Here is a 56,157-nt window from a genome sequence, read left to right on the forward strand (position 1 = left end):
GCGACCCGGAGACGAAGACCTTCCCGGCGCCGGCGCGCGATGTGGATGGCGCCATCACGCTCAACCTCGGAAAGACCAACGTCGCACCGTGGTCCGTCGCCCTCGACTGGAATCTCATCCTGCAGTCCACCAACGGCGTGCCGGCCGATCAGTGGGTGCCGCAGAATTTCGCGGCCACCAAGACCGTGACGGACAACGGCGCGGGCAAGCTGGTGGATGGCCTGGGCGTCGAGTTCGGAGCCATCGTCTATTCGACCGGCATCGCCAAGCTCTACCCCGAGGCCGTCGTGAGCGTGCCCGTGCCGCAGTGGGCGGTCAGCCCTCAGGGCGTGCTCGGCACGGTCCTTTCGCCGAACCTGCCGGGCTTCTACCGCAACACCCTCACGGGCTACACCTACGCGGTGCTCAACGCCTCGCTGCCGACCGACTCGACGGCGCTCGTGTCAGTGCGTTTCCGTGTGGCCGGCGCTGGCACCACGAAGAGCCAGACTTTCAACGCGCCTAAGCTCTTCATCAAGCTGCTGCCCAACGCTAGCGAGAAGGGCGTGCCCGGTGCTGTCAACTTCACGTTCGGCGGCAAGACCTACTTCGACCGGGCCGGTTCGCTCTACACCGACCTCGACGCGGCCACCGGCGCCGCCTCGCTGGCGGGCACCTACGACTACGCGACCAACACCGCCGCACTCACGACTTGGCCGGCCTCGGCCTCGACCTCGGTCGTGGTGAACAGCCTGCTCACCTCGTTGGACAGCCAGCCGGTCGAATACGTCGTCTTCCGCACGCCGGTGGCGCCGGTCAGCCCGAACACCCTGCAGCTCCTGGCGACGAAGCTCAACGGCGGCACGATCAACGTCACGGCCGACGCCTCGGGCTTCATCAACGGCACGAACGTGCATGGCACCTTCGACGCATCGACGGGCGTCGGCAAGGTGCGTTTCGGCGACTGGGTGACGGCCGCCGGCAACGAGGGCGCCATCTGGTACTCGGCCGATGCGGTCGGCAGCGACGGCAAGATTTGGAAGCCGGTCCCAGTCTTCGCGAGCACCATCCGATACAACGCCGTCGCCTACACGACGTTGCCCGTCGATGCGACGCTTCTCGGCCTCGACCCGGTGCGCCTGCCCTCGGATGGCCGCGTGCCGATCTTCCGCAAGGGTGAGCTCGTCGTCATCCACAACACCAAGCGCATGCCGGCGGCCGTGGTGTCCAACGGCCAGACCCTCGATGTCGGGCGCGTGCGCCTCTCGCGCGTGCGCATCGTCGGTGCGGACGGCGCCACCATCGAGACGGGCTACACGCGCAACCTCGATGCCGGCACGGTGACCTTCACCGACGTGTCGAGCTATGCGCAGCCGGTCGTGGTCGAGCACCGCATTGAAGACCTGCTGACCGTCTCGGATGTCGGCATCGATGGCCGCCTGGCCTTCGCCGGCCGCGTCACGCACGACTACAGCTCGGGCGACAGCTACGTGAGCAGCGCGCTTCCCATGGGCGACGTGAAGGCGCGCGTATCGCTGCTGTTCGATCAGCAGGCATGGACCGGTGTCTGGTCTGACGCGCTCATCGGCAACCCGGCGGACCCGACGTTCAACGACATCGATTTCCCGATCACGGTCACGAACAAAGGCGCCGTCACCGAGCGGTGGCGCATCCAGATCAACGCCGGCGGTACGACCTACAACCTGATCGGCGAGCACGTCGGGCAGATCGTCACCGGTCAACCGATGACTGCGGACTGTTCGCCGCTCGGCCCCTCGGGCGTGCCCTACATGACGATCCCTGCCGCCGGCTTTGGCTCGGGCTGGGCCGCCGGCCAGCTCATCCGCTTCAACACGGTGGCCGCGACCTTCCCCTTTGTGCCGATTCGCACCGTGCAGATGGGTGCCGAAACGGTGCTCGACGACTCCTTCGAAATCCTCGTCCTCATTGGCGTGGACCGTCCCTAAGTAGAGAAAGAACCCATGGCCTCTGTTGTCGATACAACCGTCAAATACTTCTCGAACCTGATGTCCGGCGCGCCCGCGCTGTCGGGCACTGTCGGCTCGCTCCTGGGCGTCATCCGCGCTTGTCTGAAGGATGGCTTTGACCTCAAGACGCTCAGTTCGTTGACGGTGGCCGGTGGCGTCGCTACAGCGGCATTCACCGGCTCGCATTCGGCGCAGATCGATTCTGTGGTGCTTATTGCGGGCGTGACCGGCGGCCCGACCGGTTGGGCGGGCATGAACGGCGAACAGAAGGTCACCGGCAGGCCTGGCGCTGCATCTGTGACCTTTGCGACTAATCTTCCCGATGGGACTTACACCGGCACCATCACGATGAAGATGGCGCCGTTGGGGTTCGCCGAGATCTTCAGCGGTACGAATGTCGCGGCGTTTCAATCGACCGATCCAGCCAGCACGAAGATGATTCTTCGGCTCGACGACACGGGCGCCACGAGCGCGCGTGTGGTCGGTTGCGAGTCCATGAGCGACATCAACACCTATGCAGGCCTGTTTCCCACGGCGCTGCAGATGTCCGGGGGCGGCTACTGGACCAAGAGCAACACGGCGAATGCCACGGCAGTGCAGTGGATGCTCATCGGCGACGCGCGGGCCTTCTATATTCATGTCTGCCCGGGGTATGCGTCGAGTTCAAGTTTCACGCAGGGTTTCACCAAGTTCTTCGGGGATGCGGTGGCCTTCAGGCCCGGCGGTGATGCCTACGCTTGTGTGCTGGGCTATTCGATCACCAACAATTCGAGTTCGCAGTCGGATGGCCAGCCCGAGTACAACAACGCTACGCAGCACGCCTTTCCGCGGGCGCCTGCGGGACTGGGCTCGGCTCTGCTCAACATGTGTCTACCCTACACCGGGGTAAGCTCATCGACCTCTGGCATTGACGGCCTTTTCGGGTCCTTTCCGAGTCCCATCGATGGGGCATTGCGTCTGTCGAAGCGCTACTTCGCGGTGAATACCTCATCGCCACCTCGTGGGGATGCGCCGGGCCTCTACTCGACGCCCCATACGTTGGCCTTCGATAGCTTCAAGTTCAATGACCGGGTGCCGGGAAGTGGGCCTCTCGCCGGGAGGAATCTCATCGTCGTGAATACGACGAACACCAATACCACCAGTGTGCCGACTGCCAGCAACACTGGCGCGACCTTCTTCGACATCACGGGCCCGTGGCGCTGAGATGGCGAAGCATCGTTACTGGCGAGCCGTAGGGCTCAAGCCATACGACGGCGGGGGCGTTGTCGAGCTGACGGAACTATGGTTGCTCAACGGTGCGACCCGTGCAGACTCGGGCGCGGTGTTGACCTCCAGCGTGCCCCCGTTGAGCGGGACCTTGAGCAATCTTCAAGACGGGAACCCGGCGACCGGGGCTGCGCTTGCTGCTAATTCAACGATCACCTGGGACCTCGGCGCGGCGACCGAGATCACCAATATCCAAGTAGGGGCTGCCGACAGCGCAGCGCGTTTCCTCTTGGGGTGCGCTATCGAGCGTTCCGACGATGGTGTGACATGGCGGGAGTTTCAACTCGTCCGGAATTGGATGGGTATCCGGTGGCCCGGTGCGCGAGCTCTGACGGCAAATGTCTTGCGCATTCCGCCCATTGCGCACACCACGATTCGCATGTCGTTCGAGTCGGCCTCGTGGTGGATAAACGAATTCGGCCCGGCAATCAATTTTGCAGTTAGCGCGGGGGCCAATGCGCTCACATTCAACCCGATCAAAGGCGCGCGTTCCGTCGACTTTTCCGGCAGCGGCATGCTGAGAGTCGCCACCAGCAACTTGTTTCCCTATGCCGCAGGTTCGGACTTCACGATCCAGGCGTGGGTGAGAGCAACGGCAAACACTGCTGGCAACCGCATGATCGCGGTGTTTGGCGGCATAACCTCGGCTATCGGCGTTGTGTATCTGGCCCTCGACCCGAGCACCGGCGTACTCACGTTGAGCGTGCAGGGCACGCCGACCCGGTTCGTCTCCAGCCCCGCCGGTGCCTTTGGCGCGTTGAACGTCAATCGCCACGTCGCGGCTTCCAGTGAGAACGGGATGCTGAGACTGTTCATCGATGGCGTCATGGTGGCCTCGTCGAGCGGGGCCAATGGTCTGCCCGGCAACGCAAGTCCCGACATCGCGATAGGGAACTACAGCGGCAGCGCGTCCAATACGTTCTTGGGAGTGCTCGACGAGGTGGGCATCGACCAGAAGGCGCTCTACTTCAACGACTTCACCCCGCCTGCTTCCGTCGTTCCACAGCCTGAGTGGTTGATCGACGCGGCGACCTGCGCGCCATTGGTGATTTCGCCGGTCGCGATCTCCTCTGCCGCCAGCATTGCGCTGCCCTACGGGCAGACCCAACTCATGGAGCTCGCCAAGGGTCGCAATGACTACTCCACGGGCGTGCTCGGTAATGGCGTCGGCCGTGTGCGCGGGTTCACGCTCGACTACGTGAACCCGCTGAACAAGCCCTATCCGTGCCGCGTGCGGCTCGTGCGTGAGGCGGATGGCCTTGTGGTTCGCGAGCTATGGAGCGGCGCGGACGGTGGTTACGACTTCCAGTTCGTCGATGAGCTGCAGAGCTACACCGTGATCGCCTACTACCTGGCACACGGAAAGCGCGCCGTCGTCACGGACGGCCTGACCCTTGCGAATGGCAAGGTGGAGCTGATGCCATGAACGTGCTCGCCATCAACGCCATGTTGGGCGGGCCGGGCCTCGTGGCGTACCTTGGCGAGGGCGCGCGCTTTCTCGTGTGCGGCGGCGTGCAGCCGCCCGAGGGAAGTGCTGTCGGCACGCTGCTGGCTGCGGCGGTCCTCGCGGTGCCCGTTGGCGCTGTGACTGACGGCGCGCTCTCGCTCGTGCAGGCCGACACCGCCGGCGACCTGGCCGTAGCGACCGGCATCGCCACCTGGGGCCGCCTTGAAAAGGCCGATGGCACCTGGGTGGCCGACTTCACCATGAGCGGTCCCTCGGGCTCGGGGCAGGTCAAGCTCGTGGTGCAGAACCCGCCCGAGGGCGACCCCGAGGCGAAGCTCTATCAGGGCGGAACCTTCTTCCTCGGCGAGGTCGCAATTGGCGGTTGACGACCTCATCTTTCGCAAGCCGCCGCTCGATGGCCCGCCGAACGTTCTCGTGTTCGGCGAGCCCGAGGAACCGAGCAGCGGTGCGGCCTATGCGTTCGGGCGCATCCCGCTGCCGGGCTTCTTCGTGTCTGGCGGCGTCACGGCGACCATGCCGCCGCTCGCGACAGCGGCCGGCCGCATCCCGCTGCCCGTCTTCATGTTGGGCGGCGTGGCGAAGTACGCGAGCGCGGCGCGCCGTCCGCTAATGGGGAAGGTGTCGAGCGGCTGGCAAGTCGCGCGACAGATCGAGGGCGGCGCCGTCGCAAGGCATCAGAGCGCGCAGCGTGCGCGCGTCGGGCGCGTGTCCGCATGGCAGACCGCCGCGCCGGCGTCGTCGAGCACCGCGACCGTTTGGCAGGACTCGAGTCGCGCGCGTGCAGCGGCCACCGCGAGGTATCAGGCGGCTCGCCAGCTCGAAGCCGGCTCCGGCATTCGCCATCAGGAGGCGGTGCGTGCGCGCACGGCCGCTGCGGCGCGCTGGCAGGAGGCGCAGCGACTGGCGCCGGCGCCCGTCAGAGTGCGCTATCAGGAGGCCGAGCGCCTGCGCCGCGCAGTGCCCGCGACCTGGCAGGAGGCGCAGCGCATGCAGGCCCGCCATGCGGACCGCTTCGACGCGGCCTTGCAGCTCGATGTCGGCAGCGTGTCGCGCTGGCAAGCCGCCATGTATCCGCTGCCGGGCCGCTCGGTCATCGTGCCGCCCACCGAATCCCCGTGCTACGAGCCCTCGACAACCCTCGTCTTCCGCGAGCGGCAGCAGTACGCGACCACGCTCATCTTTGTTTGCGAGCGGCATCGTCCGCCGCCTGGCACCGGCGAAACCGTCGTCGTGCCGATTCTGGAGGTCTACACCGTGCAGAACAGCATCAGCCTCGTGCGCCTCGACAGTGGCGAGGCGTTGGAGGCGTTGGCTTTCTCGATGAGCCTCGACGCCGATTCGTGGACGTGGCGCTGGTCGGCCACGCTGCCGGGCGCGGCGTGGCCCGTCATCCGGCGCGGCATTCATGTGGCCCCGGTGGACATCCTCGCCACCATCAACGGCGTGCCGTATCGCCTGACCGCGACCGACTGCAGCAGGGACCGCCGCTTTGCCGATAACAAGGTGCAAGTGCAGGGCAGGGGGCGTGCGGCCCTGCTCGATAGCCCCTACTCGCAAATCCTCAACCATGCGGCGGCGGACGCGCGCAGCGTGGCGCAATTGCTCGACCTGGCGCTGACGTACAACGGCGTCGGCATCGGCTGGGGCATCGATTTCGGCCTGATGGATTGGACCGTGCCCGGGGGGACCTGGGCTTTTCAGGGGAGCCACATTGGCGCCGTGCTCGACATCGCGAGCGCGGCCGGCGCCATCGTACAGCCCCACGCCACGGACGCAACGCTGCGGGTGTTGCCGCGCTACCCGGCTGCGCCCTGGCAGTGGGCGACGCTGGCGCCCGACTTCGTGCTGCCGGCGGCGGCCGTGGCCGTCGAGGGCATCGCGCAGAAGACGCGGCCCGACTACAACCGGGTGTTTGTTGCCGGCACGACGGGCGACGGCGTGCTGGGGCAGGTCACGCGCGCCGGCACCGCCGGCGACAGCGTGGCCGACATGGTGACGCACGCGCTCATGACGGATGTCGTCGGCGTCGCGCAGCGCGGCCTTCCCATCCTCTCGGACACGGGCGCGCAGGCCGACGTGACGCTGAGTCTTCAGGTGCGCCCGGATACCGGTGTCATCCAGCCCGGTGCGCTCGTGCAGTACGAGGAAGGCGCCGAGACATTCCTCGGCCTCGTGCGCAGCGTGGCCGTGAACTGGCAGCGCCCGGTGTTGCGCCAGTCAATCACCCTCGAAACCCACATGGAGGCATGAGCATGGCCTCGACGAATCCCTATACCGCGCTCCTGGCCCTGCTGCCGAGCTACCCGCTTCAGATCGCAACGATTACCGCGATGGAGGGCGATGTCGCCCGCCTCGTGCTGCCTGGCGGCGGCGTGCTCACGGCGCGCGGCGCCGGCGCGGTGGGCGATCAGGTCTTTGTGCGCGATGGCGTCATTGAAGGGCAAGCGCCCTCGATGCCCTTCGTTCAAGTCGAAATCTAAAGAGAGAAAGAGGGCACTTCATGGACGTGGGCGACATCGCCGGCAATCCGATTGCGCAACTTGCGTTTCTGATTCTGTCGGCCGCCGGTGGATACAAGGTCTGGCGCGCACAGCAGCCGACCGAGGCGAAGGAGCGCGCAGACAGCGAGGGGCAGATTGCTGCGCTTGCGACGTGGCAGCAGCTCCTCGAAGGCGAGCGCGCCGCGCGCGTGAAGGCCGAAGAGCGCGCCGACAAGTTCGCGGCCGAGCGCAACGAGGCGCTGCAGCAGGTATGGGAGATGAAAGGGCAGCTCAAGGTCATGAGCGAAACCCTTGCCGCGCAGACGACGGAGCTTGGCCTGCTGCGCGATCAGGTTCGCCAGTTGAAGGAACAAATCCATGCACCTCAATAACTCGCACCTCAACAGCTCGCACATCGATTCGGATCGCGCGCCGCTCGACGAACAGCCGCGCGTGCGCGTGCCTCGCCAGTGGCGCCGGCTGCTGGAAACCGTGGGCGTCGTCGGAAGCCTGTTCCTCGGTGGCCTCGGCACGGGCTATTTCTGGGCGGCCCGCAATGCCGAGGCGCAGGCCCTGCGCCAGCGCGAAGACCACTTGGCCGAGATCGCGCGCCTTCGCGAAACCTTCGATACGAGCCTCAAGGCGCTTGCCGTCCGCGTGGACCAAGCAGCCGGCACCGCGGCGAATGCCGCCCTTACAGCAGGCGAGGCCGCGAGCACCGCGCAGACCGCCGCACAGACCGCCAACCAAGCCGCCAAGTCGGCAGCAAAGGAAATGAAGAAACCATGATCGACACTCAAACCCTCATCGACTGCACCGGCGCCACGCGCGCCAACGCCGAACGCTTCGTCGTGCACCTGGCGGACGGCATGAACCGCTTCCGCATCCACTCGGACAACGCGATGGCGTGCTTTCTCGGGCAGCTCTCCATCGAGTCCGAAAACCTCTCGAAGGTCGAAGAAGACCTGTACTACACGACGCCGGCGCGGCTGCGCGAGATCTTCCCGAGTCTGTTCGTGCAGGGCAGCTACCGCGCGGAGGACTACGTGCGCAACCCGCGTGCGTTGAGCATGCTGCGCTACAAGGGCTTCCATGGGCGCGGCCTCATCCAGCTCACCTGGGAGGATGCCTACATCGCCGCAGGGCGGGCGCTCGGTGCGGACTATCGCGGCAACCCCGGTCTGCTGCTGCAGCCCGAGCATGCGGCGCTCTCGGCGTGCTGGTTCTTCGCGGTCTTCAAAGACTGCCTGCCGGCGGCCGAGCGTGGCGATGTCTACGACATCACCGGGCGCGTCAACGGGCCGAAGCGGCTGAAGCTGGCCGAGCGCAAGACGGCCACGGCCCGGGCCTACAAGGTGCTGAGCAAGTGAGCGCGGTGCAAGCGCTGTTGCTGGCGCTCGGGCTGAGCGTGGCCGGCAATGCCGCGCTCGGCTGGGCGTGGATCGGAGCGCGTGAGAAAGCGGCTACCTCGGTGCTGCAGCGCGACGATGCACGGGCGGCGGCATCTGCCTGCAGTGATGCGACGGAAGACCTTCGCGACTTGGCCGACAAGCGCGCGGCCGAGGCGAAGAAGGCGCAAGCTGCAGCGCGTTCGGTGGCGCTCGGCCATGAGGCCCGGGCGCAGACGATTCTCGCAACGCCGGCGGCCGTGCCCGGCGATGCCTGCGCGAGCGCGCAGGCGCGAATTGACGGATGGTTGAAGGGGAGGGCAGGGCAATGAGGTTTTGTGCGCGTCTGTGGGCCGCTATGGGCCTTTGCGCATTGCTCGCCGGTTGCGGGTTGGCGCCGCTTCAGCCGGTGAAGACGCCGATTCCCGTCGAGTGCCGCGTGCAGCGGCCGACGCGGCCGGTCATGCCGACCGAGGCGCTTGCGCCTGGCGTCGATCTTGATCGCTTCGCGGCGGCGGCCATGGCCGAGATTGAGTTGCGCGAGGGCTACGAGCTGAAGCTGAATGCGGCGCTCGATGTGTGCACGGCCGCACTTGATGTGGTGCGTGGCCGGTAGCGTCAAATCATTGCAGTGCCACTTCGGTGCCGTCGGCGGCCACCATGACGCCCGGCGACGCCTCGTCGATCTCGATTGGCACGCCCATGTGCTTCTCGGGGATGGTGGTCACTCTCACGCGCGCGTCGGTCACCCAGCTGAGGCACTTCAGATACTCGTCGCGCAGAGCTGGGCTCAGAACGAACTTCCGCGGGTAAGCGTTGTTGTGGGCTCTCCAGTGCGCGGAGAGCTTGTCGGTCATTTGTAAGTACAGGGTCGTCATCGTTCAATCTTTGGTTCACTCGTCGAGGGCGTGACAGGCGTCAAAAAACCCCGTGCGTGACATATTTCACAAATACCGCCGCAGATGCGCGTATGGTGAAAGCGCTTGCTGCTTGCGCCAATCATCAATCTCGGTGCCACGCTTGTGCCGAGTATTGGAGACGCGCATGGATGGCGGTATGCACATCCACACCGGCAAGACCGGCGTTTGGACTATTTCGATCCTTCAAGAGAAGGTCGCTCACGGTGGCTATTCAGCATCGGCAGAAATCAACCTCAAGGGGCAATGTCGATGCAAGCTGGTTCTGGCCGCTCCCGAACTGTCAGCGCAAGCCGGTCAAGAGAAGCTAAAGCAAAAGTGCATCGATTGGATCAATAAAGAAGAGGCCGAGGGTCGCGACCTGAGTCATTCCTCCGAAGCCGAGGAAGCATAGGGCGACTCAGTCTGCTGCAGGTGCGCGCCGGACCTCGACCGGACCGATGCCACTGTAGACCGTGGTGTTGTCCTTCAGCGAAGTGACCGTCCAGCGCTCGGCGCCGTGGCCAGGCGTGACCTTGTAGTCGCCCGGCGCCAGCGGCAGGGCGCGCTCCTCGCGCGCGGTGCTGCTGTACCAGGCCGGCGTGTAGAGGACGGTGGACTCGGAGGGGAAGATTTCAGCTTGGCTCATGGCCGGATTGTCTCTTTCGCTACGGACCGCCTTGCTCGACAGGAATCACCAGCCAGACCTGCCGATACTCTACAGTGCCCTCGTTTCCGGTATCGAGCTCGATGCCGGAGAGCAAGAAGCCATTGCCCTTGTACGGCAGTAAGGTCGGATCCGTAATCCGTCCGGCTGAACGAGCTTGAGGCAGTCCCCAGTTCTCGAACAACATTACTTCTGTGAGATTGCGCCCTGAATTGTTCTTGTCGCGGTCGGACTCACGAATCTGCACGGACACACGCATCGGCGCTTCTCTCTGGCTGGATCTCAGGCGTAAGCCGTGGCGCATGAGGAATGTCACATCCGCTAAGAACATCTAAGGCACCAGCGGCTCATCTTTGCTCTGTGGCTTCGGTAGAAGACCCGGCAGCTCATGCATCACCGCGCGAATGTGGTCACCGGCGTTGCGGTCCCAGTCGCCGTACAGGTCGCCGATGCGCGCGCAGCGCCCGGCGACCTCATCGGCGAAATCACGCAGGGTGGGACGCATCGGATCGTCCGGGCCGAGTTCGCCGGCCCTACGCGCCATTTCCACCAGCTCAACCTCTATTTCCATCAGGTGCTCACTGGGGCAGGGCTAGAAGGGCAGGCGTCCATAGAGCGCTCTGATGCGGTCGCCAGCGTTGCCCTTTTTCGGGTGCCCGAACCCGTCGGCCGTCGCCGCGCACAGCTCGACGACATTGAAAGCGAATTCCTGCAAGGCAGGATCCAGCTTGTCGCCATTCATGATGATCTCGGCGCGCGTCGCCAGCTTCTCGAACTCTCCCGCAGGGTCGCGAACGAGGTCTTCGTGATCGGAGCTGCAGCTCTTGAAGTGGGCGGCGGCAATCTCTTGGGCAGGCTGGCCGCCGACGACCCGATACAACGCGAGGCCTTGGGAGAACAGGTCTTCGTAGTCGCCATGGCCTTTGGCCAGGAGCAGCCACTCAGAGGCGAAGAGGGAGGCCCAGGCGACGGAGTCCGGCTGCGGGGTGATTTCAGGCATTTCAAGCTCCTAAAAGTACTGTATGTATTTACAGTATCTTCCCAGGGTTTATGACCGTCAACCGATTTCCCGACGCAGAATGTCAGTCATGTGTACTCGTTACATATCGCCCGAGGATCGCGAGATAGAGGCCGCCTGGTACATCGGCGCCCGCAGCGCAGAGCGCTGGCTGCGCAGCATGCGGCCGATGTACACGGGGGCGTTCATGCGCCGCGCCGTCGACAAGACGGAGTACGAGCGCGAGATCGCGGTGGGGCAGTGGTCGCTGATTCCAGCGTGGTCGAGCAGCCATGTCCCGACGGCGCCCCCGCGCAAGGGCGAGACGAAGGGCAAGGAGCTGGCCACGCACAATGCCCGCTTCGCCGGCATCGAGAAGAAGCCGGCCTTCAAGGACGCATGGAAGTTCAGCAGGCGCTGCATCATCCCGGCCTGGAGCTTCGACGAGCCGAACTGGGAGTCGGGCAAGAACCAATGGTGGCGGTTCCGCCGCGCGGACGGTCGCCCTTGGGGCCTGGCCGGCCTATGGAGTACCTGGAAGGATCTGGAGACGGAGAAGGTGTGGGAGAGCTACACCATGCTCACGATAAATGCCAACCTGCACCCGATCATGTCGCGCATGCATAGGCCCGAGATCGACCGGACGACGAAGAAGCCGCTCGAAGTGCAGGACAAGCGCTCGGTGGTCGCGATCGAGGAGCACGACTTCGATCGGTGGCTGACGTGCACGCCCGAGGAAGCGCGAGAGATGGTGCAGCTGATCCCGGTAGGCTTGATAGATGCAGGGCCCGCGACCGCACAGGAGCCAAGAGAAGAAACAGCGGCGGCGGTATCGAGCACTGATTCTGAAGATCTGCCGTTCTAAGGAGCGTTACCGGCGGCCAGTGAGCTGCACACCGTAGATGGTGGACGGCGTTAATCGGTCATGTCGTTGTCGTTCACGTCGAACCCTGTGGATGACTTCGGGTTGTGGCGAGCGAGGGCAGCGTAGGCTTCCTCGTGGTGTATCACGCACCACCAAGTTTGTTGAGTGTGATTCGGCTTACTTTTGACGGCGCGGAATGTAATTTCGACCCCCGTGAGCATGATGCCGCCGTCTTTGATTGCAAGGATTCGCGCATAGTGCAACGGCTCTAGCCAGTCCTTCTCTCGATCCTTCACGCTCAATAGTCGAGCATCCCACGACCGGCCATAGTGCGCAGGATCGGCCCTCCTGAAGTCGAGCCAGCCCAAGACACCGGGCTGCCCTTCGACCTGAGAACGTGACAACCAGCAGCCGTGGCGACGAAGAAGGATGACATGGGAAAGCACTGTACAAGCATACAGTGCCCTAGCGGGGAGTCTATGCCTGAGAAACGACTGAAATCAGCCGAATTCGTCGTCTGGAAACTGCTGTCTGTTCCGGTCGAAAAAATTCCGTTGAATATCAACGGCTTGCTGGTGTCTTCGACAGGAATGGAGTCCGGGTATTCCCTTGTTGAACTCCTGCAGTTCCAGTAGATGCCAAGTAAATATGCGGTTACACTTTAAAAGCCGCCTCGGCAGATACTTAATCTTGCCCGCGTTAACGCAGGCATTGCAGCATGGTAACCCCGATGCTGGTCGATCGTAACGTGTACGCTACATTACCGCTGGTCGTAAAGGTGAAAGATTCCGAGGCGGCACCTTATTGAAATGGCATTTCTCGGCGTAAAAGAGTTTCACGACTACATGCTCAGGTCGGATGTGCCTTATTTCTCTAGGCATATCTTTCGAGCTGAATATTCGAGCGTCGAAGGTTATCTCTATCCACATCCTAGGTATACCAGCTTTGTGCTGGCTAAGGCGAACGGTAAAAATCGCTTTATCGCCGAGCCAAGCAAAAAAATAAAAGAGCTTCAATATAGGGCTCTCAGATATCTGGAGAAAACGGTGCCGCAACCCAAGGCATGCGTTCATGGCTTTGTGGAAGGAAGAAGCATTCTTACGAATGCTAGAAAGCATTTGGAGCGTCGGCCATACCATATTCTAAATTTGGATTTGACCGATTTTTTCCCTTCGATCACCTTCTTTCGAGTAAGAGGCGCTCTCATGGCGCCTCCGATGAAATTCTCATTTGGGGTGGCAACTATGCTTGCGCACTTGTGCACGCATGAAGGAACCCTGCCGCAGGGGGCTCCAACCTCTCCATTTCTTGCCAATTTGATTTGCAGGTCGCTTGACTCTCAGTTGACTTTATTGTCAAAGCGCCACAGAGCCACTTATACGCGCTATGCAGACGATTTGACATTTAGCTTTTCACACCGTCATGCGAATCGACTTCCCGCTAATATAGTAAATTTCGATGGAGGAACGGTTAGCATAGGTAGTGAGCTAAGATCAATAATTGAATCCAATTCTTTTGGGATCAATAATGACAAGACTCGCGTCTCAACACGTATGCGGCGGATGGAAATCACTGGCGTTGTCGTCAATGAAGATCCCAATGTCACTAGAAAATTTATCGATAAAATCAGGGGGGCGCTGCATGCGTGGGATAGGTATGGGTACGTTGCAGCTCTAGCTAATTGGAACGCTCGTGTCGCTGAAACCTTAAAAGAGCCGAGAGCTGGAAAGCAATGGGCACGTCAGACTCGCACCGGCAACATTCCTTCTCTTCAGAATGTTCTATGGGGACGTCTCCTTTTTGTTCGAATGATCAGGGGAGATGATGACCTTTTATACACACGCTTGGCAGAGAAATACAACCATCTTTGCCGAACACATAAAGCAATCGACCCAGAATTTCGGGCAGCTTCGCTGCCGATTGCGCTGCAAGTTAAGAACTCTTTAGACGCTGACTTTGCAACTTTTGTTTTCGAATGGAGTGCTGACTACGCTGCGTCTGATGCTCATGAATCAGAGCCGTTAGTTTCTCAAGGGAGCGCTTTCGCTTATGGAGATGGCCGTCGATTTATAACCTGCGATCACGTGCTTAAAGGGCAATCTGCTGATGGCGAGGTAGATGTCGCTAATCCGCGTGTAAGAAATTTGACAATGAATTTGCGAAATCCGGTAACAAGGATCGATTTTCAAGCGCGGGTGTTGCATAGGGACGCGCATCTAGACTTGGCGGTTTTGGAGCTAGTTGACCCCGCCGCTCGGGCGAAAAGATATTTCGACGGTCGCACTGAACCACTGGAGCGTGATGCTCGGGCTCGATTAATAGGCTTTCCTAATTGGACGCAAGGGCGAACTGCAAACAATTCGGTAGTGTCAGTGCAGCAGCGATTTCCTAGAGCTGGGTTGCAGAGGATTGAAATTGGGGGGAGCATGATTCGACAAGGCAACTCGGGCGGACCTCTTGTCGACGCTTCGTATAAGTTGGCCGGTGTAGCACAGCAGGGAGCATCTCAGTCAAGCGGAAACGATGAGTGCCTTTGCATCATGGAATTGGATCGTTGGCTTGCTTCCCTGTAACGGTGATCGGGTCCGTGAGGCGCTGCATGTTGTGAATGTGCGACGAGGATTCGAATCGTGTAGTAGGTATTTTTGTAGGTATCGTTGGAGAAAACGTCTGGGAAGGCGCTTGGATACTGAATGTTTGCCTCCCTCCCTCTCCTCCAAAAAATGACGGTCTGATCCATGTAAAACGTGGATCAGGCCGTTTTCTTTTGCCCCGATGGGCTGCAAGACTCTTCGTATCCCGGAAAAGGATTTGCCATGAAGCTCCATCCCAAACTGATTCCTTGCGCCGCTTCGATGTTGGCGATCCTGTCGATCGCCGCGTGCTCGACAGCGCAGCCGCAGGCAACGGCGGATGCCGCCGCGGCACCCGCCGCGTGCCGCCCGGACGCCGCAGCCACACTGACCGGCAAGGCCCGCATGAGCGATGCCGAGGCGCGGCAGGCGACGGGCGCATCCATCGTGCGCCAGATCCAGCCCGGCCAGCCGGTGACGATGGACTACCGCCGCGAGCGCGTGACGATCGAGACGGATGCGGCCAGCGGCAAGATCGTCCGCGCCTTCTGCGGATAGGCCGGGCTTTCTCCGATCAGCCGTTCGCCGCGGTACCCGCTGCGGCCTGAGCCGAAGGACGTGCGGTGACGGCGGTGGCGACAGCACCTTCCTTGTCGAGCGAACACCACGCGGCCTGAGCCTGGGGCTTGCCTGCTTCGAGCGAGCACCAGGCCGCCGAAGCCTTATCCGCTTCCAGCGAACACCAGGCAGCGGCTGCCGAGCCCTTGCCGGCCTCCGCCGAGCACCAGGCCGCCGAGCCCTGGCCAGCCTCCGCCGAACACCATGCGGCCGACGCCTTGCCCGCTTCCAGCGAGCACCAGGCCGGCGAGCCCTTGGCAGCTTCCGCCGAGCACCATGCTGCGGAACTCTTGGCAGCCTCTGCCGAACACCATGCAGCGGAGCCCTTCGCAGCTTCGGCGGAGCACCAGGCTGCCGAGCCCGTGCCGGCCTCGGCCGAGCACCACGCAGCCGAGTCCTTCGCCGCCCCATGCCGCAGCGCGGGCGTCGGCTCGCCGAACTCCTCGGCGAGCAGGCGCTGCATCTGCTGGAAGGCCGCCTCCAGCGCCTTCGCGTCGTCCTCGCCGCGCAGGCCGAGGTAGGGGAAGTGGTGCAGGAAGTATCCGAAGGTGGCTTCGCAATCGGCGGCGTACTTGCGCGTGTCGAGGATGTGCATGTGCCAGAAGCGGTCGACGTCCTGCTCGGGCGCGAGCGTCAGCTCGGGGTGCTTCGCATGCAGGATGAGGTAGCGCTTGTAGGCCACTTCCATCTGGTCCGCGTAGCCTGCCGACCAGCCGTAGCCATCTTCCTTGCGCGTGGCCTTGAACTTGATCGGCGTCAGGTCGAGCGCGTGGATCGCCGCGATCGTCTGTTCCAGCGACTTGCTCTGGATTGAATCGGTCATGAATGCTCCTGTGAAGTTTCGGGGAAGCCCGAGCGAACGTGCCCGGTAACGATTGCCGCGAAGGGCCGGCTCTCAGGCCAGCGCCGACGGAGCAAATTGGGTGCGCAGGTGACGCGCCATGAAGTCGCGTGCCTCGTCGGCGGACACTGGCTTGCACAGCCAGTAGCCCTGGGCTTCGTCGCATCCGCGGCTGTGCAGGTAGTTGAACTGCACGTCGGTCTCCACGCCCTCGGCCACCACCTTCATGCGCAGCCCGTGGGCGAGCGTGATGATCGCGTCGATGAGCGCTCGGGCGTCGGTGTCCTGCGAGAGGTCGTTGATGAAGGAGCGGTCGATCTTGACCGTCGAGAGCGGAAAGTGCTTGAGGTACGACAGCGACGAATACCCCGTCCCGAAGTCGTCGATGGCCAGGCCCACGCCCATGTCCCGGATCGTGCGCAGCAGCTTCGCCGCGTGCTCGGGATTGGCCATCATCGCGCTCTCGGTGATCTCCAGCTCCAGCAGCGACGGATCGAGGCCCGACGATTCCAGGATGGCCGCCACGTCGGCCACCAGCGTGCGGCTGCCGAACTGCCGCGGCGAGAGGTTGACGCTGATCATCACCGGCGGCAGGCCCTGCTTCTGCCAGACCAGCGCGTCGGCGCATGCCTGCTCCAGCGCCCACTTGCCCATGGACACGATCAGGCCGAGCTCCTCGGCGATGGGGATGAACTGGGCCGGCGGGATCGGTCCCAGGACCGGATGGCGCCAGCGCATCAGCGCCTCCACGCCGACGATGCGCCGCGTCTGCATGTTCAACTTCGGCTGGTAGTGCATCTCCAGCTCGCCGCGCTCCAGGGCGTGGCGCAGCGCGCTTTCCAGCATGAGCTGCTCGGTGCTCTGCGCATTCATCTTCGCCGCGTAGAAGCGGTAGGTGTTGCGGCCCTTTTCCTTGGCGTGATACATCGCCGTGTCGGCGTTCTTCAGCAGCGTCTCGGCGTCGGCGCCGTTCTCGGGGTGGATGCTCACGCCCACGCTGGCGCTGACGTGCAGCTCGCGCCCGTCGAGCACGAAGGGCTCGGCGCAGCAGTCGAGCACCTTCTCGGCGAGCACCGCGGCATCGCCGGAGCTGTCGAGGTTCTCCTGCAGCAGCACGAACTCGTCGCCCCCGAAGCGCGCGACCACGTCGGTGTTGCCCAGCAGGGTGGTGAGGCGCTCGGCGCAGGTCTTGATCATCTCGTCGCCCACGCCGTGGCCCAGCGTGTCGTTGATCTGCTTGAAGCGGTCCAGGTCCACGAACAGCACGGCGAACTGCTTCTGCTGGCGGGCGCTGCGCCGGATGGCGCGGGCGAGCTCCTGCTGCAGCGCCGCCCGGTTGAGCAACCCCGTCAGCTCGTCGTGGCTGGCCATGAAGCGCAGGGTCTTCTCTGCCTGCTTGCGCTGGCGGTACTGCGTGATCTGCAGCGCGATGACGCGCAGCGACTCCAGCGTCTCCGCGTCGGCCGCGTAGGGGTTGGCGCCGAAAAGCTCCAGCGCCGTGGTCGCCTCTGGCGCGACCATCGGCACGACAAGGCCGGTGGTCAGCCCAGCCTCGCGGGCCATCGCGTCGCGCGCGAAATGGCTCGGCGACGACTGGGTGTCGATGCGCACGACGCTGCCGATTCCCCAGGCGCGTCCGAGCGAGCCTTCGCCGGAGCGGTAGGTGAGCGAGCTGCTGGCCTCGACGAAGCGGCGCACCGCCGCGTCGTTGTCGGCATGCCAGGCCACGGTGCAGTGGGCCAGGCCGTCCTCGCCCACGCTCCAGAGCGCGCCGCAGTCCCAGCGCAGGTCGGTGCATATCGCCTCCAGCGCCAGCGCGATCACCGTCTCGGTCCTGCCGTCGCCGGCCAGCAGCCGCGCGATCTTGTATTCGAGCTTCTGGCGCAGCGCGTCCTTGCGCGGCCGCGTGGCGTCGCGCACCGTGCCGCGCACCAGCCTCCTGCCCGCGTCCTCGCCCGACTGCGCGATGACGTGGAGCCAGCGCTCGGTGCCGTCGGGCAGGCACAGGCGGTGCTCGAACTCGCTGCGCTCCGTGGACTGGGAGGCCAGTGCGATCTGCCGCTCGACCGTGCCGCGTTCCATGTTCGGCACGCGCGAGAGCAGGGCGTGCAGGTCCGGCGGCAGCGGATCGTCGCCGAAGCCCAGGATGCGCCGCGCCTCCTCGGAGCACTGCAGCGTGCCGGTCTCCGGGTCGAGGGTCCAGCTGCCCAGGCTGGCCAGGTGCTGGGCGTCCTCCAGCTGGCGTTCGCTGGCGCGAAGGTGGCTGGTCATCTCTTCGGCCAGGACCTGGGCCCGGCTGGTGGTCGTGGCCAGCGACAGGACGATGCCGCCGAGCAGCGCACTGGTGGCCAGGCCGCCGAGCACCACGAGCCAGGGAATGGCCCGGTCCAGCGGACCGAGCACCTGGCTCTCGTCCTGCCTCACCTCCACCAGCCAAGAATGGCCTCCCAGCTCGAAGCCGAGCGTGCGCTGCAGGCTGCCTGCAGGTTCCGGAGCCGGCTTGCCGGGCGTGGAGCTGTCGAACAGCAGCTCGCGATCGCCGAACGCGACCGGCGCCACGAAGCGGGTCTCGATGCGCGTGCCGATCGGCCCCTTGCCCGGTCCGGCGTCGGCCAGCCGCAGCTGGAGCGTCTTCGCCGCCTCGATGCTGATCACGTCGCGCAGCATGCCGGTGATGCTGAAGCCCGCGCCCACCGAACCCATGTAGGCCCGCCGCCGCTGCTCCAGGGTATCGACGGGCATCTTCGGACGGTACACCGGCAGCCGCATCGCCAGCCCGACTTCGGATTCGCGGCCCGCGATCCGGATCTTGCGTCCGGAGGTGACCAGCCCGCCGGTGTCGCGCCCCTGTTCGAGCGCATCGCCGCGGTCTGGCATCGCGCCCAGGTCATTGCCCAGGAGCTTCTCGTTGCCGGCCAGCGGCTCGATGAAGGCCAGCGGGTAGTAGACCTCGCGCTCGCCGGGCGGCTTGATGGAGAAGCCGGAGGCGACGGCGGCGTCGAGGTCGGCATCGCCGCGTGCCTGCTCCTCGAAGCGCTGTCTGTCGGCCTGCATCACGCGCGGCGCGTAGTTGACAGCCTGGAAGCCTGGATAGGCGCTCGGCAGGTTCAGCCCCGCGACGTAGTCGCGGAAATCGCTGCGCGTCACCGCGTCCGAGGTGTTGAACCGCGCGCGCAGCCCGATCAGCACGGCGATGTAGTCGTCGAAGCGGCCCTCGACCTTGCGCGCCAGGTCGAGGGCGGTGGCGTCGAAGCGCGCTCGTGCGCTGCGCCCGATCTCCTGATGGGCATAGATTCCGAGGGCGATCGACAGCGCCGTGCCGAGGATCAGGATCGCAACCGGCAGGCGAATCCTGGCCCAGATGGACAAAGACATGGTTCGATCCTGTCGCTGTGCAAGCCGGGTGGCTTCGTGTGCGCCACAGTGTGGCACGGCGGCAAGCCCCTTGTTTGCATTTGGGAACAATTCGCTCGTATTTCTGTAATGTTGGGGAACGAGGGCCTAAGTATTTAATTCTTAAGAACTAATTTTCGTCGGCGCGGCGGGATTCGATCCAGATCAAAAAGGTTGGGTGAGCGATTTTCTCGACCTCTGGCCACCTGCCTGGGATGTCGCCACGAGGCTTCCGTTCGGCCTTTCCGGCCTTTACGGCCTTTACGGCCTTTGCGGCCGTTCCTGCATCAGCGAGCCGATGCCGGGCTTCAGTCTCCCGCCGATCGACGCGTCACCGTGCCCTGGAATTCCTCGACCGATGCGAGCAGCGGCGTCGCCCGCAGGCACACGATCCGCGGCTCGTGTCCGTCGCGCGCCCGCTCCAGGCAGAGCGCGACGGCATGCGCGTCGTCGGGCTGCATCCGCCAGAACTGCCAGCGGTCGGCGCTGTCGTTCTCCAGGCCGTGCTCGAAGCCGATGGCCTCGCTGCCGCTTCCGTCCAGGTCGAAAGAAAAGCGGTCCAGCGGAATCGAAAGGCCCATGCCGCGCGCCTTGATGTAGCTTTCCTTGAGCGTCCAGAGGTCCCAGAAGCGCGAGGGCTGCTGGAAGGCCGGCAGCTGCTGCAGCGCCTGCGCCTCCTTCGGCGAGAAGAAATGGCCGGCGATCTCCAGCGGCGCATTCCTCGCCGTGTGCTCGACGTCCACGCCCACCTCGCGCTCCGCCGCCACGGCCGTCACCACCAGCGAGGCGCTGTGCGAGATGTTGAAGCGGATGTGCCGGGCCTGTGCCGGCGCGTCGGCGATCCGCGGGCGGCCGTATTCGTTGTTCTCGAAGCGCCAGTCGGCGGGCGCGACCTGCGGCACGTAGCGCGACAGCAGCGAGCGGATCAGCCCCCGCGTCATCAGGTAGCGGCGTCGGTCGCGGGCGAAGTGGAACCGCCCGTGCTTCTCGCGCTCCTCCGGCGTCAGCAGGGCCATCAGGGCGTGGTTGCCGGCATGGTGATCGGCCGGGTCGTCTTGTTCAGGAACGTACAGGTGCCAGAGGTGGACCTGGTGCGCATCGATCTGAAGTTGCATGCGCAGGATTCTGGCCTGCCTCGTCGACGCTCGACCCGACCGGCCGATTCAGCCCTGCTTAAGTTTGGCGGCCGATACTGCAATGGACGGTCGGCTGGCGCTGGTAGAGGTAGCCCCTGGCACCCGCGCCGCTCGATGCGGGCGGTTCCTCGAAGCCGGCGATCGTCGCATTTCCCTGGCCCTAGGCGCGGGCGGCTTGTGCGAGCCAGCTCGGCTCGTTCGATGTTTCCGGAAAGCCCGAATCGTCCACGGTGCCGCCGCCGGTCGCCGGTTCGACGGCTGCATGCCGCAGCTCGTAGCCCCGGCCGTACACCGAATGCAGCACGAACTCGTTCGCCTTGTGCAGCGACAGCTTGCGGCGGACGTTCGCCACGCAGCAGTCGAGCACCCGGCTCTTGCGTTCGACGCGCGACTCGGGCCACAGCGAGCCGAGCAGCCATTCGCGCTCCAGCAGCTGGCCGGCGTTGCGAAACAGCAGCAGCGCCAGTTCGAACTCGCGCGGCTTCAGCCGGATCTCCTCGCCCTTGTGCACCACCACCTTGCGGTTGCCGATGAAGCGGTAGTCGCCGAACAGCGCGCTCGTTGCCTGCGGATGCAGCAGCGTCTCGTTGCGCCGCAGCGCCTCGCGCACGCGCAGTTCCACCTCGAAGTCGTCGACCGGCAGCACCGCGAAGTCGATGCCCGGTCCCTTCGACTCGGGCTCCGCCGCCGACAGCACCTCGGCCAGCAATTCGCGCTGCAGCGCATTGGCGACCAGGAAGATCGGCACGCGCAGCGCCTGGCACATCGAGGTCAGCAGCGGCCATGCGCCTTCGTCCTTCAGCACCACCAGCAGCAGGTCGAAGTGGGTGGTGCCGTGCGTGGCCGCATGCAGGAAGTCGGCGCTGCAGTCGAAGGAGACGGGCGTGCAGCCCATCAGGCGCAGCCTCTGTCCCCAGGCGCGTGTCTGGGCTTCGTCGCAGCCCACCATGGCGACCTGTCGCGCGCCGCCGTCAGCATCGTTGCTCATGTGGAAAGCCTTCATGTGTGGTGGCGAGGGGAGGGGGATGGTCGTCTCAGCGGCTGTCGGCGCGCGGCAGCTTCCAGCCGATGCCGGCGTTGAATCCCCATGCCCGCCCCGCGTTGGCAACGGTCATGCCCCAGGCTGTCTGCCCGTCGTCCGAAAGAGTCCTGAAGCCCAGGCTGGCTGCCGTGTAGCCCCTGTAGCTGCCGAGGGCCAGGCCCACGGTCTTCTCGCCGGGCTGCAGGGCGGGCACGTAGGCCGCAGTCATGGCCACGGCCATCGCGGTGCCCGAATACGCGATGCGCTCCACGTCGCGCAGCGCGGCGCCCGCCTGGTTCAGCTGGCCGAGGTTGATTGCGTCGCCGGGCTGCGCGCCGGGCGCCACGTTGGAGATCAGCACGCTCTCCGCAGCGCCTGCCGCACCATGCGCGGCTGCGGCGCCGAGCCACAGTGCGACCAGCAGCCCCGCTCGCACGCGGCTCAGCCCGCCGCGAGGCGGTTGCCCGAGCCCGCCTGCGTCCTGCGCACGCCGTCCGGTCCGTAGAACAGTTGCGCGCTGGCCTGCAGGAAATGCAGCGCCTGTTGGGTGAAATCGAGATGCGCGTAGACCATCGAGCCGTTGCGCAGGTTGTGGCCCCGCGCCTGTCCGGCGAGCTCCAGCAGCTCTTCCCAGGCCTTCTGAACCTGCGGGCCCGCTGCCGCAGCGGCGGCATCGGCGCCCTCGCGGCCGGGCTGGAAGCCCAGTGCCGTCTGCAGCGCCTCGCGCTGGGCGTCGAGTTCGGCCATGCGGTCCAGCAGCACGGTCTTTTCCGCGGCGATGGCCGCCAGGTCGGTGAAGCTGCCGCCCGACATCGCCTCGGCCTCGCGGTCGAGCACCGACAGGAATTCCTCGATGCAGGCGGCCTCGGTGCGCAGGTGGGCCAGCAGGTCGGACGGCTGCCTTCTCATTCGCCTTCGCCTTTCTTCACGTCCTGCCCGCTGCCGGCGGGCGCGTCGGATGCGCCGGGCGTGAGCAGGTCGCGCACGCTGGCCAGCAGGCCGTCGGCGATGCGTTCGGGGCGGATCTGGTAGCGCCCCGCGCGGATGTCCTCGCGGATCGCCGCCACGCGGGCCGCGTCGAAATCGGTCGCGGTACCCGCCGCGCTGGGCAGCGAGCGGATGTGCGCCGAAGGAGCGGGTGCCGGCGCCTTGGCAGCGCGCTGGGCGGCATCGGCACCGGTCGCGGCGGCCGCACCTGCCGTGCCTGCCGGGGCGGGCGTCGGTCGGGGAAGGGGCGTGGCCGAGGGGGCGGGTTGATCGATTTTCAAGGTGATTCCTCAGGGGCTGACCCGTATATCGGCAGCCCGCGCAAGAACTTTAGGAATGGCGTGCATGGCGGATTTTGTGCGGCGCGTCATTGCGCCAGCTGGATCTGCCCCTCTTCGTCCGCCACGCCGCTGACCAGCCGGCCGTCGCGCGTGCGGGCCTGCACCACGGCGCCTACCGCCGCGCCGGTCATGGCCTTGCCCTCGGTGCTGACGACGAAGCCCTGGCCCTGCGCCACCACCTTCACCGCCTGCCCCTGCTGGATGACGGTGACGCCGCGCAGCAGCTCCTTGCGCAGCGGCGCGCCGGGCGCCACGCGATTGGCCGTCACCACGCCGTTCAGCTCGGCCGCGCTGGTGACGATGGAGCGCGGCAGTCGCGTGAGGTCGCCGGTGCGCTCCTCGACGTCGCCCGCGCCCAGCGGCCGGCCCGCGTCGATCGCGCGCACGGCCACGAAATAGCTTCCTTCCACCGCCACGTGCGCCTGCACGAAGCGCGTCCACGGCCGCTCCGCCTGGCAGCGCACGCCCACCGAGACGCGGCCCCACGGCTTCGCCCCCGGCGGCAGGAAGGCCTCGGGTGCGTCGCAGGCGGGCAGGGCGGAGGTGCCGCGGCCTTCGAGGCTGATCGTCACCTTGCCCGGCAGCCCCGCCGATTGCGCCTGCAGGTATTTCTCGATGACCGTGTCGACGGAAGGAGCGCTTTCGGCTGCGCCGGCCGTGAAGCAGCACGCCAGCGCGAATGCCGCTGCCGGCAGCACGGTGCGCAGTGCGTGATCGCGAAGCTCGGCAAGCGTTGGAAGGGTCATCGGATATGTGTGGATGGTGGCTTCGGCGGCGATGCGTCACACAGGAGCAACGCATGCCGCCGCACGGAAATTCTAGAAATCCGCGCGCCGATCGAAGTTGCGAGCAGCAGGCGAAAACCCCCTTTGTTCGGGCGATTGCAAAAGCGGCTCGTGCATAGACTCGCTTTCCATCTGTCGCTGCGCCCTGCGCATTCGCGACGCCTCAACGGATGGAACAAACATGCTCGACAAGCTGGATGCGGCGCTTCGCTTCAACCGCGAAGCCCTCAACCTCCGCGCGGAACGCCAGGAGGTTCTCGCGGCCAACATCGCCCATGCGGACACGCCCAACTACAAGGCGCGCGACTTCGACTTCAGCGCACGCCTGAGCGAAGCCGTGGAGCGCGGCCGCGCGTCGCAGTCGATGTCGCTGGCCACCACCTCGTCGCGCCACCTCGCGGGACAGGCGCAGGCCATGCCCGACAAGGACCTGCTCTACCGCGTGCCCAACCAGTCCAGCCTCGACGGCAACACGGTCGAGATGGACGTCGAGCGCGTCGCCTTCGCCGACAACGCGCTGCGCTACGAGTCGAACCTCACGGTCATCAACGCCAAGATCAAGTCGCTGCTCTCTGCGGTGCAGCCCTAAGCAGCGCAGCAAGCAGCAGCAGCCCCTTCCATGCCCTTCAACAGCACCTCCATGAACATCTTCAACGTGGCCGGATCGGCCATGACCGCGCAGTCGCAGCGCATGAACGTGACCGCGAGCAACATGGCCAACGCCGAGAGCGTGGCCGGGCCCGACGGCATGCCCTACCGCGCGAAGCAGGTGGTGTTCCAGGTCGCGCCCTCGGCGTACGGCGCGGGCGACATCGGCGGCGTCAAGGTGGCCGGCGTGGTGGAAGACCCTTCTCCGCCGAAGCTCGTGTTCGACCCCAAGAGCCCGCATGCCAACGCCGAAGGCTACGTGGCGATGCCCAACGTCAACGTGGTGGAGGAGATGACCAACATGATCTCCGCCTCGCGCAGCTACCAGGCCAACGTGGAAGTGCTCAACACCGCCAAGACGCTGATGGTCAAGACGCTGACCCTCGGCCAGTAATTCCCCGGCAAGACAAGAACCCAAGAAAGAACAGGCACGAACGCGCCATGGCCATCTCCGATACCTCGTCCATCACCGGACAGAACGCCGCCTCCGCGGTCGGCGGCAACAGCAGCACCTCGAACGTCGACAGCGAGCAGCGCTTCCTCAAGCTGCTGGTCACGCAGCTGAACAACCAGGACCCGCTCAATCCGATGCAGAACGCCGAGCTCACCTCGCAGCTCGCGCAGATGAGCACGGTCAGCGGCATCGAGAAGCTCAACAGCACGCTCTCGGGCCTGGTGAACCAGACCGGCTCCAACCAGCTGCTGCAGGCCACTTCGCTGATCGGGCAGAACGTGCTGTCTCCCGGCGACGTCCTCGCCACCAGGGCGCCGGAGGAGGGCAAGGATCCGGCCATGCAGGCCTTCGCCGTGCAGCTGCCGGGCACCGCCTCCGACGTGCAGATCAAGATCCTCGACGCCAGCGGCAAGGTGGTGCGCACCATCGACGCGGGCTCGATGAACGAAGGCGTCAATGCCGTGACATGGGACGGCAAGGACGACGTGGGCGCCGTGGTGCCCGCTGGCGCCTACCGCTTCACGGTCGAGGCCACCAACGGGGGCACCTCCGTGAAGTCGACCGCGCTCACCTTCTCGCAGGTCGCCGCCGTCAAGCAGGGCGCCAGCGGCGTGACGCTGGAGCTGTCGTCGGGCGCGAGCATCGGGCTGTCGGACGTGCGCCTGTTCCTCTGAGCTTCTTTCCCTTCCCCACCGCATTCATCGCAAACGCGCCGCATCCAACGGCAGACAAGGAACCATCATGGCTTTTTCCCAGGGCATCAGCGGACTCGGCGTGGCCGCGGCCAACCTCGACGTCATCGGCAACAACATCGCCAACTCGGGCACTGTCGGCTTCAAGTCCGCGGCGGCCACCTTCCAGGACGTGTACGCAGGCTCGCGCGTGGGCCTGGGCGCATCGGTGTCGGGCGTGACGCAGAACTTCTCGCAGGGCGTGACCCAGTCGAGCAGCCGCCCGCTGGACGTGGCCATCCTCAACGGCGACGGCTTCTTCCGCCTCACCAGCGCCACCGGTGAAGTCATGTACTCGCGCAACGGCCAGTTCACGCGCGACAAGGACGGCTACATCGTCAACGCATCGGGCCTGCGCCTCACCGGCTTCGGCGTGAACGCCAACGGCGGCGTCAGCGGCGGCACGCCGGCGGCCATCCAGATCCCGACCACGCCGATGACGCCCAAGGCGACCACCAGCATCGACGCCGAGTTCAACCTCGACGCGCGCAAGGCGGCGCCCACCAAGACGCCGTTCAACCCCGCCGACTCCGACACCTTCAACTACTCGAACGCCGTCGGCCCCATCTACGACTCGCTGGGCAACCCGCACGACGTGTCCGTGTACTTCGTCAAGAGCGCCACGCCCGCCAACACCTGGAGCATGTACGGCACGATCGACGGCGCCGCCATCGGCGCCGGCGCGCTCGGCACGATGACCTTCGACGCCGCCGGCAAGATGACCGCGCCGGCCAGCGGCCAGTTCAGCCTCGGCACCATCAACCTGACCAACGGCGCCGCCGCGCTCACGCCCACGATCGACATCTCGGGCACCACCCAGTTCGGCGCCGCCAACGCGATGAGCAAGCTCGGCCAGGACGGCTACCGCTCGGGCGAGCTCACCTCGTTCTCGATCAACGCCGACGGCACCATCACCGGCAAGTTCTCCAACGAGCAGACCAAGCTGCTGGGCCAGGTGGTGCTGTCTTCGTTCGCCAACCCCAACGGCCTGGAGCCCAAGGGCAACAACGTGTGGGCCGAGACGCAGGCCTCGGGCAACCCGCTGACCGGCACGCCGGGCGAAGGCACCAAGCTCGGCTCGCTGCAGTCGGGCGCGCTGGAGGCATCCAACGTCGACCTCACCTCCGAGCTGGTCAACCTCATCGTCGCGCAGCGCAACTACCAGGCGAATGCGCAGACCGTGAAGACGCAGGACCAGGTCATGCAGACGCTGATGAACATCCGCTGAGGCGGCGCTGCACCGAGACCGACACCAGGAGCACCCAGTGGATCGCATGTTGTACGTCGCCATGAGCGGCGCCAAACAGGTCATGGAACAGCAGGCCGCCGTCGCCAACAACATGGCGAACGTCTCGACGCCGGGCTTCCGCGCACAGATCGCCAACTTCCGCGCGGTGCCCGTGGTCGGCCAGGAGGCGCCTACGCGCGCCTTCGTGGCGGCCACCACGCCAGGCGCCGACTTCACCCACGGCCCGCTCACCGAGACCGGCCGCGCGCTCGACGTGGCCGTGAGCGGCCAGGGCTGGCTCGTCGTGCAGACGCCTGACGGCGGCGAGGCCTACACCCGCGTGGGCAACCTGCAGGTCGGCGCCGACGGGCAGCTCACCACGATGGGCGGTCGCCCGGTGGTGGGCGACAACGGCGCACTGACCGTGCCGCCCGGCTCCGCGGTGAGCATCGCGGCCAACGGCCTCGTGGGTGCGCGCGATGCGTCCTCCACCACGCTCACGGGCATCGCCGAGGTCGGCCGCCTGAAGCTGGTGAACCCGCCGGTCGCCGACCTCGAACGCGGGGAGGACGGCCTGTTCCGCATGCGCGCCGGCCAGCCGCCGGCCGAGGCCGACGAGGCCGTCACGCTTGTCAGCGGCGTGGTCGAGGGCAGCAACGTCAATCCGGTCGAGACCATGGTGGCCATGATCGCCAACGCACGCAGCTTCGAGATGCAGATGAAGTCGCTGCAGACGGCCGACACCAACGCGCAGTCCGCCAACAAGCTGCTGGCCTACGGCTGACGCGCGCTCTCCTTCTCGCAACTTCCTCCGCAGGACCTTCGTACAAATGATCCGCTCCCTCTACATCGCCAAGACCGGCCTCGACGCGCAGCAGACGCAGCTCGACGTGGTCTCCAACAACCTCGCCAACGTCGGCACGACCGGCTTCAAGCGCAGCCGCGCCGTGTTCGAGGACCTCGTCTACCAGAACCTGCGCCAGGTCGGCGGCCAGTCGTCGGACCAGACGCGCCTGCCCTCGGGCCTGCAGGTCGGCACCGGCGTGCACGTGGTCGCCACCGAGCGTATCCACTCGCAGGGCAACCTCACCAAGACCGACAAGCCCACCGACGTGGCCATCAACGGCAGCGGCTTCTTCCAGGTGCTGATGCCCGACGGCACCACCTCGTACACCCGCGACGGCTCGTTCCAGACCGACCGCGAAGGCCAGCTGGTCACGGCCAGCGGATTCCCCGTGCAGCCGGCCATCACCGTGCCGGCCAACGCCACCAGCATCACCGTGGGCCGCGACGGCATCGTCTCGGTGGTGCAGGCGGGCAGCACCAACACCGTGCAGATCGGCCAGCTGCAGCTCGCCACCTTCGTCAACCCGACGGGCCTGCAGAGCAAGGGAGAGAACCTCTACGCCGAGACCGACGCATCGGGCGCGCCCAACCAGGTGAACCCCGGCGTCGACGGCGCGGGCACGCTGAGCCAGGGGTACGTGGAAGCCTCCAACGTGAACGTCGTGGAAGAGCTGGTCAACATGATCGCCACCCAGCGCTCGTACGAGATCAACAGCAAGGCGGTCCAGACCTCGGACCAGATGCTGCAGCGCCTGGCCCAGCTGTGAGCGTGACGGTGACGATGCTGCAGGTGTTCCACCGTCTCCGCCGCGGCGCCGCCGAGGCGAAGGCCCGGCTGCTGACGCTGCTCGTGGTTGCGGGCGCGGTGCTCGCCACCGGCTGCGCGCAGGTGCCGCGCGAGCCGCTGGTGCACCAGCCGATGACGGCGCGCTCCGACAACTACGCGGCGGTGCAGACGCGGCGCTCGCCCGGCGCGATCTTCCAGGACGGCCCCGGCGCGAACGCGCTCTTCGAGGACCGCCGGCCGCGCAACGTGGGCGACATCCTCACCATCGTCATCAGCGAGAAGGTCAACGCGACCAAGAATTCCGGCGCCAACGCGAGCCGCACGGGCAGCACCACCGGCGTGTTCTCGGCCATTCCGAAGCTCATCGGCGGCCTGCTCGACGGGCAGGGCACGAATCTCTCTGGCACCAACAAGCTCGACGCCAAGGGCGGCGCCAATGCCAACAACACCTTCAACGGCGTGATCACGGTCACGGTGACGGACGTGATGAGCAACGGCAACCTGCTGGTCAGCGGCGAGAAGCAGATGGGCATCAACCAGGGCACGGAATACATCCGCTTCTCGGGCGTGGTGAACCCGCGCACCGTCTCGGGCAACAACACCGTGCCCTCCACATTGGTGGCCGATGCGCGCATCGAGTACTCGGCCAAGGGCTACATCGACGAGGCGCAGCACATGGGCTGGATGCAGCGCTTCTTCCTCAACGTCATGCCGTTCTGAACATGGAAAACCCCCAGGCTTCGCGCACTTCGTGTCGCTACTCCACCCCCCTTGCAGGGGGCGATGCCTGCGGCCCGGCAAAGCCGGTTCCGTGGCATCCCGCGAATTTTCGGGCTCGCTTGCGCATCGCGGCGCTGGCGGCGCTGGCGGCGCTCGGTTCCTTGTTGTTTGTTCCTGCGCATGCGGAGCGGCTCAAGGAGCTGGCGAGCATCCAGGGCGTGCGGGACAACCCGCTGATCGGCTATGGGCTGATGGTGGGGCTGGATGGCACGGGCGATCAGACGATGCAGACGCCGTTCACCACGCAGAGCCTGAACAACATGCTGCAGCAGCTGGGCATCACGATCCCGCAGGGCGTGAACATGCAGCTGAAGAACGTGGCGGCGGTGATGGTGACGGCCACGCTGCCTTCGTTCGCGCGGCCGGGGCAGAACATCGACGTGACGGTGTCCTCGATGGGCAACGCGAAGAGCCTGCGCGGCGGCACGCTGCTGATGACGCCGCTCAAGGGTGTGGACGGACAGACGTATGCGGTGGCGCAGGGAAACATGGTGGTCGGCGGCGCAGGTGCCTCGGCCAACGGCAGCAAGGTGCAGGTCAACCAGCTCAGCTCGGGCCGCATTCCCGGCGGTGCGCTGGTGGAGCGCACGGTGGAATCGCCCGTGGGTGCCGAGGGCACGTTCTCGATCGAGCTCAACCGCTCCGACTTCGGCACCACGCAGCGCGCGGTGGATGCGATCAACAGGCAGTTCGGTTCCGGCACGGCCGAGGCCATCGATGCGCGATCGATCCGTGTGCGTGCGCCCGAGCCGCAGCAGCGCGTGGGCTTCCTCGCGCGGCTGGAAGATCTCGAGGTGACGCCGACGCAGGCGGGTGCCCGCGTCGTCGTGAATGCGCGCACGGGGTCGGTGGTGATGAACCAGGCGGTTCGCGTGAAGGACTGCGCCATCGCGCACGGCAACCTGTCGGTGGTCATCAACACCGAGCCGGTCATCAGCCAGCCGGGCGCATTCTCCGGCGGCAGCACGGTGGCGGCCCAGACCTCGCAGATCTCGGTCAACCAGGGCGGCGGCGCGATCCAGATGGTGCGCGGCGGTGCCTCTCTGTCGGACGTCGTCAAGGGGCTCAACAGCCTGGGCGCGAATCCGCAGGACCTGGTTTCCATTCTCCAGGCCATGAAGTCGGCCGGCGCCCTGAGCGCCGAGCTCGAGATCATCTGACGGGGCCGCGGCGATGACGTTACCGGTCAATGACCGCAGTGGTGCGCTCGACCAGCGTTTCGCGCTCGACGTGCAGGGCGTCGACGCACTGCGGCGCACCGTGCGCAGCTCGCCCGAAGAGGGCCTGCAGCAGGTCTCGCGGCAGTTCGAGGCGATGTTCATGAACATGGTGCTCAAGAGCATGCGCGAGGCGACGCCATCGAGCGGCCTCTTCGACAGCCAGGACCAGAAGGTGTACCTGTCGATGTTCGATCAGCAGCTCACGCAGAACCTTTCGGGGCGCGGCGTGGGGCTCGCCGAGGCGATGCTCGCCCAGCTGCGCCGCAGCATGCCCTCGGGTCCGCCCGACGCGCAGGCCGACGCCGAGATCGGCGTCAAGCCGATGCAGCTGGATCCGCCCCTGCCCGGTTTTCCGCTGGGGGCGCGTGCGGGCATTCCGATCGGTTCGGCACCCGTCGCCTCGACCGCACGCACGGCGGACCTCGGCATCTACCAGTTCAACGGCGACCGACGCGCGCAAGGCGCGAATGCCGGATCGCTGCAGGGCCAGGTCGACGAATTCGTGGGCCGCATGGGCGCATCGGCGCAGGCCGCAAGCACGGCCAGCGGCGTGCCCGCGCCGCTGATCCTCGCGCAGGCCGCGCTCGAATCGGGCTGGGGCAAGCGAGAGATCCGCGCCGACGACGGCACGCAGAGCTTCAACCTCTTCGGCATCAAGGCCGACCGCAGCTGGAAAGGCGCGACGGTGGAGACCACCACCACCGAGTACGTCGACGGCGAGCCGCAGAAGGTGCGCGCGAAGTTCCGCGCCTACGCCTCCTACGAGGAAGCCTTCACCGACTACGCACGCTTCATCACCCGCAACCCGCGCTACGCGAACGTGCTGGCCACCGACGACCCGAACGAGGCGGCCCATGGCCTGCAGCGCGCGGGCTACGCGACCGACCCCCGCTACGGCGAGAAGCTGGTCCGCATCATGCAGAAATTCGGCTGAGGCGCCCGAGCGCTCACCGCACCAAGGAAAAGCCAATGGCACAGACCGCATCAGCAACCGCAATCCGGCAGGCACAGGCGCCGCAGCTCCAGGGCGCTGTCGCGCCCCTGGAGGTGGTGACCTTCAAGCTGGGCGATGAAGAGTACGGGATAGACATCCAGAAGGTGCAGGAGCTGCGCGGGTACGACGCGGTGACGCGGATCGCGAACGCGCCGGAATACATCAAGGGGGTGGTGAACCTGCGGGGGATCATCGTTCCGATCATCGACATGCGCATCAAGTTCAAGCTTGGGGAGCCGACGTACGACCAGTTCACGGTGGTGATCGTGCTGAACATCGGCGGGCGCGTGGTGGGGATGGTGGTGGACAGCGTGTCGGACGTGATCACGCTGACGGGCGAGCAGATCAAGCCGGCGCCGGAGATGGGCTCGGTGCTGGACGCAGACTACCTGATCGGGCTGGGCACGCTGGACGAGCGGATGCTGATCCTGGTGGACATCGACCGGCTCATGTCCAGCCAGGAGATGGGCCTGGTCGAGAAGATCGCCGCCTGAGCGTCCGATTCATCCCCGAACCCGCACGACGACTACAACAGAGGTTCCGAGAGGAGACAGGTACATGATGAAGAACTGGACCGTGGGGCGGCGCATGGGCGCCGTCTTCGCATGCGTGCTGGCGCTAGTGGCGCTCATCGCCGGCATCGGCGTTCTGCGGCTGCAGGCCGTGGGCGAGGCCACGCAGGCGATGGCCGGTGCATCGCTGGCCAAGGAGCGGCTCGCGGCCGCATGGCAGCTGGCCACCAACACCAACAGCGTGCGCACCTTCTCGCTGCTCAAGAGCGAAGACCCGACCGTGCAGGCCTACCTGCAGAAGAACATCTCGGCCACCAGCGCCGTCATCACCGAGACGCAGAAGAAGCTCGAGGCGGCGCTGGCGTCGCCCGAGGAACTGGCGCTGAGCGCCGACATCAAGAAGAAGCGCGGCGACTATGTCGAGCTGCGCAACCAGGTCCTCAAGCTCAAGGCCGATGGCCGCAAGGACGAGGCGACGACGCTGACCGACGCGCAGCTGATGCCTGCGCTCGATGCCTACGACGCGAGCATCCGCGCCATGGTGGACTTCCAGCAGCGGGAGATCGACAGGACCGCCGCCGCCATCGACGCGCAATACCGCACGGGTCGCACCTGGATCGTGGTGCTCGCCTGCCTCGCGCTGGCTGCCGGCACTGCGACCGCATGGCTGCTGACGCGCAGCATCGTGCAGCCCATCGGCGAAGCGCTGCTGATCGCCGAGACCGTGGCATCCGGTGACCTGAGCCAGGAATTCGAGACCGAACGCGGCGGCGACTTCGGCCGGCTGCTGCGCGGCATGGGTGAGATGGAGGACACGCTGACCGACCTGGTGACGCGCATCAAGGCATCCACGGACTCGATCGCAGTCGCCTCGCGGCAGATCGCGGCGGGGAATCAGGATCTTTCTTCGCGGACGGAGGAGCAGGCGAGTTCGCTCGAACAAACGGCGGCCTCGATGGAGGAGCTGACCTCGACGGTCAAGCAGAACGCGGACAACGCGCGTCAGGCGAACCAGCTGGCGGTGTCGGCCTCCGAAGTCGCGATCAAGGGCGGCAGCGTCGTCTCCCAGGTGGTCGACACCATGGGCTCGATCAATGCCTCGTCCAAGAAGATCGTCGACATCATCGGCGTGATCGACGGCATCGCGTTCCAGACGAACATCCTTGCGCTCAATGCTGCAGTTGAAGCAGCCCGCGCAGGTGAGCAAGGGCGTGGCTTCGCGGTCGTCGCTTCGGAAGTCCGCAGCTTGGCTCAACGCTCCGCTGCAGCAGCCAAGGAGATCAAGACCCTGATCGGCGACTCCGTCGAGAAGGTCGAAGAGGGCAGCAAACAGGTCGAAGAGGCCGGCCGCACGATGGAAGAGATCGTGGGCAGCGTGAAGCGGGTGACCGACATCATGGGCGAGATCACTGCTGCGAGCCAGGAACAGACCTCCGGCATCGAGCAGATCAACCAGGCCATTACCCAGATGGACCAGGTGACGCAGCAGAACGCTGCGCTGGTCGAAGAGGCTTCCGCCGCAGCCCAGTCGCTTCAGGAACAGGCCGACAGCCTCGTGCGCGCAGTCAGCACATTCAAGCTCGACGCACAAGAGGAAGCCCTGCCGGCCTGAAGATCCATGCGTACGCGTATCAGTCCCAGGCGAGCCCTGCGCATCGGCGCGCGCTTCGCCATCCTGTTGCTCCTCCTGGTCATCGCGCTGAGCCTCGGCTTCCAGGCGGGTGCCGGCTACGAGTGGGCGCAACAGACAGTGTTCGTGCTCGGCGTGGCGGCCCTGCTTACCGCTATCGCCATCGTCTGGCTCGTCATGCGTTCGGTCACCCGTTCGACCCATGACGCGGCCAAGGTGTCGGACCGGCTCGACCGGCTGCTCGAGCACGTCAACACGAAGATTTCCGAAAAAAACCTCTCCCCATGAACTCGTTTCTCAATCTCAAGATCGGCACGCGCCTCGGCGCGGGCTTTGCAGCAGTGCTTCTTCTCCTGGCCGGCATCGCGGTCCTTGGTCTCAATGCGATGACCGACATCCAGACGCGGCTGAACGGCATCGTCACCGGCAACAACGTCAAGGTGGCCTCGGTCAACAAGATGGTGGACGCGATCCGCGACATCGCCATCCTCGACGGCAACATGATCCTCCTGACCGAAGATGGCGCGATGCGCGAGGAGATGAAGAAGATCGCCGCTGCGCGCGATCGCTTCACCACGAGCCGCGCCGTGCTGGAGAAGCTGCTGACGACCGCCGAAGGCAAGACGCTCCTTGCACGTATCGACGAGAAGGTGGCCGTGCTGGTGCCCTTGAACGCGCGCCTCAGCGAGCTGGGCCTGCAGAACAACAACGAAGAGGCGACGTCGCTCTTCATCTCGAAGTTCCAACCCGCGGTGAGGTCTGTGCTCGCAGAACTCGATGCGATGGCCGAACATCAGGAAAAGCGTTCGCAGGAAGCCAACGACGAAGCCGCCGCCGGCTACGCATGGTCGCGCAACCTCATGCTGGCGCTGGGCTGCCTTGCAGTTCTCATCGGGGCAGCCATCGCATGGCTCATCACGCGCTCCATCACCCGCCCCATCGGCCAGGCCGTGCAGGTGGCCGAGAAGGTCGCGGCGGGCGACATCAGTTCGCGCATCGAGGTGGCGTCCAAGGACGAGACGGGCCGGCTGATGCATGCCCTCAAGGAGATGAACGAAAGCCTCGTGAAGATCGTCAGCGAGGTGCGCACCGGCACGGACACGATCGCGACGGCGTCGGCGCAGATCGCATCGGGCAACCAGGATCTTTCGTCGCGTACGGAAGAGCAGGCCAGTTCACTCGAACAGACGGCGGCCTCGATGGAGGAACTGACCTCGACCGTCAAGCAGAACGCGGACAACGCGCGTCAAGCCAATCAGCTGGCGGTGTCGGCTTCTGAAGTCGCAGTCAAGGGCGGCAGCGTGGTTTCCCAGGTTGTCGACACCATGGGCTCGATCAATGCGTCGTCCAAGAAGATCGTCGACATCATCGGGGTGATCGATGGCATCGCCTTCCAGACGAACATCCTCGCTCTCAATGCTGCCGTCGAAGCAGCCCGAGCAGGCGAGCAGGGCCGCGGCTTCGCAGTCGTCGCCTCCGAAGTCCGCAGCCTGGCCCAACGCTCTGCTGCAGCAGCCAAGGAAATCAAGACCCTGATCGGCGACTCGGTGGAGAAGGTCGAGGAAGGCAGCAAGCAGGTCGAAGAGGCCGGCCGCACGATGGAAGAGATTGTGGGAAGCGTGAAGCGCGTGACCGACATCATGGGCGAGATCACTGCGGCCAGCCAGGAACAAACGTCGGGCATCGAGCAGATCAACCAGGCCATTACCCAGATGGACCAAGTCACGCAGCAGAACGCCGCGCTGGTCGAAGAGGCTTCCGCAGCGGCCCAGTCGCTGCAGGAGCAGGCCGGCAGCCTCGTCAGGTCCGTGAGCATCTTCAAGCTCGACGCGAATGCCGTCGCCACCGTGCGCCCCGGGTTCACGCGCATCACGCCGATCCCCAAGCCCGCCAGGCCCGCGCCGAGGCGGCCTGCCCAGGCCCTGCCGACGCGCAAGCAGCCCTCTGCCGCGCCACAACTCGCCATGGCCGGCGACGACAAAGGTGACTGGACGGAGTTCTGAGTTAACAAATTGAAGGTCCGAGATTCCGAGGCCGATAACGGTGTGACGGTGTTGCGCATCGCGCAGGCATGGGTGCCGTCCCCTGTCATCAGAAGAGGAAGTATGAAATTCAAGGACCTGAGAATCAGCACCCGCCTGGGCCTGGGCTTTGCGGTGATGCTGTTGCTTGTGGCCTGCATGGCCGGCATCGGGCTGTGGAGGCTCGCCCACGTGAGCCAGGCCACCGAGACGATGATGACGCAGGCGTTGACGAAGGAGCGCCTGGCCGGCGAATGGCAGAGCACTCTCAGGTCGACCTCGGTCGCCACCATCGCCATGATCAAGGCGCCGGATACCAGGCTCGAAGCCTATTTCGCCAAGCTCCAGTCGACCGGCATGGAGCGCATCTCGTCGGTTCAGAAGGAGTTCCAGTCGAAGCTGAGCACGCCCGAGGAGAAAGCGCTCTACGAACAGGTCATGGTCGCGCGAACCAAGGTGCGCGAGATCGTGACGAACCTGACCATGCTCAAGGACCGGGGCCAGATCGAAGAAGCGCAGAAGATGGTCGACACCACTTTCTCCGAGGCGCTGGCCGCCTATGGCAGCGCAGTCGACAAGCTGGACCAGCACCAGCACGACGAGATCGACGCGGCTGCCCGCGACATCGCCGAAGACTATTTTTCAGGCCGGATCATGCTTCTGTCGCTGGCTGTGGTTGCCGTCGTGCTGGGCGCGCTCTTCGCCTGGCGACTGAGTGCGGGCATCGTGCGGCCCCTGCGCCATGCAGTCGAAGCGGCAGAGACCGTGGCCTCCGGCGACCTGCGCGTGGACATCCGCGTTGAAAGCCGCGACGAGGCCGGCCAGCTCATGCAGGCGCTGAAGGACATGAACACGAGCCTCGCCAAGGTGGTCGGCGAAGTCCGCCTCGGCACGGACACGATCGCGACGGCTTCGAGCCAGATCGCGTCCGGCACCCAGGACCTGTCGTCGCGCACCGAAGAGCAGGCGAGCTCGCTTGAGCAGACCGCCGCCTCGATGGAGGAACTGACCTCGACAGTCAAGCAGAACGCCGACAGCGCCCGGCAGGCCAACCAGCTCGCCGTCTTCGCCTCCGAAGTCGCCACGAAGGGCGGCATGGTGGTGTCGCAAGTGGTGGACACCATGGGCTCGATCAATGCGTCGTCCAGGAAGATCGTCGACATCATCGGCGTGATCGATGGCATCGCCTTCCAGACGAACATCCTCGCTCTTAATGCTGCCGTGGAAGCAGCCCGAGCAGGCGAGCAGGGCCGCGGCTTTGCAGTCGTCGCCTCGGAAGTGCGCAGCCTGGCCCAACGCTCCGCTGCAGCAGCCAAGGAGATCAAGACCCTGATCGGCGACTCGGTGGAGAAGGTCGAGGAAGGCAGCAAGCAGGTCGAGGAAGCCGGCCGCACCATGGACGAAATCGTGGGCAGCGTGAAGCGTGTGACCGACATCATGGGCGAGATCACTGCGGCCAGCCAGGAGCAGACCTCCGGCATCGAACAGATCAACCAGGCAATCACGCAGATGGACCAGGTCACGCAGCAGAACGCCGCGCTGGTCGAAGAGGCTTCCGCCGCAGCCCAGTCGCTGCAGGAGCAGGCCGGCAGCCTCGTGCAGACCGTGGGCATTTTCAAGCTGGACCCCGATGCCGGCGCCATGCGGCGCCCCGGCTTCAGCCCGATCACTCCCATTGCGAAGCCCACGAAGCCGGCAAAGGCGATCTCCCCGCGCGGCGAGAAGCGGGGCAATCCCATGCACCAGTTGGTCATGAGCGGCGCCGATGGTAACGAATGGACCACTTTCTGATGACAAAGGGCTCAACTCTGGCGCGTACCTGCCGATATCAGAACGACGGTGCTGGCGCATCCATCGAATGCGGCGGCACGGTCTCACGCTAGAGAAGGAAGAAAGAGGTATGAGCTTGAAGGATCTGACAAACGGCATTCGTCCGGGCGCGGGCATCGCGGCGGCACTGCCGCCGATGGCCCTGATCCCGGGCATCGAGCGGATCAATCAGGCGATCGCGCAGATGGACCTGGTCGCGCAACAACGCCCGGCCCTGGCCTGAAGAAGGACGAACGGACCATGCGCGTCAATCTTCCCGTCACCGGCATCGAGTACGAACTGTCGCCGGACGCCGCCCTGGTGTCCCGCACCGACCTGAAGGGTCGCATCACCTACGTCAACCCGGCTTTCGTCGAGGCCAGCGGCTTCACCGCGGCAGAGCTCATGGGCAAGGCGCACAACATCGTGCGCCACCCCGACGTGCCGCCCGAGGCCTTCGCCGACCTGTGGCAGACGCTGGGGCAAGGGCTTCCCTGGACCGGCCTCATCAAGAATCGCCGCAAGAACGGCGACTTCTACTGGGTGCTGGCCAACGTCACGCCCATCCGCCGAGACGGCCGCACGCAGGGCTACATGTCAGTGCGCAGCAAGCCCGGGCGCGCCGAAGTGGCCGAAGCCGAGGCGCTTTACGCCCGCATCCGTGAAGGCCGCGCCAAGGACATCGAGCTGCTGCAGGGCGAAGTGATCTCGCGCGGCTGGAAGGACCCGCTGGCCCGGTTGCGCCGCATTCCCGTACGCCAGCGCGTCTTCGGCGTCACCGGCCTGGGGGCGCTGTTGTCGCTGGGCCTGGGTGTCCTCGGTTGGATGGAGGCGTCGCGGCTGGTCGCATCGGCCGGCGCGCAGAGCTGGCTGCCGGGTGCCATGGCCGCCGGAGGCGCGGGCTTCGCGCTGGCCTGGCTGGGCCTGGGCCAGTTCCTGGTCCGCACCGTGTTCCGGCCGCTCGACGAAGCGGTGCACGTGGCGCGTGCCATCGCGGGCGGCGACCTCGTGCGCTTCGACGTGCGGCGCGGCGACGAGATCACCGGGCTGCTGCGCGCGCTGAACCAGATGAGCGCGAACCTGTTCGCCATCGTCGCGGACGTGGGCGCCAATGTCACAGGCGTGATGTCGGCGTCGAGCCAGATCGCATCGGGCAACCAGGACCTGTCTTCTCGCACCGAACAGCAGGCGAGCTCGCTGGAGCAGACGGCGGCTTCGATGGAAGAGCTGACCTCGACAGTCAAGCAGAACGCGGACAACGCGCGTCAAGCCAATCAGCTGGCGGTGTCGGCTTCTGAAGTCGCAGTCAAGGGCGGCAGCGTCGTCTCGCAGGTTGTCGACACCATGGGCTCGATCAATGCCTCGTCCAAGAAGATCGTCGACATCATCGGCGTGATCGATGGCATCGCGTTCCAGACCAACATCCTCGCGCTGAACGCTGCCGTCGAAGCAGCCCGAGCAGGCGAGCAGGGTCGCGGCTTTGCAGTCGTCGCTTCGGAAGTCCGCAGCCTGGCCCAACGCTCCGCTTCAGCCGCTAAAGAGATCAAGACCCTGATCGGCGACTCGGTGGAGAAGGTCGAAGAGGGCAGCAAACAGGTCGAAGAGGCCGGCCGCACGATGGAAGAGATCGTGGGCAGCGTGAAGCGCGTGACCGACATCATGGGCGAGATCACCGCGGCCAGCCAGGAACAAACGTCGGGCATCGAGCAGATCAACCAGGCGATCACGCAGATGGACCAGGTCACGCAGCAGAACGCTGCGCTGGTCGAAGAGGCTTCCGCCGCAGCCCAGTCATTGCAGGAACAGGCCGATGGCCTGGTGAAAGCCGTGCGCGTCTTCAGGGCCGAGGCCGCCGAGGCCGTGGCGGAACCCGCCTGAAGAAACCACGCAACCCCATTCAAACCGGAGAAGAAAAGATGCTGAACAAGGCAAGAGATCCCATGCAACAAGCCGCCTCGGGCTCTTCCGCCGCCGGCGTGAGCCGCCTGGAGGTGGTGACCTTCAAGCTGGGCGATGAAGAGTACGGGATAGACATCCAGAAGGTGCAGGAGCTGCGCGGGTACGACGCGGTGACGCGGATCGCGAACGCGCCTGAATACATCAAGGGGGTGGTGAACCTGCGGGGGATCATCGTTCCGATCATCGACATGCGCATCAAGTTCAAGCTTGGGGAGCCGACGTACGACCAGTTCACGGTGGTGATCGTGCTGAACATCGGCGGGCGCGTGGTGGGGATGGTGGTGGACAGCGTGTCGGACGTGATCACGCTGACGGGCGAGCAGATCAAGCCGGCGCCGGAGATGGGCTCGGTGCTGGACGCGGACTACCTGATCGGGCTGGGCACGCTGGACGAGCGGATGCTGATCCTGGTGGACATCGACCGGCTCATGTCCAGCGAGGAGATGGGGCTGGTCGAAGCCGCCGCCGTGGCCTGAACGCGGCGCAGCCGCCCCACCCTTCACCTCCAACTCCTGCACCATGAACCTGCTCTCCAACCTCCGCATCGGCAAACGGCTGGCACTGGCTTTCGCCATCGTCCTCGGCCTGACCGTGGTTTCCACCGCCATCGCCCTGGTATCGGCGCGCAACAGCGCGGAGGCGACGCGGGTCATGATGCGCAGCCCGCTCGCGAAGGAACGGCTCATCTCCGACTGGTACGTGCTGACCTATTCGGCCATCGCCCGCACCTCGATGATCGCCCGCACCACCGACGAGAGCCTGCCCGTGGTCTTCGCCGACGTCATCTCCGACAGCGTGAAGAAGGGCAGCGAGACCATCGCCAAGGTCGAGAAGCTGCTGGTGACGGATGAGGAGAAGGCCATCCTCAAGTCCATCATCGAGCTGCGCGCGAAGTACCAGGCCGCGAAGGACGACGTGGGCAAGGCCAAGGCCGGCGGCGACACGGTGGCGACCGCACGCGTCTTCAAGGAAGTCTTCCAGCCGGCGGCCAAGGCCTATGAAAGCCGCGTGCTGGACCTGCTGTCGCTGGAGCGCAAGGCCATCGACGACATGAGCGAGGCCATCGACGCAGCGAACACCCGCAGCTTCGACCTGCAGTTGCTGCTGACCGTGCTGATCGTGGTCAGCGGCGGTGTCTTCGCGTATTTCATCTCGCGCAGCATCGTGCGGCCCCTGGCGCGCGCGGTGGAAGTCGCCGAGACCGTCGCCTCGGGCGACCTGAGCGCCAACATCGAGGTGCAGGGCCGGGACGAGACCGGCCAGCTCATGCTGGCGCTGCGGAACATGAACGAAAGCCTTGCCAAGGTGGTGGGCGAGGTGCGTGAAGGAACCGAAACCATCGCGACGGCGTCGAGCCAGATCGCATCGGGCAACCAGGACCTGTCTTCTCGCACCGAGCAGCAGGCGAGCTCGCTCGAACAAACGGCTGCGTCGATGGAAGAACTGACCTCGACGGTGAAGCAGAACGCGGACAACGCGCGTCAGGCGAACCAACTGGCGGTTTCAGCCTCCGAAGTCGCGGTCAAGGGCGGCAGCGTGGTTTCCCAGGTGGTCGACACCATGGGCTCGATCAATGCGTCGTCCAAGAAGATCGTCGACATCATCGGCGTGATCGATGGCATCGCCTTCCAGACGAACATCCTTGCGCTCAATGCTGCAGTTGAAGCAGCCCGCGCAGGCGAACAAGGTCGCGGCTTTGCAGTTGTCGCCTCCGAAGTGCGCAGCCTGGCCCAACGCTCCGCAGCAGCCGCCAAGGAGATCAAGACCCTGATCGGCGACTCGGTGGAGAAGGTCGAAGAGGGCAGCAAGCAGGTCGAGGAGGCCGGCCGCACCATGGACGAAATCGTGGGAAGTGTGAAGCGCGTGACCGACATCATGGGCGAGATCACTGCTGCGAGCCAGGAGCAGACCTCGGGCATCGAGCAGATCAACCAGGCCATTACCCAGATGGACCAAGTGACGCAGCAGAACGCCGCGCTGGTCGAAGAGGCTTCCGCAGCGGCTCAGTCGCTGAGGGAGCAGGCAGGAAGCCTTTCGCAGGTGGTCGGTGTGTTCCGACTTGGTGGCAGGCAGGCCGTCGACGAGGCCCATCGGCTGGACTTCGCTGCATCGGCAGCTTGAGAAAACTTGGAAGGCAAGACAATGCAGTGGTTCCAGAATCTTCGCGTCACCGTCCGGCTGATCCTCAGCTTCCTGGTGGTCGCGGCAATCGGCGCAGCAGTGAGCGCGCTCGGCATCTTCCACATGGGGCGCATCAGCGCGTCGACCGAGGCGCTCTATGCGAACGAGCTGCGCGCGGTGCAGGCCGTGCAGGAGGCCAACATCCGCCTGCTGTACGCCAGCCGCGCCCAGGTGACGCTGCTGTCGGCCGGCACGCTGGGAGAGCGCAATACGGGCGCGAACGAGGTCAAGGCGTCGATGGACGGGCTCGCTGCGCGTGCCGCCGAGGTCAAGTCTTTCTTCGGTGAAACCGAGGAGGGCGCAAAGCTGTTCGGCCAGTTCGAGGGGCTGGTCGGGCCGCTGACGGCGCACATGAACGACTTTGTGACCCTGCTGAAGAAGCAGCCGCTGGACAGCACCCAGTTCGACAGCCAGGTGAGCGAGGAGACCGCGCGCCTGCTGAAGGAGTCGCGCGGGCTCGAGGAAGTGCTGCAGCGCATGGTCGCCTACAGCAAGGACCACGCGCGCGAGCGTGCCGAACTGGCCGACGCAACCTACAAGACCTCGCGCGTGACGATGCTCGGGCTGGCGTTGGCCGGCATCGTGGTCAGCGTCGGCCTGGGCCTGCTGGTGGCGCGCCTGATGGGCCGCCAACTCGGCGGCGAGCCGCAGTACGCAGCCGACGTGGTGGGCCGCATCGCCGACGGCGACCTGTCGCTGACGATCGAGGCCGACACAGTGCGTGACGGCAGCCTGTTGCACTCCATCCAGAAGATGCAGTCGCAACTGACGTCGATCGTGCTGGAGATCAAGGATTCGAGCGACACGATCGCGACGGCGTCGGCGCAGATCGCATCGGGCAACCAGGATCTCTCTTCTCGCACCGAACAGCAGGCGAGCTCCCTCGAGCAGACGGCGGCCTCGATGGAAGAACTGACCTCGACCGTCAAGCAGAACGCTGACAACGCCCGCCAAGCCAACCAGCTGGCAGTGTCGGCCTCCGAAGTCGCTGTCAAGGGCGGCAGCGTGGTTTCCCAGGTGGTCGACACCATGGGCTCTATCAATGCCTCGTCCAAGAAGATCGTCGACATCATCGGCGTGATCGATGGCATCGCCTTCCAGACGAACATCCTTGCGCTCAATGCTGCAGTTGAAGCAGCTCGCGCAGGTGAGCAGGGCCGCGGCTTTGCAGTCGTCGCCTCCGAAGTGCGCAGCCTGGCCCAACGCTCCGCTGCAGCCGCCAAGGAGATCAAGACCCTGATCGGCGACTCCGTCGAGAAGGTCGAAGAAGGCAGCAAGCAGGTCGAGGAGGCCGGCCGCACCATGGACGAAATCGTCGGCAGCGTGAAGCGCGTGACCGACATCATGGGCGAGATCACCGCGGCCAGCCAGGAGCAGACCTCCGGCATCGAGCAGATCAACCAGGCGATCACGCAGATGGACCAGGTGACGCAGCAGAACGCCGCGCTGGTCGAGGAGGCTTCCGCCGCGGCCCAGTCCCTGCAGGAGCAGGCCGGCAGCCTGGTGCGCGCGGTCAGCATCTTCAAGCTCGATGCAAGCGGCAAGCACGTCGCGTCCCGCACGCAGGCTGAAAGTTTACCTGCGGCCTATGCCGAAGAACCGTCGCTGCCCAGACCGCAACAGCTGGCCGTGGCCGGCGGCGGTGAGTGGCGAGAGTTCTGACTCGCACGCACCTGATAACACACACATAGCGTCTCGGCCCTCGCGGCCCCCAAGGAAAGATCATCAAAGCCTTCTACAACCTCAGGATCGCGACCAAGCTGCTCGTGGCCTTCGTCGCGGTTCTCCTGCTCACGGCATGCCTGGGCGTGATCTCGATGCTGCAGCTCTCCAAGGTCCATCAGACATCGACGGACCTCTCGACCAACTGGCTGCCCGCCACGCGTTCGCTGCTGGAGCTCAAGGGCATGGTCTCGAACTTCCGCTCCCAGGAGATGGCGCACGCACTCTCGGGCTCGTTCAACGAAATGGCCGCCTACGAGAAGGCGATGGACGAATCGTGGGCGGCGCTGCAGAAGAAGCGCACCGAGTACGCGGGGCTCATCTCGGAACCCGAGGAGCGCGAGGTCTTCCCGGTATTCGAGAAACTTCTCGCGCAATACGAACTGGAGCACAGGAAGATCGTCGCCGTGTCCCACACCCAGGACACCGACCAGGCCAGCAACATGATCCGCGGCAAGTCGCAGCAGCTCAGCAACGAGATGAATGCGGCGCTCGACAAGCTGACGAAGGTGAACCTGGGGGGCGCCGTCCGCGCGGGCGAGACTGCCGACGCCGTCCACCAGGAGGCCAGGCTCTGGGTGCTGGGCCTGCTCGTGGGCAGCATCGCGCTGGGCCTGGGCCTGGCGCTGTGGATCGCTCGCATCGTCTCCCGTCCCCTGGAGGAGGCGGTGAAGGTGGCGCAATCGGTGGCCGGTGGCGACCTCACCAGCCGCATCGAGGCCCGCACGACGGACGAGACCGGGCAACTGCTCGAGGCGCTGAAGGGCATGAACGACAGCCTCGTGAAGATCGTCAGCGAGGTTCGTACCGGCACGGACACGATCGCGACGGCGTCAAGCCAGATCGCATCGGGCAACCAGGATCTTTCATCGCGTACGGAAGAGCAGGCGAGTTCGCTGGAGCAGACGGCTGCGTCGATGGAAGAACTGACCTCGACGGTCAAGCAGAACGCGGACAACGCTCGTCAAGCCAACCAGCTGGCGGTTTCGGCCTCCGAAGTCGCGGTCAAGGGCGGCAGCGTGGTTTCCCAGGTGGTCGACACCATGGGCTCGATCAATGCCTCGTCCAAGAAGATCGTCGACATCATCGGCGTGATCGACGGCATCGCATTCCAGACCAACATCCTCGCACTGAACGCTGCCGTCGAAGCAGCCCGAGCAGGCGAGCAGGGCCGCGGCTTTGCAGTTGTCGCCTCCGAAGTCCGCAGCCTGGCCCAACGCTCTGCTGCAGCAGCCAAGGAAATCAAGACCCTGATCGGCGACTCGGTGGAGAAGGTCGAAGAGGGCAGCAAGCAGGTCGAAGAGGCCGGCCGCACGATGGACGAAATCGTCGGCAGCGTGAAGCGCGTGACCGACATCATGGGCGAGATCACTGCTGCGAGCCAGGAGCAGACCTCCGGCATCGAGCAGATCAACCAGGCGATCACGCAGATGGACCAGGTCACGCAGCAGAACGCCGCTCTGGTCGAAGAGGCTTCCGCAGCGGCCCAGTCGCTGCAGGAGCAGGCCGGCAGTCTCGTCAAGTCCGTGAGCATCTTCAAGCTCGACGCGAATGCCGTCGCCACCGTGCGCCCCGGGTTCACGCGCATCACGCCGATCCCCAAGCCGGCCAAGCCCGCGGCGAAGCGGCCAGCCAAGGCCCTGCCGACCCGCAAGGAGCCCGCTGCTTCCCCGCAGCTCGCCATGGCCGGTGACGCCAAGGGCGACTGGACCGAATTCTGAAACCACGTAGGAGGAGTCGATGAGTCTGAAGAACCTGAAAATCGGAACCCGCCTGGGCCTCGGCTTCGCGGCCGTGCTGCTCCTGATGGCGGCCATCGCGGCCACCGGCATGCTGCGGCTGGCCAGCGTGGGCGCGGCGACCGAGGACATGATGCAGCGCGCGCTGGTCAAGGAGCGCCTGGCCGCCCAGTGGTCCGTGCTGCTGGGGCCGGCGGTCGCCAATTCCTTCGCGATGGTCAAGGCGACGGATCCCAAGGCGGTGGCCTACTTCGAGAAGGCGCGTGCCGACAAGTCCGCGCAGATCAATCCGGTGCAGAAGAAGCTCGAGGAGATGCTGACCTCGCCCGAGGAGAAGAAGCTGTATTCCGCCATCGCCGAACCGCGCAGCGTGGTGCTGACCGTCATCGGCAACATCAACAAGCTCAAGGCCGAAGGCAAGGACGAGGAAGCCGCGGTGATGGCCGATACGCAGTTCGCCTCTGCGCTTGCCGTCTATGAGGAAGCCGTCGCCAAGCTCGCCGCCTTCCAGCGCGAGCGCATCGACGAGCTGGCCAAGGGCATCGACCGGGACCACCAGAGCGGCGAGAAGCTCCTGCTGGCGCTTTCGATCGTTGCACTGGTGCTGGGCGCCTTGCTCTCCTGGCGCCTGACCGTGGGCATCGTCCGCCCGCTGGGCCATGCGGTTGAAGTGGCCGAAACGGTGGCGGCGGGCGACCTGAGCGCCAACATCACGGTCGACAGCCGTGACGAGACCGGCAAGCTGATGCACGCGCTGCGCGAGATGAATGCGAGCCTTGCGAAGGTGGTGGGCGAAGTGCGCACCGGCACCGAGACCATCGCGACGGCGTCGGCGCAGATTGCATCGGGCAACCAGGACCTGTCTTCTCGCACCGAACAGCAGGCGAGCTCGCTGGAGCAGACGGCGGCCTCGATGGAAGAACTAACCTCGACCGTCAAGCAGAACGCGGACAACGCGCGTCAAGCCAACCAGCTGGCCGTATCGGCCTCCGAAGTCGCGGTCAAGGGCGGCAGCGTCGTGTCCCAGGTGGTTGACACCATGGGCTCGATCAATGCGTCGTCCAAGAAGATCGTCGACATCATCGGCGTGATCGATGGCATCGCCTTCCAGACGAACATCCTCGCGCTGAACGCCGCCGTCGAAGCAGCCCGAGCAGGCGAGCAGGGCCGCGGCTTTGCAGTCGTCGCCTCCGAAGTCCGCAGCCTGGCCCAACGCTCTGCTGCAGCAGCCAAGGAAATCAAGACGCTGATCGGCGACTCGGTCGAGAAGGTCGAGGAAGGCAGCAAGCAGGTCGAGGAAGCCGGCCGCACGATGGACGAAATCGTCGGCAGCGTGAAGCGGGTGACCGACATCATGGGCGAGATCACCGCTGCCAGCCAGGAACAAACGTCGGGCATCGAGCAGATCAACCAGGCGATCACGCAGATGGACCAGGTGACGCAGCAGAACGCGGCGCTGGTCGAAGAGGCTTCCGCAGCGGCCCAGTCGCTGCAGGAGCAGGCCGGCAGCCTGGTGCGCGCGGTCAGCATCTTCAAGCTCGACGCGAATGCCGTCGCCACCGTGCGCCCCGGGTTCACGCGCATCACGCCGATCCCCAAGCCGGCCAAGCCTGCACCGAAGCCGCCCGCCAAGGCGCTGCCCACGCGCAAGCAGCCCGCGGCCGCCCCGCAGCTCGCCATGGCCGGCGACGACAAGGGCGACTGGACCGAGTTCTGACGCGCAGGGCCCTCAACTTTCGGTGGCAGCCGCCGATATAGACAAAGAGGCGCCGGCGCGGCCGGTGCCAATCGACTTACACCTCTCATCGACAGGCAGAGCCATATGTCCGGAAGTTTGTTCTACACGGGTCTCAGCGGCCTCGGCGTCGCCCGCTCGGCGCTGATGACCACGGCCCACAACACGGCCAACGCCTACACCGCCGGCTACAGCCGCCAGGTGTCCGAGATCGCCACGGGCAGTGCCATCGCCAGCGGCTCCGGCTTCATCGGGTCGGGCGCCAACGTCTCGACCATCTCGCGCAGCTATGACCGCTACCTGACGGCGCAGCTCTCCTCGGCGCAATCGGCCTCGGCCGCGCTGGCCACCAACAGCACGCAGATCAACCGCATCGACACGCTGCTGGCCGACAAGACCTCGGGCATCGCACCGCTGATGCAGAGCTTCTTCACCAGCATCCAGGGCGTGGCCAACACGCCGGCCGACCCGGCCGCGCGCCAGCAGATGATCAGCTCGGCGCAGGCGCTGGCCAACAAGTTCCGCGCGACCGACCAGTACCTGTCGGACCTGAACTCCTCGGTCAACGAGCAGATCGTCGGCAGCGTCGACCAGATCAACACCTACGCGAGCAAGATCGCCAGCCTCAACCAGCAGATCAGCCAGATCAGCGCCATGGCCGGCGGCCAGCCGCCCAACGACCTGCTCGACCAGCGCGACCAGCTCGTGAGCCAGCTGAGCCAGGTGGTCGACGTGAAGGTGCTGCAGCAGGACAACGGCAAGTACAACGTGTTCATCGCCACCGGCCAGTCGCTGGTGGTGGGCGACTACGCCTCCACGATGGCCGCGGTGAACTCCGCCGCCGACCCGACGCGCAAGGCCGTGGCCCTGCAGGGCTTTGCCGGCAACACGGCCGAGCTGCCCGACGGCGCCATCACCGGCGGCGTGCTCGGCGGCCTGCTGTCCTTCCGCAACGAAACGCTCATCCCCACGCAGAACGCCATCGGCCGCCTCGCCATGTCGGTGTCCGACACGGTGAACGCGCAGCACAAGCTGGGCGTGGACCTGAACGGCGCCCTGGGCAAGGACTTCTTCACGCAGTCGGTGCCGGGCGCGATCTCCAACAGCAGGAACACGGGCAACCTGCAGCTCGACGCGACGCTGTCCGATGCGTCGAAGCTCACGACCAGCGACTACAGCGTGAACGTCACCGACGTGGCCGGCACGCTCACCTACACGGTCACCCGTCTTTCGGACAAGACCTCGATGGGCAGCTTCACGACCTTCCCCATCACCTTCGACGGCGTGAGCCTCTCGGCGGGCAGCGGCACCGCGCAGGCGGGCGACTCTTTCCTGATCCAGCCCACGCGCACCGGCGCACGCGACCTCGACGTGCTGACGCGCGACGCTGCCAAGGTGGCGGCCGCATCGCCCGTCATCACCGGCAAGGCCGCAGGCAACAAGGGCTCCGCCGCGCTGGGCGCGGCCACCGTGGACGCGAGCTATCCCTCGACGCCGCTGGCCGGCACGGTCACGCTGAGCTTCGATGCGGCCTCCGGCAACCTCTCGGGCTTTCCCGCGACCTCGCCGGTGACGGTCACGCTGGCCGACGGTACCAGCACCACCTATGCGGCCGGTGCGCCCGTGCCCTACACCGCCGGCGCGAAGATGAGCTTCGACGGCATCACCGTCAGCATGACCGGCGCTCCCGCGCAGGGCGACACCTTCACCATCGGCAACAACACGGCGGGCGTTTCCGACGGCAGCAACGCGCTGCTGCTGGGCGCGCTGCAGCGCAAGACCACCATGGCCAACGGCACCGCGACCTTCAACGGCGCGTACTCGCAGATCGTGAGCGACGTGGGCAACCGGGCCATGGCGGTCAAGGTGGCGGCCACCACGCAGGACAGCGTCACCAGCCAGATCAAGGCGAGCCAGCAGGCCATCTCGGGCGTGGTGCAGGACGAGGAAACCGCCAACCTGCTGATGTTCCAGCAGATGTACCAGGCCAACGCGAAGGTGATCCAGACGGCATCGACCATCTTCGACACCATCCTGGGCATCCGGGGCTGAGCCCGCAGGCAGCTTATCCAGGCTCTTCAAAGACAAAGATTCAAGGCAAGGCAGGCACAGCGATGCGCATCAGCTCCCAATCCTTCTACGAACAGAACGTCATGGCCATGGGCCAGCAGCAGCAGCGGCTCTTCAGGGTGCAACAGCAGTTGTCGACGAACTCCAAGTTCCTCACCGCTGGCGACGACCCGGTGGCCGCGGCCCGCTCGCTGGGAGTCAGCCAGTCGCTGTCGGAGATCTCGCAGTACGCCACCAGCCGCCAGCGCGCGGCGCTGTCGCTGTCCACCGAGGAGAACGCGCTCAACTCGGTGACCTCGATCCTGCAGAACATCAAGACGCTGACGGTGGCCGCAGGCAACGGCACGATTTCGGATGCCGACCGCGCCTCGCTCGCCACCACCATCCAGAGCGCCTACGACCAGCTCGTCGGCGTGGCCAACACCGACGACGGCAACGGGCAGTACCTGTTCGCCGGCTTCAAGAGCGGCTCGCCGCCGTTCGTGGCGACGGCCGGCGGCGGCGTGCAGTACGTGGGCGACCAGGGCCAGCGGCTGATGCAGGTCGACGTGGCGCGCCAGATGCCCACCTCGGACGACGGCCGCACCATCTTCCAGTCGGTGCAGGGCAGCGCGGGCTACGTAGCCTCGGCCGCCGCCGGCAACACCGGCACGGGTGTGTTCAGCCCCGTGAGCGTGACCAACACCACCGACCCCAACTACGGCAAGGACTTCACCATCACCTTCACCGCCACCGACTACACGGTGACGACGAAGGACACGCCCCCCGTGGTCGCGGCCACGGGCCCGATCTCGCCGAACACGCCGATCTCCTTCGGCGGCGTGCAGATCAAGTTCACCGGCACGCCGGCCGCGGGCGACAGCTACGACGTTTCCACCGCGAAGAACGCCGGCACCGACGTGTTCGCGGCCATCGGCGAGCTGGTGACCGCACTGCGCACGCCGCTGGCCGGCGGCGGCGCGGCCGCGCAGGCCAAGCTGCAGAACGCGTTGAGCACCGCCAACGCCAAGGTGACGAACGCGCACGACAACGTGCTCACCGTGCTGTCGTCGGTCGGTTCGCGCCAGAGCGAGATCGACGCGCTGGACTCGGGCGGCGCGGCGCGCAAGCTGCAGGAGGACGCGTACCGGTCGTCCATCGAGGACCTCGACCCGTACAGCGCGATCGCCGAGTTCTACCAGCGGCAGACGTCGCTGCAGGCGACGCAGATGACCTTCGCCAAGCTCAACAGCATCTCGCTGTTCAACTACCTGTAGCGCATCGGGAGGGCCGCCGCTGACCCGGCCTGGCGGCCTTCGAGCAAACAAGGAGAGCTCCCGGAAAGCCGCGGCCGGCGGCGTGAACGTGTGCCGCGCGCGGTACAGGCGCAGGCACGAGGATTAGATGGATGTCCGCGACGGCGCGGACAGCATGACGCGAAAACCTGGGAGCACGAGCGTGTGGGAATTCGTTCTTTCCGCGTGGAAGGCCGAGCTGGTCAACTATCCCATTCTGCTGATGCAGTCGGCGGCGATGCTGGGCGTCTTCAGCCTGGTGCTGATGCTGTCGAAGACGTCGGAAGCGGTGCTGCACACGCGCGCCAGCTTCTACGGCTGGACGATGGGCCTGACCGGCTTCGTGCTGCTTGCGATGGCGTTCCAGCTGATGAATCTGCCGTCCAAGCCGTACATCGGCTCCGACCTGCTCTTCATGGCCGGCCTGCTGGGCGGCTGGCGCGGCGGGGGCATCTGCTGGGCGCTTCTCGTGGGCGGTAGGTTCCTCTTCGGAGGAGCGCACCAGGCACCCGCGTTCTTGCTCGACATGTCCATGCTGGTCCTCGGCGGCATCGTCATGCACTACCGCATCGGCCACAAGCCGATCACCTCCTTCGACTGGCGCGACGTGCGCAACGCATGGCTGGTGCGGGTGGCGTTCTCGATGCTCGCCACCGGGCTGATCCATGTCTTCGCGCTGGTACCTGCGCACGTCAACGCACGCGTCTTCGCGCTTCGCATCCTCGGCTGCACACTGTCGATGCTGATCATCGGCTGCATGCTTGCCCTGCTGCGCAGGGACGCGAGGGAACGCGAGTCGCACGCCCGCGCGCTGGCCATGTCGCGCACCAACCTGCTGACGGGGCTGCCGAACCGGCTTGCGCTCGGTGAATTCCTCGAGGAGCTGCTGGTGATCGACGCCAGGCAGCATGTGCTGATGACCTTCCAGGTCGCGAACCTCAAGGAGATGGTCCGCGCGCTCGGCCACGACTGGACGGACCATTTCTGGGGGCAGCTTTCCTCCAACCTCACCCGGGGCCAGGCGGGACGGACGCTCGAAGCCTTCAACCCGCGCAGCTACCAGCTCAGCGATCTTTCGCTGACCGTGGTGCTGCAGGGCGCGTCGCTGGAATGGATGGAGCAGGAGCAGATGGCGCCGAGGGTGCAGGCGGAAGTGGTGGCGACGCTGCGCAACACCCACGTCGCCTACATGCAGCTGCAGCTGCGCATCGGCGTCTCGAACGTGCGGATGGAGACGCACGTCAATGTCGCCTCGATCCTGCGCGATCTGAGCCTCGCGCTGCACAGCAACGAGCAGATGGTGCGCTACTTCCATTCGTCGTTCGCGGACCAGTCCGAAAAGGACGAAGACGTGCGCCGCCAGCTGATCGACTGGATCCATACGGCGAACCCGCCGATGCAGTACCAGCCCAAGTTCCACCTGATGACGCGCCACGTGTGCGGGGCCGAGGCGCTGCTGCGGGCGCAGTCGGTGAAGCAGCAGCCGCTGGCGCCGCCCTACGTGATCGAGATCGCGACCCGCCACCAGCTGCTGTCGCAGTTCGAGTGGTGCACCCTGGAGGTGGTCGCGCGCGACATCAAGCGCTGCCTCGCTGCCGGCTACCCGATACCGCTGGCCGTCAACATCTCCGCGACCACGTTGACGCTGCCGCGCTTCGGCGATCGCGTGCTGGCCTTCCTCGACCTGCTGAGCGTGCCGCCGCGGCTTCTGTTCATCGAGATCACCGAAAGCGGGCACGTGCCCGACGTGGAAACGGTGCGCGCCAACATCGTCGTGCTGCAGCGCGCGGGTGTGGGCCTCTCGCTCGACGATTTCGGCACCGGCTATTCGGCCTTGACTACGCTGGCGACCATCCCGTTCACGGAGGTGAAGATCGACCACAGCATGATTGCGCGTATCGATCAGCCGCGTATGCGAGAGGCCGTCGCGCTCGCACTGGAGAGTGCGACACGCTACAACGCCACGCTCGTCGCGGAGGGTGTGGAAACCGAAGCCCAGTCGGCGCTTCTGTTGGAGATGGGCGTGCTCTATGGCCAGGGCTATCTCTTCTCGAAGGCGATTTCGATGGACAAGCTGATCCACATGACCCGTCGCAAAGGTGCGTTCTGTGCGGATGGAACGCTCCGGAGCCCCAAGCCGGCAGGACTCTGAGGCTAAGTGCAGGCTCTTTCGCACGGCCTCCGGACCGCTCGAACGGCGAGAACCAAAATGTTGCAGGTCTCCGATCATGATCATTTGCTACCCATCCGTCGAAGAGCGGGCCCGGCTTGAAGACTTTCTTCGGCTCATCAAGCCGATCTCCGTGGGTGTCCAGGCGCTCGGGTTGCTGTCTTGGGGCGTGGCATGGTGGCTCGCTGACCCGGGCTATCGATACGTGGCCTGGCACCTGGTGCTGCTCGCATGCTGCGTTGCGCTCTGCATCGCCGGAAGCTGTGCGACACGGTTCCTGTCGCTCTTCTCGATCGTTTCCGTCTGGCTGTTGTGCCTGGGTTTTTCGATGCTCATGGAAAAGAGCCCCGATCGCGCAGTGTGGGCAATCTCCATGAGCGTGATGGTCTCGGTGGTGAGCGCGCCGCTCTTTTCCCGGTTGAGCCTGCTGGCGCTCGCGAGTTCGGGGGCGTGGCTGATCATGGGACGAGGCGAATGGGTAGGCACTCCCCATGGCCTGGACGCCGGCTGGACCTTGCTGATGCCCTGCGGGACCATCATGATGGGTCTGCTGATGAACATCATCTTCACGACCCTGCATCGCGAGAGCCTGCGGTTGCGGCAGGAGCTCGAACAGCTTGCCTACAAGGACATGCTCACGGGCATGGCCAACCGCCGCAAGCTGCTGGCCGACGCCCGGCAACTCCACGAGCAAGGGCAGATCGGGGAGGGATGCTTCCTGATGATCGACGTCGACGACTTCAAGAAGATCAACGACGACTTCGGGCATGCGGCCGGCGACCTGGCGCTGCAGCGCGTCGCGGCGGTGCTCAGGGAGGTCGCGCTCGACAATGTCTCCGGCAGGCTCGGCGGCGAGGAATTCGGCATCTTGCTTAAGGGTGGCGGCACGGCGCATGCGCAGTCGATGGCGGAGCGCATCATCGGCCAGGTGCGCGGCATCCGCATCGAGGGCCGCCTCGTCACGGTCAGCGTGGGCATCTCCGGCGTGGGCCGCCATCGTGCTGCGTCCGAGCTGATGCGCGAAGCCGACGTGGCGCTGTACGAGGCGAAGCGCATGGGCAAGAACAGGTTCGCGCTGCACGGCGCGGCTTGACCCGCCGGCGGTGCGGGCGGGCATGCCGTCAACTCCATAATGCGTCGCCTCCAACGGAACCCGAAGCTGAAACCTCATCCCGCATGACAACTTCCCAAGACCTGACCCCTCTGCTCCTCGACGCCCTCGGCAAGCGCATCGACGATCCGGCTGCCGTCCGTCTGGCCGAAGCCCTCGGCAAGAAGCCGTTCAAGAACGCGACGCCGAGCAACAGCCCCGACATCGTCAATCGCAAGCTCGGCATCGAGGTCGGCACCAGCATGAATCTCAGCACTCGCTCGCATTTCCCGCCGCGCAAGGAGGGGCGCACCTGGGTGACCTGGGTCTCCCATGCCTTCGTCTATCCCAACTTCCGCGGCTCGCTGCCCGGCGGGTTCGACTGGAAGATGGATGACGCGGCGCTCAGCTCGCGCTTCATCCGGCGCGTCGAAGGCATGGTCGAGGAAGTGCGCTTCACGCTGCCGCCGCCGCGCGAAGGCCTTCGGGCCAAGGTCACGGTCGATTCGGACGGACTGCCGGAAGTCATGCTGCTGGGCGTCGCGGAGGAGGAGACCTACGCGACCATGTACCCCGACAGCAAGCCGGAGCATTCCGTGGAGGATGCCTTCTTCGCAAGCTGGTGCGCATTGAACGGCATCCTGCGGGAAGACCGCGTTGCTGCCGGACGACTCGATGCGCTGCGCCAGCGGGAGCTGTCACCCCTGGGCTTCCTGTCTTCCGGCCTCGACGGACTGCTCTGGGAAAACGATGTGCGCCCGCAGCATGCGGCGTTCTGCCATGCCTACATGAACCGTCTGATGCAGCCCGGGAATGCATCCGCTCTTCCCGACACGGAAGAGATATTCGGCGACAGCAACAACTGGCGCAAGCCGGGCGAAGCGATGACCCAGGACACCTGGGAGAACTACGACCGCATCGCGCCGCGCTATGCGCAAAGGCTGGCCCAATGGGGCCGGGGCGAGATCCGCTCCAAGGTCGACTGGCCGGACCAGCCGGCTGCATCGGCCTGAGCCGGGGATGTGCCCGGGCTCCTGCGCTGACCCCCTCAGGGCCGCAGGCCCTGCGTGAAGCGCAGCATGCCCGCGATGCCCTGCGCGAACCGCGGCTCCAGGAAGGCGCCGAGGTTCGGCATCAGCAGCTGCAGCATGAAGATGCCCGCCAGCAGCGTCAGCGGAAAGCCTACCGCGAAGATGCTGAATTGCGGCGATGCGCGGTTCAGGATGCCCATGGCCAAGTTCAGGGTAAGCAGCGCGGTGATGAGCGGCAGCGACAGCATCAACCCGCTCGCGAAGATCTCGGTGCCGCCGAGCACCAGGTACATCCATCCGCCGGAAGCCAGCGGCGCATCGGCCACGGGCAGGGTCTGGAAGCTCTCGGACAGCGCGTTCACCATCAGCAGGTGTCCGTCGAGCGCCAGGAAGATCAGCATCGCGAGCATGTTCAGCAGCCGCGCCACCACCATGGTGCTGCCATGGCTCATGGGGTCGAAGAAGGAGGCGAAGGACAGGCCCATCTGCAGCCCGATGTATTCGCCGGCCGCCAGCACCGCTGCAAACACCAGCCGCATGCTGAAGCCCATGGCCGCGCCGACCAGCACCTGCTGCACGATGATCCAGACGCCGCCCGCGGACACCACCGGCACGGCGGGCATCGGGCCGATGGCGGGAGAGACGACGAGCGCGAGCATCGCCGCCACGGCCACCTTCACCTGGCGTGGCACCCAGGGCTCTCCGAACACCGGCGCGGTGCTCACCAGCGCCAGCATGCGCACGAAGGGCCAGAGGAAGGCGACGATCCAGCCCTCGAGCTGCGCCGAGGTGACCGAGATGATCGACGGCGTCACGTCGCGAGCGTGCCGTCAGGCCAGCAGCTGCGGAATGCTGGCGAACAGGGCGCGCATGTAGTCCAGCATGCGGTCGAGCATCCACGGCCCCGCGATCACGAAGGTCGCGAACACCGCGAGCAGCTTCGGGATGAAGGAGAGCGTGGCCTCGTTGATCTGCGTGGCGGCCTGGAAGATGCTCACGATGAGGCCGATGATCAGCGCCACCAGCAGCAGCGGCGCGCCGATCAGCAGCGAGATCTCCATGGCCCGGTGGCCCATGGTCATGACGGATTCGGGGGTCATCTCTGCATGGGCCCTATAGATAGAAGCTCTGCGCCAGCGCGCCGATCAGCAGCTGCCAGCCGTCGGCCAGCACGAAGAGCATCAGCTTGAAGGGCAGCGCGATGGAAGCCGGCGGCACCATCATCATGCCCATGGACATCAGCACGCTCGCCACCACCAGGTCGATGATGAGGAAGGGGATGAAGATGGTGAAGCCGATCTGGAACGCGGTCTTCAGCTCGCTGATGACGAAGGAGGGCAGCAGGATGCGCAGCGGCACATCTTCGGGGCCCTGCATCTCGGGCACCTTGGCCAGCCGCGCGAAGAGTGCGAGGTCGCTCTCGCGGGTCTGCTTGAGCATGAAGGTCTTGAAGGGCGCGATGCCGCGCTCCATCGCCGCCTCGGCGCTGATCTTGTTCTCAGAGAAGGGCTTGTAGGCGTCGCTGTAGGCCTTGTCGAGCACCGGGGCCATCACGAAGAAGGTGAGGAAGAGCGACAGGCCCACCAGGATCTGGTTGGGCGGCGAGGTCTGCGTGCCGATGGCGGTGCGCAGCAGGCCCAGCACGATGAGGATGCGCGTGAAGCTGGTCATCGACAGCAGCAGCGCGGGCAGGAAGGTGAGCGAGGTCAGCAGCACCATGGTCTGCACGCTCAGCGACCAGGTCTGGCTGCCGCCGGGGCCGGGCGTGCTGGTGATGCCGGGCAGGCCCTGGGTCCATGCGGCTGCGGGCACCAGGGCGGCGGCGAACAGCAGCAGC

At 65.6% G+C, this 56,157-nt stretch carries 57 protein-coding genes (2 of these 57 running past the window's edge); 41 read left to right on the forward strand and 16 right to left on the reverse strand.

Features of this window, described 5'->3' with window-relative positions; all coding sequences use genetic code 11:
• The 11 genes from FHY06_RS21350 to FHY06_RS21400 all read left to right on the forward strand — a co-directional run.
• Positions 1–1,946, forward strand: partial view of a hypothetical protein gene (locus FHY06_RS21350; protein ID WP_145760835.1) — the 3' portion only. It extends 1,636 nt beyond the left edge of the window; only the last 1,946 of its 3,582 coding nucleotides appear in the window; its start codon lies off the left edge, out of view; its stop codon occupies positions 1,944–1,946.
• A gap of 15 nt (positions 1,947–1,961) precedes the next feature.
• A complete protein-coding gene (locus FHY06_RS21355) occupies positions 1,962–3,170 on the forward strand; it encodes a hypothetical protein (protein ID WP_145760834.1) in 1,209 nt (402 codons plus the stop codon).
• Between the two features lie 154 nt (positions 3,171–3,324).
• Complete coding sequence (locus FHY06_RS21360; RefSeq protein WP_184606245.1) at positions 3,325–4,659, forward strand: LamG domain-containing protein; 1,335 nt, start codon at positions 3,325–3,327, stop codon at positions 4,657–4,659.
• Complete coding sequence (locus FHY06_RS21365) at positions 4,656–5,066, forward strand: hypothetical protein (protein ID WP_145760832.1); 411 nt, start codon at positions 4,656–4,658, stop codon at positions 5,064–5,066. The genes FHY06_RS21360 and FHY06_RS21365 overlap by 4 nt, the downstream gene beginning before the upstream one ends.
• Positions 5,056–6,951 (forward strand): hypothetical protein, encoded by a 1,896-nt coding sequence (locus tag FHY06_RS21370; RefSeq protein ID WP_145760831.1) that lies wholly within the window; start codon positions 5,056–5,058, stop codon positions 6,949–6,951. The genes FHY06_RS21365 and FHY06_RS21370 overlap by 11 nt, the downstream gene beginning before the upstream one ends.
• Before the next feature lie 2 nt (positions 6,952–6,953).
• The gene (locus FHY06_RS21375; RefSeq protein WP_132799246.1) at positions 6,954–7,181 is read left to right on the forward strand and encodes a hypothetical protein; all 228 of its coding nucleotides are present in this window, start codon (positions 6,954–6,956) and stop codon (positions 7,179–7,181) included.
• 20 nt (positions 7,182–7,201) lie between these two features.
• Positions 7,202–7,573, forward strand: coding sequence for a hypothetical protein (locus tag FHY06_RS21380; protein ID WP_126182992.1), 372 nt, complete (start codon positions 7,202–7,204; stop codon positions 7,571–7,573).
• Positions 7,560–7,970, forward strand: a complete 411-nt coding sequence (locus tag FHY06_RS21385) for a hypothetical protein (RefSeq protein WP_145760830.1) — start codon at positions 7,560–7,562, stop codon at positions 7,968–7,970. Before FHY06_RS21380 ends, FHY06_RS21385 begins: the two co-directional genes overlap by 14 nt.
• Entirely contained in the window at positions 7,967–8,551 is a 585-nt protein-coding gene (locus FHY06_RS21390) for a glycoside hydrolase family 19 protein (protein WP_126182994.1), read from the forward strand. Before FHY06_RS21385 ends, FHY06_RS21390 begins: the two co-directional genes overlap by 4 nt.
• Positions 8,548–8,901, forward strand: a complete 354-nt coding sequence (locus FHY06_RS21395) for a hypothetical protein (protein WP_145760829.1) — start codon at positions 8,548–8,550, stop codon at positions 8,899–8,901. The genes FHY06_RS21390 and FHY06_RS21395 overlap by 4 nt, the downstream gene beginning before the upstream one ends.
• Positions 8,902–8,978: 77 nt before the next feature.
• Positions 8,979–9,185 carry a hypothetical protein gene (locus tag FHY06_RS21400; RefSeq protein ID WP_309938078.1) on the forward strand — a complete coding sequence of 69 codons (207 nt, stop codon included), beginning with the start codon at positions 8,979–8,981 and terminating at the stop codon, positions 9,183–9,185.
• 7 nt (positions 9,186–9,192) lie between these two features.
• Here the strand turns inward: FHY06_RS21400 and FHY06_RS21405 are convergent, their stop codons facing one another.
• A complete protein-coding gene (locus FHY06_RS21405) occupies positions 9,193–9,447 on the reverse strand; it encodes a hypothetical protein (RefSeq protein WP_145760828.1) in 255 nt (84 codons plus the stop codon).
• Positions 9,448–9,625: 178 nt separating this feature from the next.
• On the opposite strand from FHY06_RS21405, the gene FHY06_RS21410 reads away from it, so the two are divergent.
• A complete protein-coding gene (locus tag FHY06_RS21410; RefSeq protein ID WP_145760827.1) occupies positions 9,626–9,880 on the forward strand; it encodes a hypothetical protein in 255 nt (84 codons plus the stop codon).
• Positions 9,881–9,886: 6 nt separating this feature from the next.
• Here the strand turns inward: FHY06_RS21410 and FHY06_RS21415 are convergent, their stop codons facing one another.
• The 4 genes from FHY06_RS21415 to FHY06_RS21430 are packed head-to-tail and all read right to left on the reverse strand — an operon-like array spanning position 9,887 to position 11,132.
• Complete coding sequence (locus FHY06_RS21415) at positions 9,887–10,114, reverse strand: hypothetical protein (RefSeq protein WP_145760826.1); 228 nt, start codon at positions 10,112–10,114, stop codon at positions 9,887–9,889.
• 19 nt (positions 10,115–10,133) lie between these two features.
• Complete coding sequence (locus tag FHY06_RS21420) at positions 10,134–10,463, reverse strand: hypothetical protein (protein ID WP_145760825.1); 330 nt, start codon at positions 10,461–10,463, stop codon at positions 10,134–10,136.
• On the reverse strand, positions 10,464–10,703 hold the full coding sequence (locus FHY06_RS21425) for a hypothetical protein (RefSeq protein WP_145760824.1): 240 nt from the start codon (positions 10,701–10,703) through the stop codon (positions 10,464–10,466).
• 21 nt (positions 10,704–10,724) lie between these two features.
• The gene (locus tag FHY06_RS21430; RefSeq protein ID WP_019658704.1) at positions 10,725–11,132 is read right to left on the reverse strand and encodes a hypothetical protein; all 408 of its coding nucleotides are present in this window, start codon (positions 11,130–11,132) and stop codon (positions 10,725–10,727) included.
• Between the two features lie 88 nt (positions 11,133–11,220).
• Here FHY06_RS21430 and FHY06_RS21435 point away from each other — a divergent pair, with 88 nt between their 5' ends.
• From FHY06_RS21435 to FHY06_RS21450, 3 genes are all read left to right on the forward strand, one after another.
• The gene (locus FHY06_RS21435) at positions 11,221–11,994 is read left to right on the forward strand and encodes an SOS response-associated peptidase (protein ID WP_145760991.1); all 774 of its coding nucleotides are present in this window, start codon (positions 11,221–11,223) and stop codon (positions 11,992–11,994) included.
• 809 nt (positions 11,995–12,803) lie between these two features.
• The gene (locus FHY06_RS21445; RefSeq protein ID WP_145760822.1) at positions 12,804–14,567 is read left to right on the forward strand and encodes a reverse transcriptase domain-containing protein; all 1,764 of its coding nucleotides are present in this window, start codon (positions 12,804–12,806) and stop codon (positions 14,565–14,567) included.
• Between the two features lie 243 nt (positions 14,568–14,810).
• Positions 14,811–15,125, forward strand: a complete 315-nt coding sequence (locus FHY06_RS21450) for an I78 family peptidase inhibitor (RefSeq protein ID WP_184606248.1) — start codon at positions 14,811–14,813, stop codon at positions 15,123–15,125.
• Positions 15,126–15,141: 16 nt separating this feature from the next.
• Here FHY06_RS21450 and FHY06_RS21455 read toward each other — a convergent pair whose 3' ends face one another.
• The 8 genes from FHY06_RS21455 to flgA form a co-directional block, all read right to left on the reverse strand.
• Positions 15,142–16,008, reverse strand: coding sequence for a glycine-rich domain-containing protein (locus FHY06_RS21455; RefSeq protein ID WP_260310565.1), 867 nt, complete (start codon positions 16,006–16,008; stop codon positions 15,142–15,144).
• 72 nt (positions 16,009–16,080) lie between these two features.
• On the reverse strand, positions 16,081–19,401 hold the full coding sequence (locus FHY06_RS21460) for a bifunctional diguanylate cyclase/phosphodiesterase (protein WP_184606249.1): 3,321 nt from the start codon (positions 19,399–19,401) through the stop codon (positions 16,081–16,083).
• Positions 19,402–19,727: 326 nt separating this feature from the next.
• Positions 19,728–20,534, reverse strand: a complete 807-nt coding sequence (locus FHY06_RS21465; RefSeq protein ID WP_184606250.1) for a 4'-phosphopantetheinyl transferase family protein — start codon at positions 20,532–20,534, stop codon at positions 19,728–19,730.
• Between the two features lie 181 nt (positions 20,535–20,715).
• Complete coding sequence (locus FHY06_RS21470; RefSeq protein ID WP_020723237.1) at positions 20,716–21,543, reverse strand: DNA-binding response regulator; 828 nt, start codon at positions 21,541–21,543, stop codon at positions 20,716–20,718.
• Positions 21,544–21,589: 46 nt separating this feature from the next.
• Positions 21,590–22,012 carry a YadA-like family protein gene (locus FHY06_RS21475; protein WP_240649944.1) on the reverse strand — a complete coding sequence of 141 codons (423 nt, stop codon included), beginning with the start codon at positions 22,010–22,012 and terminating at the stop codon, positions 21,590–21,592.
• Positions 22,013–22,017: 5 nt separating this feature from the next.
• Complete coding sequence (locus FHY06_RS21480) at positions 22,018–22,485, reverse strand: flagellar protein FlgN (RefSeq protein WP_184606251.1); 468 nt, start codon at positions 22,483–22,485, stop codon at positions 22,018–22,020.
• Positions 22,482–22,844 (reverse strand): flagellar biosynthesis anti-sigma factor FlgM, encoded by a 363-nt coding sequence (gene flgM / locus FHY06_RS21485; RefSeq protein WP_184606252.1) that lies wholly within the window; start codon positions 22,842–22,844, stop codon positions 22,482–22,484. The genes FHY06_RS21480 and flgM overlap by 4 nt, the downstream gene beginning before the upstream one ends.
• A gap of 86 nt (positions 22,845–22,930) precedes the next feature.
• Positions 22,931–23,650 carry a flagellar basal body P-ring formation chaperone FlgA gene (flgA, locus tag FHY06_RS21490; protein ID WP_019656699.1) on the reverse strand — a complete coding sequence of 240 codons (720 nt, stop codon included), beginning with the start codon at positions 23,648–23,650 and terminating at the stop codon, positions 22,931–22,933.
• Between the two features lie 220 nt (positions 23,651–23,870).
• Between flgA and flgB the strand changes: the two genes are divergently transcribed.
• From flgB to FHY06_RS21620, 26 genes are all read left to right on the forward strand, one after another.
• Positions 23,871–24,278: a flagellar basal body rod protein FlgB gene (flgB, locus tag FHY06_RS21495; RefSeq protein WP_126183160.1), complete on the forward strand. Its 408-nt coding sequence runs from the start codon at positions 23,871–23,873 to the stop codon at positions 24,276–24,278.
• 30 nt (positions 24,279–24,308) lie between these two features.
• Positions 24,309–24,731: a flagellar basal body rod protein FlgC gene (gene flgC, locus FHY06_RS21500; RefSeq protein ID WP_019656701.1), complete on the forward strand. Its 423-nt coding sequence runs from the start codon at positions 24,309–24,311 to the stop codon at positions 24,729–24,731.
• 47 nt (positions 24,732–24,778) lie between these two features.
• The gene (locus FHY06_RS21505) at positions 24,779–25,465 is read left to right on the forward strand and encodes a flagellar hook assembly protein FlgD (protein WP_132753861.1); all 687 of its coding nucleotides are present in this window, start codon (positions 24,779–24,781) and stop codon (positions 25,463–25,465) included.
• A 67-nt stretch (positions 25,466–25,532) separates the two neighbouring features.
• Complete coding sequence (gene flgE, locus FHY06_RS21510; protein WP_019656703.1) at positions 25,533–26,750, forward strand: flagellar hook protein FlgE; 1,218 nt, start codon at positions 25,533–25,535, stop codon at positions 26,748–26,750.
• Positions 26,751–26,787: 37 nt separating this feature from the next.
• Positions 26,788–27,534 (forward strand): flagellar basal-body rod protein FlgF, encoded by a 747-nt coding sequence (gene flgF / locus FHY06_RS21515; RefSeq protein ID WP_019656704.1) that lies wholly within the window; start codon positions 26,788–26,790, stop codon positions 27,532–27,534.
• 46 nt (positions 27,535–27,580) lie between these two features.
• A complete protein-coding gene (gene flgG, locus FHY06_RS21520) occupies positions 27,581–28,363 on the forward strand; it encodes a flagellar basal-body rod protein FlgG (protein WP_019656705.1) in 783 nt (260 codons plus the stop codon).
• On the forward strand, positions 28,360–29,103 hold the full coding sequence (locus FHY06_RS21525) for a flagellar basal body L-ring protein FlgH (protein ID WP_132753859.1): 744 nt from the start codon (positions 28,360–28,362) through the stop codon (positions 29,101–29,103). Before flgG ends, FHY06_RS21525 begins: the two co-directional genes overlap by 4 nt.
• Positions 29,104–29,264: 161 nt before the next feature.
• The gene (locus tag FHY06_RS21530; protein ID WP_354422637.1) at positions 29,265–30,323 is read left to right on the forward strand and encodes a flagellar basal body P-ring protein FlgI; all 1,059 of its coding nucleotides are present in this window, start codon (positions 29,265–29,267) and stop codon (positions 30,321–30,323) included.
• Between the two features lie 13 nt (positions 30,324–30,336).
• Positions 30,337–31,317, forward strand: a complete 981-nt coding sequence (gene flgJ / locus FHY06_RS21535) for a flagellar assembly peptidoglycan hydrolase FlgJ (RefSeq protein WP_126183164.1) — start codon at positions 30,337–30,339, stop codon at positions 31,315–31,317.
• Positions 31,318–31,352: 35 nt separating this feature from the next.
• On the forward strand, positions 31,353–31,871 hold the full coding sequence (locus FHY06_RS21540) for a chemotaxis protein CheW (protein WP_132753857.1): 519 nt from the start codon (positions 31,353–31,355) through the stop codon (positions 31,869–31,871).
• Between the two features lie 64 nt (positions 31,872–31,935).
• Entirely contained in the window at positions 31,936–33,501 is a 1,566-nt protein-coding gene (locus tag FHY06_RS21545; protein ID WP_184606254.1) for a methyl-accepting chemotaxis protein, read from the forward strand.
• Between the two features lie 6 nt (positions 33,502–33,507).
• Positions 33,508–33,807: a hypothetical protein gene (locus tag FHY06_RS21550; RefSeq protein WP_126183166.1), complete on the forward strand. Its 300-nt coding sequence runs from the start codon at positions 33,508–33,510 to the stop codon at positions 33,805–33,807.
• Positions 33,804–35,522, forward strand: a complete 1,719-nt coding sequence (locus FHY06_RS21555) for a methyl-accepting chemotaxis protein (RefSeq protein WP_184606255.1) — start codon at positions 33,804–33,806, stop codon at positions 35,520–35,522. The genes FHY06_RS21550 and FHY06_RS21555 overlap by 4 nt, the downstream gene beginning before the upstream one ends.
• 102 nt (positions 35,523–35,624) lie before the next feature.
• Complete coding sequence (locus tag FHY06_RS21560) at positions 35,625–37,331, forward strand: methyl-accepting chemotaxis protein (RefSeq protein ID WP_184606256.1); 1,707 nt, start codon at positions 35,625–35,627, stop codon at positions 37,329–37,331.
• Between the two features lie 109 nt (positions 37,332–37,440).
• Positions 37,441–37,593 (forward strand): hypothetical protein, encoded by a 153-nt coding sequence (locus FHY06_RS21565; RefSeq protein ID WP_020723476.1) that lies wholly within the window; start codon positions 37,441–37,443, stop codon positions 37,591–37,593.
• A gap of 17 nt (positions 37,594–37,610) precedes the next feature.
• A complete protein-coding gene (locus tag FHY06_RS35065; protein ID WP_019658722.1) occupies positions 37,611–39,227 on the forward strand; it encodes a methyl-accepting chemotaxis protein in 1,617 nt (538 codons plus the stop codon).
• Positions 39,228–39,289: 62 nt separating this feature from the next.
• The gene (locus FHY06_RS21575) at positions 39,290–39,784 is read left to right on the forward strand and encodes a chemotaxis protein CheW (protein WP_051127698.1); all 495 of its coding nucleotides are present in this window, start codon (positions 39,290–39,292) and stop codon (positions 39,782–39,784) included.
• A 43-nt stretch (positions 39,785–39,827) separates the two neighbouring features.
• Positions 39,828–41,429, forward strand: coding sequence for a methyl-accepting chemotaxis protein (locus tag FHY06_RS21580; protein ID WP_184606257.1), 1,602 nt, complete (start codon positions 39,828–39,830; stop codon positions 41,427–41,429).
• 21 nt (positions 41,430–41,450) lie between these two features.
• Positions 41,451–43,151 (forward strand): methyl-accepting chemotaxis protein, encoded by a 1,701-nt coding sequence (locus FHY06_RS21585; protein ID WP_019658719.1) that lies wholly within the window; start codon positions 41,451–41,453, stop codon positions 43,149–43,151.
• Positions 43,152–43,213: 62 nt separating this feature from the next.
• Positions 43,214–44,932, forward strand: coding sequence for a methyl-accepting chemotaxis protein (locus FHY06_RS21590; protein WP_184606392.1), 1,719 nt, complete (start codon positions 43,214–43,216; stop codon positions 44,930–44,932).
• A gap of 19 nt (positions 44,933–44,951) precedes the next feature.
• Positions 44,952–46,667 carry a methyl-accepting chemotaxis protein gene (locus tag FHY06_RS21595; protein WP_184606258.1) on the forward strand — a complete coding sequence of 572 codons (1,716 nt, stop codon included), beginning with the start codon at positions 44,952–44,954 and terminating at the stop codon, positions 46,665–46,667.
• Between the two features lie 105 nt (positions 46,668–46,772).
• The gene (gene flgK / locus FHY06_RS21600; protein ID WP_184606259.1) at positions 46,773–48,737 is read left to right on the forward strand and encodes a flagellar hook-associated protein FlgK; all 1,965 of its coding nucleotides are present in this window, start codon (positions 46,773–46,775) and stop codon (positions 48,735–48,737) included.
• Between the two features lie 62 nt (positions 48,738–48,799).
• Positions 48,800–50,011, forward strand: coding sequence for a flagellar hook-associated protein FlgL (gene flgL, locus FHY06_RS21605; RefSeq protein WP_019657927.1), 1,212 nt, complete (start codon positions 48,800–48,802; stop codon positions 50,009–50,011).
• A gap of 154 nt (positions 50,012–50,165) precedes the next feature.
• Positions 50,166–52,181, forward strand: a complete 2,016-nt coding sequence (locus FHY06_RS21610; protein ID WP_184606260.1) for an EAL domain-containing protein — start codon at positions 50,166–50,168, stop codon at positions 52,179–52,181.
• Between the two features lie 76 nt (positions 52,182–52,257).
• Entirely contained in the window at positions 52,258–53,292 is a 1,035-nt protein-coding gene (locus tag FHY06_RS21615; protein WP_184606261.1) for a GGDEF domain-containing protein, read from the forward strand.
• A gap of 83 nt (positions 53,293–53,375) precedes the next feature.
• Positions 53,376–54,302 (forward strand): DUF7832 domain-containing protein, encoded by a 927-nt coding sequence (locus FHY06_RS21620; protein WP_145760804.1) that lies wholly within the window; start codon positions 53,376–53,378, stop codon positions 54,300–54,302.
• Between the two features lie 35 nt (positions 54,303–54,337).
• Here the strand turns inward: FHY06_RS21620 and fliR are convergent, their stop codons facing one another.
• The 3 genes in view from fliR to fliP are tightly spaced (at most 27 nt apart) and all read right to left on the reverse strand, a layout consistent with a single transcriptional unit that may run on beyond the window.
• A complete protein-coding gene (fliR, locus tag FHY06_RS21625) occupies positions 54,338–55,123 on the reverse strand; it encodes a flagellar biosynthetic protein FliR (protein ID WP_184606393.1) in 786 nt (261 codons plus the stop codon).
• A gap of 27 nt (positions 55,124–55,150) precedes the next feature.
• Positions 55,151–55,420: a flagellar biosynthesis protein FliQ gene (fliQ, locus tag FHY06_RS21630; protein ID WP_019657921.1), complete on the reverse strand. Its 270-nt coding sequence runs from the start codon at positions 55,418–55,420 to the stop codon at positions 55,151–55,153.
• 13 nt (positions 55,421–55,433) lie between these two features.
• On the reverse strand, positions 55,434–56,157 hold the 3' portion of the coding sequence (gene fliP / locus FHY06_RS21635; RefSeq protein ID WP_026346773.1) for a flagellar type III secretion system pore protein FliP. The gene runs 38 nt beyond the window's last position; the window shows 724 of its 762 coding nt (coding positions 39–762); its start codon lies beyond the right edge, outside the window — the gene reads right to left on this strand; the stop codon is at positions 55,434–55,436.

Origin of the sequence: Variovorax atrisoli (assembly GCF_014195185.1) — a bacterium.
In the GTDB taxonomy this organism is placed as follows: Bacteria; Pseudomonadota; Gammaproteobacteria; order Burkholderiales; family Burkholderiaceae_C; genus Variovorax; species Variovorax atrisoli.

Bases quoted from the DNA above. Each gene is read 5' to 3' on its own strand.
- flgK (WP_184606259.1), top strand. From the start codon at position 46,773: ATGTCCGGAAGTTTGTTCTACACGGGTCTCAGCGGCCTCGGCGTCGCC.
- FHY06_RS21595 (WP_184606258.1), top strand. From the start codon at position 44,952: ATGAGTCTGAAGAACCTGAAAATCGGAACCCGCCTGGGCCTCGGCTTC.
- FHY06_RS21390 (WP_126182994.1), top strand. From the start codon at position 7,967: ATGATCGACACTCAAACCCTCATCGACTGCACCGGCGCCACGCGCGCC.
- FHY06_RS21425 (WP_145760824.1), bottom strand. From the start codon at position 10,703: ATGGAAATAGAGGTTGAGCTGGTGGAAATGGCGCGTAGGGCCGGCGAA.
- flgA (WP_019656699.1), bottom strand. From the start codon at position 23,650: ATGACCCTTCCAACGCTTGCCGAGCTTCGCGATCACGCACTGCGCACC.
- FHY06_RS21505 (WP_132753861.1), top strand. From the start codon at position 24,779: ATGGCCATCTCCGATACCTCGTCCATCACCGGACAGAACGCCGCCTCC.
- FHY06_RS21565 (WP_020723476.1), top strand. From the start codon at position 37,441: ATGAGCTTGAAGGATCTGACAAACGGCATTCGTCCGGGCGCGGGCATC.
- fliQ (WP_019657921.1), bottom strand. From the start codon at position 55,420: ATGACCCCCGAATCCGTCATGACCATGGGCCACCGGGCCATGGAGATC.
- FHY06_RS21550 (WP_126183166.1), top strand. From the start codon at position 33,508: ATGCGTACGCGTATCAGTCCCAGGCGAGCCCTGCGCATCGGCGCGCGC.
- FHY06_RS21560 (WP_184606256.1), top strand. From the start codon at position 35,625: ATGAAATTCAAGGACCTGAGAATCAGCACCCGCCTGGGCCTGGGCTTT.
- FHY06_RS21420 (WP_145760825.1), bottom strand. From the start codon at position 10,463: ATGTTCTTAGCGGATGTGACATTCCTCATGCGCCACGGCTTACGCCTG.
- flgC (WP_019656701.1), top strand. From the start codon at position 24,309: ATGCCCTTCAACAGCACCTCCATGAACATCTTCAACGTGGCCGGATCG.
- flgL (WP_019657927.1), top strand. From the start codon at position 48,800: ATGCGCATCAGCTCCCAATCCTTCTACGAACAGAACGTCATGGCCATG.
- flgE (WP_019656703.1), top strand. From the start codon at position 25,533: ATGGCTTTTTCCCAGGGCATCAGCGGACTCGGCGTGGCCGCGGCCAAC.
- FHY06_RS21455 (WP_260310565.1), bottom strand. From the start codon at position 16,008: ATGACCGATTCAATCCAGAGCAAGTCGCTGGAACAGACGATCGCGGCG.
- FHY06_RS21410 (WP_145760827.1), top strand. From the start codon at position 9,626: ATGCACATCCACACCGGCAAGACCGGCGTTTGGACTATTTCGATCCTT.
- FHY06_RS21470 (WP_020723237.1), bottom strand. From the start codon at position 21,543: ATGAGCAACGATGCTGACGGCGGCGCGCGACAGGTCGCCATGGTGGGC.
- FHY06_RS21620 (WP_145760804.1), top strand. From the start codon at position 53,376: ATGACAACTTCCCAAGACCTGACCCCTCTGCTCCTCGACGCCCTCGGC.
- FHY06_RS21430 (WP_019658704.1), bottom strand. From the start codon at position 11,132: ATGCCTGAAATCACCCCGCAGCCGGACTCCGTCGCCTGGGCCTCCCTC.
- FHY06_RS21450 (WP_184606248.1), top strand. From the start codon at position 14,811: ATGAAGCTCCATCCCAAACTGATTCCTTGCGCCGCTTCGATGTTGGCG.
- flgJ (WP_126183164.1), top strand. From the start codon at position 30,337: ATGACGTTACCGGTCAATGACCGCAGTGGTGCGCTCGACCAGCGTTTC.
- FHY06_RS21480 (WP_184606251.1), bottom strand. From the start codon at position 22,485: ATGAGAAGGCAGCCGTCCGACCTGCTGGCCCACCTGCGCACCGAGGCC.
- FHY06_RS21615 (WP_184606261.1), top strand. From the start codon at position 52,258: ATGATCATTTGCTACCCATCCGTCGAAGAGCGGGCCCGGCTTGAAGAC.
- FHY06_RS21365 (WP_145760832.1), top strand. From the start codon at position 4,656: ATGAACGTGCTCGCCATCAACGCCATGTTGGGCGGGCCGGGCCTCGTG.
- FHY06_RS21460 (WP_184606249.1), bottom strand. From the start codon at position 19,401: ATGTCTTTGTCCATCTGGGCCAGGATTCGCCTGCCGGTTGCGATCCTG.
- flgB (WP_126183160.1), top strand. From the start codon at position 23,871: ATGCTCGACAAGCTGGATGCGGCGCTTCGCTTCAACCGCGAAGCCCTC.
- FHY06_RS21445 (WP_145760822.1), top strand. From the start codon at position 12,804: ATGGCATTTCTCGGCGTAAAAGAGTTTCACGACTACATGCTCAGGTCG.
- FHY06_RS21610 (WP_184606260.1), top strand. From the start codon at position 50,166: ATGACGCGAAAACCTGGGAGCACGAGCGTGTGGGAATTCGTTCTTTCC.
- FHY06_RS21575 (WP_051127698.1), top strand. From the start codon at position 39,290: ATGCAACAAGCCGCCTCGGGCTCTTCCGCCGCCGGCGTGAGCCGCCTG.
- FHY06_RS21375 (WP_132799246.1), top strand. From the start codon at position 6,954: ATGGCCTCGACGAATCCCTATACCGCGCTCCTGGCCCTGCTGCCGAGC.
- FHY06_RS21465 (WP_184606250.1), bottom strand. From the start codon at position 20,534: ATGCAACTTCAGATCGATGCGCACCAGGTCCACCTCTGGCACCTGTAC.
- FHY06_RS21435 (WP_145760991.1), top strand. From the start codon at position 11,221: ATGTGTACTCGTTACATATCGCCCGAGGATCGCGAGATAGAGGCCGCC.
- FHY06_RS21405 (WP_145760828.1), bottom strand. From the start codon at position 9,447: ATGACGACCCTGTACTTACAAATGACCGACAAGCTCTCCGCGCACTGG.
- FHY06_RS21580 (WP_184606257.1), top strand. From the start codon at position 39,828: ATGAACCTGCTCTCCAACCTCCGCATCGGCAAACGGCTGGCACTGGCT.
- FHY06_RS21585 (WP_019658719.1), top strand. From the start codon at position 41,451: ATGCAGTGGTTCCAGAATCTTCGCGTCACCGTCCGGCTGATCCTCAGC.
- FHY06_RS21555 (WP_184606255.1), top strand. From the start codon at position 33,804: ATGAACTCGTTTCTCAATCTCAAGATCGGCACGCGCCTCGGCGCGGGC.
- FHY06_RS21415 (WP_145760826.1), bottom strand. From the start codon at position 10,114: ATGAGCCAAGCTGAAATCTTCCCCTCCGAGTCCACCGTCCTCTACACG.
- FHY06_RS21385 (WP_145760830.1), top strand. From the start codon at position 7,560: ATGCACCTCAATAACTCGCACCTCAACAGCTCGCACATCGATTCGGAT.
- flgG (WP_019656705.1), top strand. From the start codon at position 27,581: ATGATCCGCTCCCTCTACATCGCCAAGACCGGCCTCGACGCGCAGCAG.
- FHY06_RS21380 (WP_126182992.1), top strand. From the start codon at position 7,202: ATGGACGTGGGCGACATCGCCGGCAATCCGATTGCGCAACTTGCGTTT.
- FHY06_RS21540 (WP_132753857.1), top strand. From the start codon at position 31,353: ATGGCACAGACCGCATCAGCAACCGCAATCCGGCAGGCACAGGCGCCG.
- FHY06_RS21355 (WP_145760834.1), top strand. From the start codon at position 1,962: ATGGCCTCTGTTGTCGATACAACCGTCAAATACTTCTCGAACCTGATG.
- FHY06_RS35065 (WP_019658722.1), top strand. From the start codon at position 37,611: ATGCGCGTCAATCTTCCCGTCACCGGCATCGAGTACGAACTGTCGCCG.
- FHY06_RS21545 (WP_184606254.1), top strand. From the start codon at position 31,936: ATGATGAAGAACTGGACCGTGGGGCGGCGCATGGGCGCCGTCTTCGCA.